The 57,671-nt window shown below is 46.5% G+C and carries 50 protein-coding genes and 1 tRNA gene (1 of these 51 running past the window's edge); 8 read left to right on the top strand and 43 right to left on the bottom strand.

Annotated features, from left to right (window positions below; translation table 11 throughout):
* The 3 genes from ftsH to B0680_RS09325 form a co-directional block, all read left to right on the top strand.
* Positions 1-1,010 carry the 3' portion of an ATP-dependent zinc metalloprotease FtsH gene (ftsH, locus tag B0680_RS09335; RefSeq protein ID WP_078254827.1) on the top strand. The gene continues 886 nt to the left of window position 1, outside the view, so 1,010 of the gene's 1,896 nt are visible here — the last part of the coding sequence; its start codon lies off the left edge, out of view; its stop codon occupies positions 1,008-1,010.
* A gap of 116 nt (positions 1,011-1,126) precedes the next feature.
* Positions 1,127-2,008: a hypothetical protein gene (locus tag B0680_RS09330; protein WP_078254826.1), complete on the top strand. Its 882-nt coding sequence runs from the start codon at positions 1,127-1,129 to the stop codon at positions 2,006-2,008.
* Between the two features lie 24 nt (positions 2,009-2,032).
* On the top strand, positions 2,033-2,917 hold the full coding sequence (locus B0680_RS09325; protein WP_078254825.1) for a hypothetical protein: 885 nt from the start codon (positions 2,033-2,035) through the stop codon (positions 2,915-2,917).
* Positions 2,918-2,962: 45 nt separating this feature from the next.
* Here the strand turns inward: B0680_RS09325 and B0680_RS09320 are convergent, their stop codons facing one another.
* The 11 genes from B0680_RS09320 to B0680_RS09270 all read right to left on the bottom strand — a co-directional run bounded on the left by B0680_RS09320 (position 2,963) and on the right by B0680_RS09270 (position 13,826).
* On the bottom strand, positions 2,963-3,757 hold the full coding sequence (locus tag B0680_RS09320) for a crotonase/enoyl-CoA hydratase family protein (RefSeq protein ID WP_078254824.1): 795 nt from the start codon (positions 3,755-3,757) through the stop codon (positions 2,963-2,965).
* 132 nt (positions 3,758-3,889) lie between these two features.
* Entirely contained in the window at positions 3,890-4,393 is a 504-nt protein-coding gene (locus tag B0680_RS09315) for a DUF2726 domain-containing protein (RefSeq protein WP_078254823.1), read from the bottom strand.
* A 64-nt stretch (positions 4,394-4,457) separates the two neighbouring features.
* Positions 4,458-5,681 (bottom strand): LysM peptidoglycan-binding domain-containing protein, encoded by a 1,224-nt coding sequence (locus B0680_RS09310; RefSeq protein ID WP_078254822.1) that lies wholly within the window; start codon positions 5,679-5,681, stop codon positions 4,458-4,460.
* A 170-nt stretch (positions 5,682-5,851) separates the two neighbouring features.
* A complete protein-coding gene (locus B0680_RS09305) occupies positions 5,852-7,180 on the bottom strand; it encodes a bifunctional folylpolyglutamate synthase/dihydrofolate synthase (protein WP_211271271.1) in 1,329 nt (442 codons plus the stop codon).
* Between the two features lie 99 nt (positions 7,181-7,279).
* Positions 7,280-8,164 (bottom strand): acetyl-CoA carboxylase, carboxyltransferase subunit beta, encoded by an 885-nt coding sequence (gene accD / locus B0680_RS09300; protein ID WP_078254821.1) that lies wholly within the window; start codon positions 8,162-8,164, stop codon positions 7,280-7,282.
* Between the two features lie 179 nt (positions 8,165-8,343).
* Positions 8,344-9,174: a tryptophan synthase subunit alpha gene (gene trpA / locus B0680_RS09295; RefSeq protein WP_078254820.1), complete on the bottom strand. Its 831-nt coding sequence runs from the start codon at positions 9,172-9,174 to the stop codon at positions 8,344-8,346.
* Positions 9,175-9,226: 52 nt separating this feature from the next.
* A complete protein-coding gene (gene trpB / locus B0680_RS09290) occupies positions 9,227-10,441 on the bottom strand; it encodes a tryptophan synthase subunit beta (RefSeq protein WP_078254819.1) in 1,215 nt (404 codons plus the stop codon).
* A 27-nt stretch (positions 10,442-10,468) separates the two neighbouring features.
* Complete coding sequence (locus B0680_RS09285; RefSeq protein WP_078254818.1) at positions 10,469-11,212, bottom strand: SDR family NAD(P)-dependent oxidoreductase; 744 nt, start codon at positions 11,210-11,212, stop codon at positions 10,469-10,471.
* Positions 11,213-11,233: 21 nt separating this feature from the next.
* Positions 11,234-12,019: a sulfite exporter TauE/SafE family protein gene (locus B0680_RS09280; RefSeq protein ID WP_078254817.1), complete on the bottom strand. Its 786-nt coding sequence runs from the start codon at positions 12,017-12,019 to the stop codon at positions 11,234-11,236.
* Between the two features lie 428 nt (positions 12,020-12,447).
* A complete protein-coding gene (locus tag B0680_RS09275; protein WP_078254816.1) occupies positions 12,448-13,083 on the bottom strand; it encodes a phosphoribosylanthranilate isomerase in 636 nt (211 codons plus the stop codon).
* Between the two features lie 74 nt (positions 13,084-13,157).
* Positions 13,158-13,826, bottom strand: a complete 669-nt coding sequence (locus B0680_RS09270) for a DUF4230 domain-containing protein (RefSeq protein WP_078254815.1) — start codon at positions 13,824-13,826, stop codon at positions 13,158-13,160.
* A 182-nt stretch (positions 13,827-14,008) separates the two neighbouring features.
* Between B0680_RS09270 and B0680_RS09265 the strand changes: the two genes are divergently transcribed.
* Together B0680_RS09265 and B0680_RS09260 are read left to right on the top strand one after the other, a co-directional pair.
* Positions 14,009-15,727, top strand: a complete 1,719-nt coding sequence (locus B0680_RS09265; protein ID WP_078254814.1) for a proline--tRNA ligase — start codon at positions 14,009-14,011, stop codon at positions 15,725-15,727.
* Positions 15,728-16,147: 420 nt separating this feature from the next.
* Positions 16,148-16,387, top strand: coding sequence for a hypothetical protein (locus tag B0680_RS09260; protein WP_143821410.1), 240 nt, complete (start codon positions 16,148-16,150; stop codon positions 16,385-16,387).
* Positions 16,388-16,469: 82 nt separating this feature from the next.
* On the opposite strand, the gene queF is transcribed toward B0680_RS09260, so the two are convergent.
* The 4 genes from queF to B0680_RS09240 all read right to left on the bottom strand — a co-directional run bounded on the left by queF (position 16,470) and on the right by B0680_RS09240 (position 19,952).
* A complete protein-coding gene (gene queF, locus B0680_RS09255; RefSeq protein WP_078254812.1) occupies positions 16,470-17,312 on the bottom strand; it encodes an NADPH-dependent 7-cyano-7-deazaguanine reductase QueF in 843 nt (280 codons plus the stop codon).
* Between the two features lie 76 nt (positions 17,313-17,388).
* Positions 17,389-18,162, bottom strand: coding sequence for an ABC transporter permease (locus B0680_RS09250; protein ID WP_078254811.1), 774 nt, complete (start codon positions 18,160-18,162; stop codon positions 17,389-17,391).
* Positions 18,163-18,183: 21 nt separating this feature from the next.
* Positions 18,184-19,143, bottom strand: coding sequence for an ABC transporter ATP-binding protein (locus B0680_RS09245; protein WP_078254810.1), 960 nt, complete (start codon positions 19,141-19,143; stop codon positions 18,184-18,186).
* A gap of 170 nt (positions 19,144-19,313) precedes the next feature.
* Complete coding sequence (locus B0680_RS09240; protein ID WP_078254809.1) at positions 19,314-19,952, bottom strand: c-type cytochrome; 639 nt, start codon at positions 19,950-19,952, stop codon at positions 19,314-19,316.
* Positions 19,953-20,220: 268 nt separating this feature from the next.
* Between B0680_RS09240 and B0680_RS09235 the strand changes: the two genes are divergently transcribed.
* A tRNA-Arg gene (locus tag B0680_RS09235) sits at positions 20,221-20,297 on the top strand.
* 74 nt (positions 20,298-20,371) lie between these two features.
* Here B0680_RS09235 and gloA read toward each other — a convergent pair.
* From gloA to miaB, 11 genes are all read right to left on the bottom strand, one after another.
* On the bottom strand, positions 20,372-20,908 hold the full coding sequence (gene gloA, locus B0680_RS09230) for a lactoylglutathione lyase (protein WP_078254808.1): 537 nt from the start codon (positions 20,906-20,908) through the stop codon (positions 20,372-20,374).
* A gap of 40 nt (positions 20,909-20,948) precedes the next feature.
* The gene (locus B0680_RS09225; protein WP_078254807.1) at positions 20,949-21,575 is read right to left on the bottom strand and encodes a carbonic anhydrase; all 627 of its coding nucleotides are present in this window, start codon (positions 21,573-21,575) and stop codon (positions 20,949-20,951) included.
* A 48-nt stretch (positions 21,576-21,623) separates the two neighbouring features.
* Positions 21,624-22,610 carry a hypothetical protein gene (locus B0680_RS09220; RefSeq protein ID WP_078254806.1) on the bottom strand — a complete coding sequence of 329 codons (987 nt, stop codon included), beginning with the start codon at positions 22,608-22,610 and terminating at the stop codon, positions 21,624-21,626.
* Between the two features lie 33 nt (positions 22,611-22,643).
* Positions 22,644-23,735, bottom strand: a complete 1,092-nt coding sequence (gene aroB, locus B0680_RS09215) for a 3-dehydroquinate synthase (protein WP_078254805.1) — start codon at positions 23,733-23,735, stop codon at positions 22,644-22,646.
* Between the two features lie 46 nt (positions 23,736-23,781).
* Positions 23,782-24,381 (bottom strand): shikimate kinase AroK, encoded by a 600-nt coding sequence (gene aroK / locus B0680_RS09210; RefSeq protein ID WP_078254804.1) that lies wholly within the window; start codon positions 24,379-24,381, stop codon positions 23,782-23,784.
* A gap of 275 nt (positions 24,382-24,656) precedes the next feature.
* Complete coding sequence (locus B0680_RS09205) at positions 24,657-26,111, bottom strand: type IV pilus secretin PilQ (RefSeq protein WP_228143790.1); 1,455 nt, start codon at positions 26,109-26,111, stop codon at positions 24,657-24,659.
* A 6-nt stretch (positions 26,112-26,117) separates the two neighbouring features.
* Positions 26,118-26,885: a pilus assembly protein PilP gene (locus tag B0680_RS09200; RefSeq protein ID WP_078254803.1), complete on the bottom strand. Its 768-nt coding sequence runs from the start codon at positions 26,883-26,885 to the stop codon at positions 26,118-26,120.
* Complete coding sequence (locus B0680_RS09195) at positions 26,875-27,519, bottom strand: type IV pilus inner membrane component PilO (RefSeq protein WP_158078321.1); 645 nt, start codon at positions 27,517-27,519, stop codon at positions 26,875-26,877. The genes B0680_RS09200 and B0680_RS09195 overlap by 11 nt, the downstream gene beginning before the upstream one ends.
* On the bottom strand, positions 27,512-29,578 hold the full coding sequence (gene pilM, locus B0680_RS09190; RefSeq protein WP_078254801.1) for a pilus assembly protein PilM: 2,067 nt from the start codon (positions 29,576-29,578) through the stop codon (positions 27,512-27,514). Before pilM ends, B0680_RS09195 begins: the two co-directional genes overlap by 8 nt.
* A 25-nt stretch (positions 29,579-29,603) precedes the next feature.
* Entirely contained in the window at positions 29,604-30,107 is a 504-nt protein-coding gene (locus B0680_RS09185) for a GNAT family N-acetyltransferase (RefSeq protein ID WP_078254800.1), read from the bottom strand.
* A 72-nt stretch (positions 30,108-30,179) separates the two neighbouring features.
* Complete coding sequence (miaB, locus tag B0680_RS09180; RefSeq protein ID WP_078254799.1) at positions 30,180-31,649, bottom strand: tRNA (N6-isopentenyl adenosine(37)-C2)-methylthiotransferase MiaB; 1,470 nt, start codon at positions 31,647-31,649, stop codon at positions 30,180-30,182.
* Between the two features lie 224 nt (positions 31,650-31,873).
* Here miaB and B0680_RS09175 point away from each other — a divergent pair, with 224 nt between their 5' ends.
* Positions 31,874-33,895, top strand: a complete 2,022-nt coding sequence (locus B0680_RS09175; RefSeq protein WP_078254798.1) for a lytic transglycosylase domain-containing protein — start codon at positions 31,874-31,876, stop codon at positions 33,893-33,895.
* A 49-nt stretch (positions 33,896-33,944) separates the two neighbouring features.
* Here B0680_RS09175 and B0680_RS09170 read toward each other — a convergent pair whose 3' ends face one another.
* From B0680_RS09170 to B0680_RS09090, 17 genes are all read right to left on the bottom strand, one after another.
* Positions 33,945-34,886, bottom strand: coding sequence for a peptidylprolyl isomerase (locus B0680_RS09170; RefSeq protein ID WP_211271270.1), 942 nt, complete (start codon positions 34,884-34,886; stop codon positions 33,945-33,947).
* A gap of 140 nt (positions 34,887-35,026) precedes the next feature.
* Complete coding sequence (locus B0680_RS09165; protein ID WP_078254796.1) at positions 35,027-35,938, bottom strand: PHP domain-containing protein; 912 nt, start codon at positions 35,936-35,938, stop codon at positions 35,027-35,029.
* A gap of 55 nt (positions 35,939-35,993) precedes the next feature.
* Positions 35,994-37,124, bottom strand: coding sequence for a cell division protein FtsZ (gene ftsZ, locus B0680_RS09160; RefSeq protein ID WP_078254832.1), 1,131 nt, complete (start codon positions 37,122-37,124; stop codon positions 35,994-35,996).
* Between the two features lie 169 nt (positions 37,125-37,293).
* Positions 37,294-38,601: a cell division protein FtsA gene (ftsA, locus tag B0680_RS09155; RefSeq protein WP_078254795.1), complete on the bottom strand. Its 1,308-nt coding sequence runs from the start codon at positions 38,599-38,601 to the stop codon at positions 37,294-37,296.
* 146 nt (positions 38,602-38,747) lie between these two features.
* On the bottom strand, positions 38,748-39,467 hold the full coding sequence (locus tag B0680_RS09150; protein WP_078254794.1) for a cell division protein FtsQ/DivIB: 720 nt from the start codon (positions 39,465-39,467) through the stop codon (positions 38,748-38,750).
* 278 nt (positions 39,468-39,745) lie between these two features.
* Positions 39,746-40,657 carry a D-alanine--D-alanine ligase gene (locus B0680_RS09145; protein ID WP_078254793.1) on the bottom strand — a complete coding sequence of 304 codons (912 nt, stop codon included), beginning with the start codon at positions 40,655-40,657 and terminating at the stop codon, positions 39,746-39,748.
* Between the two features lie 41 nt (positions 40,658-40,698).
* Positions 40,699-42,129 (bottom strand): UDP-N-acetylmuramate--L-alanine ligase, encoded by a 1,431-nt coding sequence (gene murC / locus B0680_RS09140; protein WP_078254792.1) that lies wholly within the window; start codon positions 42,127-42,129, stop codon positions 40,699-40,701.
* Positions 42,130-42,166: 37 nt separating this feature from the next.
* The gene (murG, locus tag B0680_RS09135; RefSeq protein WP_078254831.1) at positions 42,167-43,255 is read right to left on the bottom strand and encodes an undecaprenyldiphospho-muramoylpentapeptide beta-N-acetylglucosaminyltransferase; all 1,089 of its coding nucleotides are present in this window, start codon (positions 43,253-43,255) and stop codon (positions 42,167-42,169) included.
* A 141-nt stretch (positions 43,256-43,396) separates the two neighbouring features.
* Positions 43,397-44,353: a glutathione synthase gene (gene gshB / locus B0680_RS09130; protein ID WP_078254791.1), complete on the bottom strand. Its 957-nt coding sequence runs from the start codon at positions 44,351-44,353 to the stop codon at positions 43,397-43,399.
* 27 nt (positions 44,354-44,380) lie between these two features.
* Positions 44,381-45,034 (bottom strand): orotate phosphoribosyltransferase, encoded by a 654-nt coding sequence (gene pyrE / locus B0680_RS09125; RefSeq protein WP_078254790.1) that lies wholly within the window; start codon positions 45,032-45,034, stop codon positions 44,381-44,383.
* Between the two features lie 116 nt (positions 45,035-45,150).
* Positions 45,151-46,029 carry a translation elongation factor Ts gene (gene tsf, locus B0680_RS09120; RefSeq protein ID WP_078254789.1) on the bottom strand — a complete coding sequence of 293 codons (879 nt, stop codon included), beginning with the start codon at positions 46,027-46,029 and terminating at the stop codon, positions 45,151-45,153.
* A 141-nt stretch (positions 46,030-46,170) separates the two neighbouring features.
* Positions 46,171-46,917 (bottom strand): 30S ribosomal protein S2, encoded by a 747-nt coding sequence (gene rpsB, locus B0680_RS09115; protein ID WP_078254788.1) that lies wholly within the window; start codon positions 46,915-46,917, stop codon positions 46,171-46,173.
* 375 nt (positions 46,918-47,292) lie between these two features.
* On the bottom strand, positions 47,293-50,913 hold the full coding sequence (gene smc / locus B0680_RS09110; RefSeq protein ID WP_078254787.1) for a chromosome segregation protein SMC: 3,621 nt from the start codon (positions 50,911-50,913) through the stop codon (positions 47,293-47,295).
* 151 nt (positions 50,914-51,064) lie between these two features.
* Positions 51,065-52,417 carry a L,D-transpeptidase family protein gene (locus B0680_RS09105; protein WP_158078320.1) on the bottom strand — a complete coding sequence of 451 codons (1,353 nt, stop codon included), beginning with the start codon at positions 52,415-52,417 and terminating at the stop codon, positions 51,065-51,067.
* 338 nt (positions 52,418-52,755) lie between these two features.
* On the bottom strand, positions 52,756-53,946 hold the full coding sequence (ppk2, locus tag B0680_RS09100) for a polyphosphate kinase 2 (RefSeq protein WP_078254785.1): 1,191 nt from the start codon (positions 53,944-53,946) through the stop codon (positions 52,756-52,758).
* Between the two features lie 400 nt (positions 53,947-54,346).
* Complete coding sequence (locus B0680_RS09095; RefSeq protein WP_078254784.1) at positions 54,347-55,495, bottom strand: glycosyltransferase; 1,149 nt, start codon at positions 55,493-55,495, stop codon at positions 54,347-54,349.
* Between the two features lie 12 nt (positions 55,496-55,507).
* Positions 55,508-55,996: a peroxiredoxin gene (locus B0680_RS09090; protein WP_078254783.1), complete on the bottom strand. Its 489-nt coding sequence runs from the start codon at positions 55,994-55,996 to the stop codon at positions 55,508-55,510.
* 313 nt (positions 55,997-56,309) lie between these two features.
* Between B0680_RS09090 and B0680_RS09085 the strand changes: the two genes are divergently transcribed.
* On the top strand, positions 56,310-57,623 hold the full coding sequence (locus B0680_RS09085; RefSeq protein ID WP_078254782.1) for an NCS2 family permease: 1,314 nt from the start codon (positions 56,310-56,312) through the stop codon (positions 57,621-57,623).
* Positions 57,624-57,671 lie beyond the last annotated feature (48 nt).

Here is a 57,671-nt window from a genome sequence, read left to right as displayed (position 1 = left end):
ATGGCGTTATCGTCATCGCAGCGACCAACCGTGTCGATGTACTGGATAAAGCTTTGCTCCGTCCTGGTCGCTTTGACCGTCAAGTCTCTGTTGGCTTACCTGACATCAAAGGCCGTGAGCAGATTTTGAATGTTCATCTGAAAAAATTACCATCTACCATCGGTGTCGATGTCAATGCTCTAGCTCGTGGTACGCCTGGATTTAGCGGTGCACAGCTTGCCAACTTGGTGAATGAAGCTGCGCTATTTGCTGCTCGTCGCAACAAACCAAGTGTCGATATGAACGACTTTGAAGACGCCAAAGACAAGCTATACATGGGCCCTGAACGCAAATCAATGGTATTGCGTGAAGAAGAGCGCCGTGCCACCGCTTATCATGAAGCCGGTCATGCCCTAGTCGCTGAGCTACTACCAGGTACTGACCCTGTGCACAAGGTCACCATCATGCCACGCGGCTGGGCGCTGGGTGTGACTTGGCAGCTGCCTGAGCAAGATCAGGTGAGCAATTATAAAGATAAGATGCTGAACGAAATCTCAATCTTGTTCGGCGGTCGTATCGCTGAAGAGATTTTTGTGGATCGCAAATCAACCGGTGCATCCAATGACTTTGAGCGTGCCACCAAGATGGCTCGTGCGATGGTCACTCGCTATGGTATGTCGGATGCAATGGGCGTGATGGTCTATGAAGCCGAAGAACATGGTGGTTATTTTGGTGGTAGCACTCGCACCATCTCAGAAGCCACTCAGCAAAAAGTCGATGACGAGATCCGTCATATCCTAGAAGCGCAGTATGATGTGGCGTACAAGCTGATTGATGACAATCATGACAAGATGCACGCTATGGTGGATGCACTGATGAAGTGGGAAACCATCGACCGTGAGCAGTTCTTGCAAATCATGGCAGGCGAAGAGCCACGAGAGCCAAAAGAGTATCAGCATGAAGTGCCAAGTGTGACAAGCACACCAACCACCCCTGCTGATGACGAGTTGCCACCGCCGCTGCCTGCGTGATTGGTAATTCATCCGAACCGCTCAAGCCTAGCTTTGGGCGGTTTTTTATGATTATACTTGCAATTGGTTAATCATTCATGTAAATTATATTTAATCACTTACAAATGGATTGTTCAATGAAACCTGTTTTTCTCTCGGTATGCTTAGCCCTATCAAGCTTAATGCTTATCGCCACGCCTGCAACAGCCAAATCATCCACTAAGCAATTTTCAAGCAATCAAATGGCAAAAACCACCATTGATAGTCTAGAGTTTAAAGACGTCATGCGCGGGCTATATGCAGGTAAGATGACACAGGTTTATGTCGAAGATGAAGAACTGTTAAAATATCCGCATATTGGTTTAATGGAGCGGTCAGAAAATGGCGATGAGTTATTAGCATTGATGCACCCTATCATCAGCTATCAGAATCAACAAGGTGAAACACGCTATTTAATACTAATCGAAAAAGCACCAATTTCAGAAGGAAATCGCCTTTCGGGTGCATTCGCAGAGTCTGCACCTGCTGAGCTATTTATCTTTAAGTCATTAGTCAATGGACAGTTTCAATTGGTCAGCCGTAGCAAATCGGAGCTATCCTTTGGTGGGAGTTATGGTCAGCTCGGCTTGGACATGGAAGAACTAAAAGAAGACATACGCCCACTGGGTCGCAATCAGATGGGTGCTGTTTTTGAAGTTGGTGCCGCTCATGGTGGGACATCTTTCTCTTCATGGTTTGGTATTTTATTATCAGAAAATGATTACATCAAAACCGTCACCATCGCAGATGCCACTGGTATGGATCCAGGCGGTGATGGTGAGATGACAAGCCCATTATCCTATGATTACTCAAGTACTTTTGAAGTGATTGAAGATGGTTCAGAATATTACCCCATCAAAGTATATTACACCGGTGAAATGCCTGATGACAATCATCGCCAAAAAATCCGCAAAGTCAAAAATAAAGCCGTGACTTATTATTATCACAAAGCCAAGAATGAATATCGCAAATCCAAGTAATCCATCATCAGCAGGATATTATCAATGTTAAAGAAATTACTACTCGCCACTGCCATCACCCTAACAGGTCTGACAGCCATCAGCACGCCTGCAGTCGCATCCAATTTTTCTGCCAAAAAGATGGCAAAAACCACCATTGACAGTCTAGAGTTTAAAGATGTCATGCGTGGGCTATATGCAGGTAAGATGATGCAAGTTTATCTAGATGATGAGGATTTACTTAGATATCCACACATCGGACTGAATGATAATTTGTTCGTCAGGAATGATTCAACATATACCACTGCCTTGATGCATCCAGTAGTCAGCTACCAAAACCATAATGGTGAAGATCGATATTTGGTTATCATTGAAAAAGTGGATGTTCTTGAAAGTGGAACTTTGTTCGATTGCACTGGCTGTATTGCTTATGCGGATTTCTTTATTTTCAAGGATCTGCCAGATGGTAGATATCAATTAGTTAGTCAAAATAAGAAGGATGATATTTCCTCAGGAAGCCATGGCAGATTTCATCTGAGCATAGACGATATTGCGAACAACATTCAATTACTTGGCAATGGACTAACTGGTTCAATTTTTCGTGTTTCTGGTTCACATCAAGGTATTGACTTTGCAGCTTGGGATGCTATATTGCTGTCAGAAGATGACTACATTCGATACATCACAGTTGCTGACGCTGGCGGGGATAGTGAAGGATATACAGGAAAAAACAACCCACTTCATTACTCTTTCGACAGCACCCTCAAAGTCATCAACGACGCCTCAAAATATTTCCCCATTCAAGTACATTACTATGGCGAAATGCCGATTGATGAAGAATATCAAAATATCCGCCGAGTGGATAAAACCGAGACTTTTTATTATAACAAAGCCAAAAACGCGTACAGCAAAACCAAACCAAGAAAATAATACACCAAAGCCCTTTGCAACAAAGGGCTTTTTAATTGATAACTCTTACCCAAACTGCCGTTTAACAAATTGCACCGTATTATCCTTGGCTTTTTTGATGGCAAGCTTGCGGTTATAGCCGAGCATTAGGCGGATTTGCCACAGCTTTTCTTGATACAGCGTCAGATAATTCATCGGCGTACGAGCATGGATAACACGCTTGGCAGCGAGCACCGCATCAGACGAACGGCTACTGATATCAGCAATCAGCTGATTTGCCCTTGCTGACGGCTCATCATCAATCATCGTCACAAGCCCATCATCAAGCGCTGTCTTGGCATCGACAATCTCAGCAGTCATCGCAAGCTTAGCAAGCTTATCTTTAGCAATCGCACGTGCCGTATGCGTGATGCCCATATCAGCCACCAAGCCCCATTTGGCTTCTAGCACCGAGAATCTCGCATCAGGATGGGCGATGCGAATATCCGCACCCAGTGCCAATTGCAGACCACCGCCGACACAGACGCCTTGAATCACGGCAATCACAGGCATCGGCAAGCTTTGCCAAATTAGGCAAACTTGTTGAAATTTGCTTGGCGTAGGTTTAATCAGCTGATAAGATGCGTTGAGCAGATTTTTAGAATTATTTAAATCCGCCAAATCCAGTCCCGAACAAAAATCACTACCACTACCGGTAATCATCACCGCCTTGAGCGTTTTGTTCTTTTTTAAGGTTTTGGCAAGATGAATCAGCTCATCCATCATCACAAAGCTTAGGGCGTTTTTCTTCTCGGGGCGATTGAGCGTGATGGTCATCACATCTTGGCTGATGGCTGTTGTGATGGTTTGGTAAGTTGTCATTGCATATTCCTTTAATCTGTATTATCAATTGTGCTAATTTTTATTGATAATATTCATCTCATTAGCCACTTAGTATGCCAAGCCACGCCATCACAGCCAAGTCAAAAATCAGACCGCACAGTCATCATGTGCTTATCGATATGCACGCAACACATCAAGCACTTCTTGGCGAATCATCTGTGCTGATGGCATTTTTTCGGCATGAAAGCGGATAATCGGAATGCCCGCACTGGCGAGCGCCTTGTCTTTTTTGGCATCTTGTTTTTGGCGAGCCTTGCTCTCATGTGTCCAATCATCGAGCTCAATGGCAGCCAGCACCGTCTGCAAGTCGTCATCGACCAGCGCATAATCTACGCTTTGGCGACAGACACGATTGAACCAAAATTGGCGTTCGTCCGCCACATCTTCGGTCGGCTCAATCATTCGAGATAGCTGCACTTGCCCAAACAGATGAAACTCTGGCAATGCCATTTTTAATTTTTTATAAAATAACACTTCGCTATCAGTCATCAAAGGCATCGGCTCAAAGGGCCAGACGGGCATATCGTCGCCTTTGATTTTCTTGGATTTTGGGCGACATAGCCATAGGATAATCATCACGGCAAGCAGTGCCAAGCCGATTTGCCAAATACTCATAACTCACTCTCAAAAATAACAAAAAGCACGGCAAACACCGTGCTTTTGCGCAAATAGCTTGGGATTATTGGACTTGATGGATAAATGCACCGTTAGAATTGACACGGCTATCACTGTTAATCTTATTACGCAGTGCCTTTGCTCCTTCGGCGGTCTTTTCGTTACCGACGACGACACGCACGCCTTTGCTGGTATTGGTCGTGGTTACCTTATAGCCAGCAGCTTTGTACTGCTTGACCACAGCATCCACTTTGGCTTTGTCAGGGCTGATGGCGACTTGCACGGTATATCTGCCTGACATTTGTGGATTTTGGGTGTTTTTGGCAGCGGCTTGCTTATCCGTCTTTTTTTCGGTTTTTGCCTCTTGCTTAGCACTTTGTTTGGTTTCTTTTTTGGTGTCGGTTTTTTTGCTTTGTTCGGTTTGCTTGGCAGGCTGTGTTTGCTTAACCGCTTTGGCATTGGCAGGTAGGACAAGTACACGGCCTTCTTTTAACATATCTGTTGTGGACATACCATTGGCTTGAGCCAATGCTGCCGCTGAGACACCATGGCGGCTTGCAATTGCCGATAGGCTATCACCGCTTTTGACCTGATATTGTCCGCCTTTGGCTGGTTTTTTGGCTTGCTCAGCTTTGGCAGCCTCAGCTTTTTTGGCTTGTTCGGCTTTCTTGGCGGCTTCTGCCTTTTTAGCAGCTTCTGCTTTTTTGGCGGCCTCAGCCTGCTTATCCGCTTCCGCTTTTTTTGCAGCCTCAGCTTTGGCTGTATCGGCCTTAGCCTGTTCGGTCTTTTGGGTGGTGCTTGATGCAAGCAATTGAGCTTGCTCGGCTTTTTTGGCAGCCTCAGCAGCCAGCTTAGCCTCTTCAGCCTTGCGAGCAGCTTCGATGGCTTCAGGTCGAGTTTGTACCGTCGGCGCCGCAATCAGCTCGCTTTGTGATGCTGATGTGCCAGTTGTTGGTACAGTTTCAGCCGTAGTGCCATTTGCCTCAGCATTGGCTTTGTTGATGGCATTTTGACGGGCTTTTTCTTGCTCAGCAAGTAGCTGTTCGGTATGTTTTTGCAGCTGTTCGGTGTGTGCCTCACGCTCTTTTTGTTTTTGGGCAAGTAGCTTTTCTTCGGTTGCCACATCAGCAGTCAATGGCTGAACAACCGGCTTTGCCACTTGATTGGTTTTTGCAACTTGGGCAGCAGTATCCTGCTCGGCTTGATTATCATTTTTTGCCAAGGCATAAAAAACAACACTACCACCTAATACCAAAGAGATGCCTAATAACACCTGTTTTGAAATCATTACATACCCCATTAAACCAATTTACAATACCCGACCTATCGTCATTGGGCAATTGTCAAAATAACAGTTAAAAATATACCTTTTAAGCAATATTGTCAATGGCTAAATGTGACTGATTTTTATTTGTATGCCAAAATCAAACAATTGCTTACAAAAACGCATAAGTTGCATCAATACGGTCTGCCAAGCAGTGCCACCAAGCTCTCACCAATGGTATGAAACGACCCAAACGCCACAATCAAATCCACAGCCGAGCTACTGTCAATCACCCCAAAAGTCGCCGCATCCAAATTCTCATACACCACCATATCAATATCAGGCACACACGCCTGCATGATGGCAGTCAGCGTCTCGATATCCATCGCCCGCTCATGGCTGATGGCTGCCGTATGCCAGTGTGCAAATGGTAGCAGTCCATCGGCTGTCGCCTGCTCGATTTGCTTAAGTACGGCGGAGACATCCTTATCCCCAAGCATCGAGAATAAGAAATACAGCTTGGCATCAGGGTGCTTGGCTAGGTGTTGTTGCCATGCTATCGTAAGCTGTTTTAATAAAAATTTAATACCATCTTCATTATGCGCAACATCAAAAATCCACTGACGCTGATTGATGACCCGTTGGTCAAATCGCCCTGCCAATGCCACTTTGGATAAGCCATCAGCAATCTGCACCGTCGTAATCGGCAAATCACTTGCCAAAATCGCACTCACCGCATTGACCGCATTATGTAGTGATAGCTTTGGCACAGGCAGTCGTGCTGTCAGTGATGCACTGCTATAAATCCAGTCATCAGCACCAGTATCAGCACCTAGCGTATAAGTAAAATCCTTGCCAAACTGATACACTTGGGCATCGTGCGCCGCCGCAACCTTGTGCACACTATCAGGCATGACATCATCGCCCAAAATCACAGGGATACCATCACGGATGATACCGGCTTTTTCGGCACCGATTTTTTCGATATCATCACCCAGCCAATCCACATGATCGATGCCAATGTTGGTAATCACCGCCACATCAGGATCGATGATATTGACCACATCCAATCGTCCGCCTAGCCCAATCTCAAGCACCCAAACATCACAGTCTGCCTGCTTGAACAGCCAAAATGCCGCCAAAGTCGTCATCTCAAAAAACGACAATGACAAGCCCTCAGCCAGACGAGCCGACTCCACCGCTTCAAATGCCAAAATCAACGCCTCATCACTCGCCTCAATGCCATCAATCCGCACTCGCTCAGTGAATGATACCAAATGCGGTGATTGATACAATGCAGTCTTTAGCCCCGCACTTTGGCAGATGGCGGCGATGGTCGCTGTGGTTGAGCCTTTGCCATTAGTGCCTGCGACAGTAAAGATCGTTGGCTTCTTTTTTAAATCTGCCTTTAACACACCCAATCGCTTGGCAACTGGCAATACCCGCTCAAGCCCCATATCGATGGCGGATACATGGATACTGCCCATATAGGTGAGCCATTGGCTAAGATTTTTTGCGCTCATGTGAATTTTTCCAAAAATTTTGGCATATTGTAAACTTATCCTCGCCCAAACACAACAAAACACCCAAAACCATCGGTCTTGGGTGTTGTATTGCTAAGCTTATGCAGCGGCTTTGGATAATTTTGCCAAAATGCGATGCGTGGTATCAATCAGCTGATGACGATGCACCACCATATCCACCGTGCCTTTTTCGAGCAAAAATTCAGCACGCTGGAACGGCTCATCAAGCACTTCACGCACCGTCTGTTCGATCACTCGCTTACCTGCAAAGCCAATCATCGCCTTAGGCTCAGCGATATGTACATCACCAAGCATGGCAAGACTTGCTGTCACCCCGCCATAAACAGGATTGGTTAGGATCACCACATAAGGCACGCCAGCCAATCTTAGACGCTCAATCGCAGCACTGGTGCGAGCCATCTGCATGAGAGATAATAAGCCCTCTTGCATACGCGCACCACCTGATGCAGCAAAACAGACCAGTGGCTTACGCTCTGCCAAGGCTTTTTCGGCAGCTTGGACAAATCGATCACCCACCACTGAGCCCATCGAACCGCCCATAAAGCGAAAATCAAACGCACAAGCAATGACATCCAGATTCTTAAGTTTACCTGCCATCACCACTAAGCCCTCAGACTCACCTGTCTTGGTCTGCGCTTCTTTCATACGCTCAGGATACGGCTTAGAATCAACGAAATTCAGCGGATTGCCTGTGGTGAACTCTTGACCAAGCTCAGCATCCACGCTATCAAAGAACCATTCTAGACGCTTACGAGCCGTCATGGTCAGATGATGGTCGCACTCAGGGCAAACATATTGATTCAAAATCAGTGCTGTATTAGTGGTCAGAGAATGGCACTCAGGGCACTCAGTCGATGGCTCAGTCTCTACCGCTGTCAAAGTCGGTACAGTGGTTTGCTTGATACCAGGGACAGCGCGCTTTAGCCAGATGGTTGGCTCGGTGGCAGTTTCGCTTTGGCTCATGTGATTTTCCTTTTTACTATAGTGTCAAATTGGGCGCACCCAATGATTGTCATATAGTTTACACTTGTAAATCGATTTTGGCAAAGTGATTTTGCAAAAGATGGTAAATTTTTGGGTAAATTTGCAAAAATCACACAATCAACCATCTTTTGATAGCTCAGACAAGCTGAATAAATCGATTACACTTCTGCCAGTGCCGATTTTAGCTCATCCATCTTGGCAAGTAGCTGATCAATGGCGGCGGCAACTGCTTGCTCATCGGATGCATCGATATTGGCAAAGTTTTTAACAAGCTCACTGCCGACAATCACCCCATCTGCCACCGCACCCAACGCCTTGGCAGATGCGCCATCACGAATACCAAAGCCGACACACACAGGGATGTCAGTTTCGGCTTTGATTTTTTGGACTTGTTCAGAGACCGCTGCCACATCTAGACTCGCTGAGCCTGTGACGCCTTTTAGCGAGACATAATAGATAAATCCGCTACAGTCCTCAATCACTTTGGCGCGGCGAGCCGCTTCAGTGGTCGGTGACAGCAGGAAAATTTGATTCATTGGATTATCAGTGCGTGCGGTGAGTTTCTTTGGAAAATCGCCTGCTTCTTTTGGTGGCAGATCCACCATCAAAATCGCATCCACACCAGCATCAGCACATAGATCGCTAAAGGCATCATAGCCAATGATTTCAACAGGGTTTAGATAGCCCATCACAAGCACAGGTGTGGCGGTGTTGGTCTTACGAAATTCTCGCACCATCTCGATGGCATCACGGGTGCTTGTGCCTGCTGCCAAGGCGCGCTCAGCAGCGTGAGCAATCACAGGACCATCTGCCATCGGATCGCTAAATGGCAAGCCAACTTCGATGATGTCCGCCCCATGCGCCACAAGCTTGTGCATCAAATCCACCGTCACCAAGGGGTGTGGATCACCTGCCATGATATAGGGAATTAGGGCTTTTTTATTTTGGGCTTTGAGATTTTCAAAGGTTGTTTCGATACGGGTTTTCATTATTATTCCAATCTAATCTATGTTATCCAAACTATATTAATCGTAAAGCCGATCAATCCACATCAATCCCATCAACTTTCATTACCGTGTGCAGATCTTTATCACCACGACCTGACATATTGACGATGATGGACTGATCAGGACGCATCGTTGCAGCCAGCTTCATGCCGTATGCCACTGCGTGCGAGCTTTCGAGCGCTGGGATGATGCCTTCTTTGCGGGTGACTTCACGAAATGCGTGCAAGGCTTCTTCATCGGTTGCACCGACATAGTTCACACGGTTCATGTCCTTTAAAAAACTATGCTCAGGGCCAACACCTGGATAATCCAGCCCTGCTGAGATCGAGTGCGTACCTAGGATTTGCCCTTCGTCATCACACATCAGATAGGTACGATTGCCATGCAGCACACCGATGCGACCTGCTTGTAGCGGTGCGGCATGATGCGGTGTATCGATACCTAGGCCATTGGCTTCAACACCATACATCGCCACTTCAGTGTCGTTTAAGAAATCATAAAACAGACCAATGGCATTACTACCGCCACCAACGCACGCCACGAGTGCATCAGGCAGTTTGCCTGTTTTTTCTAGATGCTGGACACGAGCTTCACGACCGATGATCGCCTGAAAATCACGCACCAGTAGCGGATACGGATGCGGCCCTGCTACTGTGCCGATGATATAATAGGTACTATCGACATTGGCGACCCAATCACGCATCGCTTCATTCATCGCATCTTTGAGCGTGCGAGATCCACTGGTCACAGGCACGACAGTTGCACCCAAAAGACGCATCCGATAGACATTCATCTTTTGGCGTTCGACATCATCAGCACCCATATAGACGATACATTCAAGCCCCAATCGTGCCGCAATCGTCGCCGTCGCTACGCCATGCTGACCTGCACCAGTTTCGGCGATGATGCGTTTTTTGCCACTCATTTTGGCAAGTAGTGCTTGACCGATGGTGTTATTTACTTTGTGCGCGCCTGTGTGGTTCAAATCTTCACGCTTAAAATAAATCTGCGCCCCACCAATCTCATCCGACAGACGGCGAGCATGATACAGCGGTGTCGGACGACCCACATAATCGGTCAAATCCGCCATAAACTGCGCCCAAAATTCAGGATTGGCTTTGGCTTGATGATACAAGACTTCCAGCTCTTCTAAGGCTTTCATCAAAGTCTCAGACACAAAACGGCCACCATGCACACCAAAATGCCCATCAGCATCAGGATAGTTATTATAATTCACTACATCTGTCATTACATTTGCCTTATCATTAAAAGAAAATTAAATATCTCGAGCCACTGCCAAACCTGCATAAGCCTGTGCCGTCGGCATCATCTCAATCGAGTTGATATTGACGTGCCATGGCTGAGAGACCACCCATTGTACAGTATTGCTAATATCTTTGGCGGTCAAAAATTCCACACCTGTATAGACGGCTGCCGCTTTATCATCATCACCCTTAAAGCGGACATTACTAAACTCTGTACCGCCGCACATTCCTGGTTCGATATTGGTCACACGCACTCGAGTGCCAATCAAATCAGCGCGCAGATTATTGCTAAACTGCTTGACAAATGCCTTACTTGCACCATAAACATTGGCACCAAAATACGGATGATTACCCGCCGTTGAGCCAATATTAATCACTGTACCGGCATTATTTGCCACCATAAACGGTAGCACAATCTGCGTCACTGTCACCAGTCCCTTGATATTGACATCAATCATCGTCTGCCAATCACCCAAATCCGCTCGATGAGCAGGCTCAAGCCCCAAAGCAAGACCTGCATTATTCACCAATACATCAATGCTCGCCAAATCAATCGCTGATAAGCTTGCCTGCACCGCTTTAGTATCTGACACATCAAAGCATAGCGGCACAAATCGCTCACCAAGCTCAGCGCGCAAAGCATCTAGCTTATCCATGCGTCTGCCTGTACCATAGACGATATGCCCTGCCGCCACAAAATCACGGGCAATCTGTTCGCCAAATCCTGCCGTCGCCCCTGTTACGATGATGTTCATAAAATCCCCTATCTTGTCTGATTAAAAAATAAATTGATAAACCAAAGTCGCCATCATCAACACCACTGTGATAATCAGCACCTTTTTGATGATTGCCCCATCGGATTTAATGGCGTGCAAGCTACCCAAATGATTGCCAAGCAAGTTCGCCAAAACCATCGGTATGCCAATCATATATGCCATTTTGCCAGCCAATGCAAATGCCACAAACGCACCGATATTAGACGAAAAATTAAAAATTTTTGATGTGGCGGACGCTTGTAATAATGACAATGAATTAATTAGATAAAGTGCAATAATAAAAATACTGCCTGTACCGGGTCCAAAAAAGCCATCATAAAATCCCACAATCAAGCAAGTCACAAAAACAGCCACTGCTGACTTTTTAATTTCTTGCTTTTGGTCATTCTTAGCTATCTTACCCTTAAATAAAGTTGCAAGCAAGCCTACAGGCAATAAAGCAAAAATTATATACTCAATCACATGGCTTGGAAATACCAAAATCGCCTTTGCACCCAAAAATGCACCAATCAAAGCCGAGACGATACCAATCGGTACAATCTTCCAGATGATGGATTTGGCTTTGATAAAATTCTTAATAGCGGCAACAGTGCCAATTGTGCTGACCAATTTTTCCTGACCTAATGCCATCTGCGGTGGCAAACCTACAAGCATAAATGCAGGCACCAAAATCAATCCTGCACCACCTGCGACTGCATCAATATATCCTGCAATGAACGATGCCAAAATCAGCACCATTAAGCCAATGATAAAATAATTGGCAATCAAACTACCATCTACAAACATAATTGCTCCTTATAAAATTAAAAAAATTCATTAACTTGATAATGTGTCAAATTTTATAGTGGAATTATGTTGCCATCGATTTGTGCCATGTTGTTTTGGCAAAATACCGATGTGAATAGTGATAACATTAGCCAAATCTTGACTATCGTACTGCGTATGGATTTTTGGACAATCAGAATCCGCACAAAGCAAAACGGACTTTATGCAATCAACTGACTGGTAAAATTGAGAAATGCGAAGGGGTGTGTTAAAAGATATGCGATTATCGTGAAAGCAAGCGTCACCAAAGATACTCTCTGACCATGCAGAAAGCTTGAGTTTGATGGTGCTGATGGCAATTCATGAGCGATAACCTTATTAATAAATCTATAAAATGAAAGCTAGATAATAACGAATACACAACCAAAGTGCAAGTCATTTTTTAAAAATTATTTGATATTTTTTGCAAACTTTGCCATCTTATCCGCATCTTTAATACCCTTGGCAGATTCAATACCACCGCTGACATCAAGTGCATAGATGGGCAAATTTACCGTCATGGCGACATTATCTGGTGTCAAACCCCCTGCTAGGATAATCGGCAAAGGCGAATCAGCAGGAATCAGCGACCAGTCAAATCGCTCGCCCGTACCGCCAAATTTATCGGCATGATAGGCATCAAGCAAAATCGAGCTTGCCCCTGCCATCTGATACTTCGCAATCAGTGATGTGATACTCGCAGGCGTATGGCGTGTGGCATCGATACGCAGTGCCTTTATCCAGCGTTTATTGATAAGCATGGCTTGTCGTCTGCACTCATCGGGCGACTCATCACCATGAAACTGAATGACATCAAACGCCACCGACTTGGCAATATCCTGTAGCGCATTATCGCTGATATTCACCACGAGCGCCACCGTGCTGACAAAGGCAGGAATATGCGCCACAAGCTGTCTTGCCTGCTCAATGCTCACCGCTCTAGGGCTTGGCGGATAAAAGACCAGGCCAATGGCATCAACGCCAAGCGCCACCGCTTGCTGAATATCTTCGCTGCGGGTCAGTCCGCAGTATTTGATTTTTTTCATAAATCTTACTTAGGTTTATTTTATTAATTAATTAAGAATATCAACTCAACTTAGCACGGTTGATGGCTGATTATTCATGGTTTGGCGACAAGCTGACACGCCCCTGTGCCCTGTGTTGTGACTTCGACCACACTGCCTGTCAGCATAAATAAGCCCTTGATTTGTTCGGCGGCACTCGTCATCGCAAGATTTAGCACATCACCTTGACAGGCTTTGGCGAGCACTTCTGCTTTGGCATCAGCCTGCACTTGGGCAAATAGCTTGGGGTCGCCTGCCACCGTGCCAAATAGTCCTGTTTGCCAGTCATAGACTTCGATGTCATCCAAAAACACTTCAAACACCTGCGATGGCGGTAGCGTGATATGCACCACATCCACCGTCTCGCCTTTGTCATTCTTGGTTTGGCTAAGCTGCACCATCTCGGCGCTGATACCGCTCAAATCCACACCTGCCAGCACTCGCCCTTTGATGATGAATAGCCCTTTTTGCTTATCCTGCCACAGATTTTGCCAAGTGCCTGCCTTGTCCGCCGTCACGATGGTATCGACGCTATAAGCGACCGTCTGTAGTCGTGACAGCGTTTGGATTTCGGTGACGATGCCGTCTTTGGTAATGGTGCTGACATAGTTGTCCGATTTATTCATCAGCCAAAAGCCTGCCATTGCAAGCACTGCCACCAAGACCATCACAAACACCACAGAAAATAGTGCATTGACTACTTGTCTGTTTTGGGAAATTTTCATCAGTATTCACCCAATCAATCGTTTAAGATTAAAATACCACAAAAGCCTGACAAATTGTGTAAAAATTGCGGAAATTTAGTTGCATAAATGGCATTTTTTGCCGTAAGATAGACAGGTTATCTTTTGTAAATTTTATTATTTACCATATTTACTAATTATCATTAGATTTTATAAGGTTAGCCATGAAAGCCAGTCAATTTTTATTCGCCACATTAAAAGAAACGCCAAACGATGCCGACATCGTCTCAAGTCAGCTGATGGTGCGTGCCGGTCTGATTCGTAAGCTTGCATCAGGTCTGTATGTATGGATGCCAATGGGTCTAAGAGTGCTTAAGCGTGTGGAGCGTATCGTGCGTGAAGAGATGGACGGCATCGGTAGCCAAGAGTTGCTTATGACCGTCACACAGCCGGGTGAGCTGTGGCATGAGTCTGGCCGCTGGGAAGATTATGGCGCAGAGCTATTACGCTTTAAGGACCGTCATCAGCGTGATTTTGTGCTTGGCCCGACGCACGAAGAAGTCATCACCGACATCGCTCGTAATGAGCTTAAGAGCTACAAACAACTACCGGTTACTTTTTATCAAGTGCAGACCAAATTCCGTGATGAGATTCGCCCACGCTTTGGGGTGATGCGTGCTCGTGAATTTACCATGAAAGATGCGTATTCTTTCCACATTGACAAAGAGTCGCTTGCCCAGACTTATCAAGATATGTACGATGCCTATAGCCGTGTGTTTAGTCGTCTTGGGCTAAATTTCCGTGCGGTACAGGCAGATACAGGCTCTATCGGTGGCTTTGCATCGCATGAGTTTCATGTGCTAGCAGACAGTGGTGAAGATGATATCGCATTCTCAAGCGAATCGGACTACGCTGCCAATGTCGAGCTTGCCGAAGCCATCTGCACCGATGTCCGCCAAGCACCAAGCCAAGCACGCCAAGATGTCGATACGCCAAATATGCCAACTTGTGAAGCAGTAGCAGAGCATTTGGGCATCGCACTAACTCAGACGGTCAAGACCTTGATTGTCAAAGGTGCACATAGCGAAGACAACCCTGATGCACCAAAGCTTGTGGCACTGGTGCTGCGCGGCGATCACACATTGAACGAAATCAAAGCCGAAAAAATCGCCGCCGTTCATGCACCGCTGACAATGGCAACCGAAGACGAAATCAAAGCCGCAGGTCTGATTAAAGGCTACATCAGCGTGGATCTTACCATTCCTGTCTATGTCGATCGTGCCGCTGCCGCCTTATCTGATTTCGTCAGTGGTGCAAATGTCGAGCACAAGCACACCACCGGCATGAACTGGGAGCGTGACGCTGCCATCACCGAAGTCGTCGATATCCGCAATGTCGTCGATGGCGATCCATCACCAGATGGCAAAGGCGTGCTATCGATCAAGCGTGGTATCGAAGTGGGTCATATTTTCCAGCTGGGTGATAAATATTCAAAAGCCCTAAACTGCTCAGTACTGGGCAAAGAAGGCAAACCTGTTACCTTGATGATGGGCTGTTATGGCATTGGCGTCAGCCGTATCATCGCCGCCGCCATCGAACAAAACCATGATGACAATGGCATCATCTGGGCAGAGCCACAGGACAAAGCCGACAGCATCGCACCGTTTTATGTCGCTATCGTACCGATGAAATCAAAAGATGGCGTCGCCGAACAAAAAGCCGAAGAGCTATACCAAACGCTCAAATCTCGTGGCATCAATGTACTGCTAGATGACCGTGATGAGCGTCCAGGGGTGAAATTTGCCGACCTTGAGCTCATCGGTATCCCACATCGTATCGTCGTCTCTGAACGCAATCTTGCCGAAGGCAAATACGAATATGTCAATCGTGCCAATGGCGAAAAAGTCATGCTAGACCTTGAAGAAGTCTTGGCAAAATTCTAATCGCTAAGCTGATTTGGGTAAAAACCCCATCAACCACACCCCAAAAGCTGGACTTAACTGCCAGCTTTTGGGGTGTTTTTTGGTACAATATCTATTGGCTGTTTGATGGTGCGTGGTATATATCCTATTGGACTATGAAAATTTTTCGTTACTTTAGATTAAATTAGGGGAATGGTTATGAAGATTTATAACAGTTTGGTAGATGTTAATCTATTAAAAGAATATCCAGACTGTGACCCATGCTTAACAGATTTTAGCAACTATGCTGCCAACTATGTCAATCTAGAATCTTTAATTGCCTGCGCTGGACTGTTTGCACCCGAATTTATAGAATAAAATGACAGAATTTATCTTAGTGCCAATATTGCTTACGATAAAGAGTTTAAGCCAGATTTTAGTTTAGCTCAAAAAATAGCTGGCTTGAGTGAGTCTGATATTCAAAAATATACCAATATGTTTGAGTTGGGTAGCTTTTATTTACTGGCAAGTTCACAGGCACTTGATAACGATATTTTGTTTGATGAATTTGCTAAAATTATTCATTATTTTTGGGATAGACGGTTAAAGGAACTGTTTCCAAACAGGTCTTTTCATTTTATTTTAGAAGAAGATATGTATGGAGAGCAGGGATTATGCCTGACTTTTTATGAAGAGTTTTAATGGTGTACGGTGCGCACCATCAATTTGATTTTTGATGGTGCGTTATACACCCCACGCCTGTTTTGGTACGAAAATTTTGACTTTACTGACGCACCAATCGCCCGATATTTGGCACAGGATGATTCAGCACACGCACAGGATTGATGTCAATCCCACCACGGCGAGTGTAGTTGGCTTGTACCATCAGACTTGTCGGTGCATAGACGGTCAATAGGTCAGCAAAAATCTGCTCAACACACTGCTCATGAAAGCCATTATGCTTACGAAAGCTCAGCACATAAGCCAATACCTTAGCATACTCTACCTGCTTGGCGGTCGTGATGGATACCAACAGCGTGCCCCAGTCTGGCTGATTGGTCACAGGGCAGTTGGAGCGTAGTAAGTTGGTGTGAAATTGATAGGTCTGCATCACGCCATCATCTGCCGTGCCAAGTAGCGACGCATCCACATCATCGACCACAGCGAGTCCATCACCCCCATCAAGCACGGTATCGATACACTCACCCATCGGTGCGACCACCGCAAAATCAGTACCATCTAGCGCACCAATCTCAACTGTGACCGTCGCCCCCACGCACGCCGTCAAATCACGCTCAATGGTCTGCTTGACCGCCGCCACATCATCAAACTGGGTGAAATTCAGACTGTTTAGGTACAGCTTGAGCGACTTGGATTCGACGATATTTGGCGAGTCAGCAGGGATATGAATGCGAGCGATGGCGACTTTTGAGATGCCTTGTGGGTTTAGCCATGACAGCTCAAACGCCTGCCACACATCGACACCTGCCACCAGATGCTCTGCTGATACGCCCGACTTCGCCAAAATCTCATCTCGCCCAAGCGTACGGCTGATGGCAAATAGCATACTGTTATCATAACTTTGGGGATAGCTGGTACTCTCGCCCAGTACACCGTGAATACTCATAATTATCTCTTAATCTTTATTGACTGGTTATCAAATATAATAAATATGCTCAATTAGCCGTCTGATTTATCCATCATTACAGGCGCAGTCTTGAGCCATTGGCAAGTAAGCGATACGACACCGCATACAGCACCACACAAAAGCCCAAAATCGCCACCAACGACCACCAAACATTAACATCAGAATAGCCCAAGATGCCATAGCGAAAGGCATTAACCATATAGACAATGGGGTTTAGTAGCGATAAAGTCTGCCAAAATCCTGACAAATTTTCCAAAGAATAAAACACCCCGCCAAGATAAGTCAATGGCGTCAGTACAAAGCTTGGAATGATGGAAATATCATCAAACGAGCGAGCAAACACCGCATTAATCAGACCGCCCAAACTAAACAGCACCGATGTACCGACAATAGTCGTCAGCATCACACCCAAATGCGTGATACCAAGCTTGGTAAAGAACAACGCCACAATGGTAACAATCAGCGCAATGGCAAGCCCACGAAACACACCGCCTGCCACATAACCGAACAAAATCGTATGCTTGGACACCGGCGAGACCAGCAGCTCTTCGATACTGCCTTGAAATTTCATACTAAAAAAGCTCGACACCACATTGGAGTAGCTATTGGTAATCACCGCCATCATAATCAGACCCGGCACGATGAACTGCATATAGCTCACCCCACCCATCTCACCGACACGACTGCCAATCATCTGCCCAAAAATCACAAAATACAGCGTCATCGTGATGACAGGCGGTAATAGCGTCTGTGGCCAAATACGCAAAATACGCTTGATTTCTTTGATTAAAATGGTGGTGAATGCCACCCACTGCTTGCCAAAATTCATAAGATACTCTTGTTATTATTGTTAGTCATTGGAGAGTTTTTCGGTCAAGTTATTCTCAACCAAGCTCATAAACAGCTCTTCTAGGCGATTGGATTTATTACGCATACTGGCAATCTGCACGCCTTGGGTCGATAGCTGAGCAAAGACATCGTTTAGGCTTTCGCCTTTTTTGAGTGTCACTTCAAGGCTGTATTCATCGATTTGTTGGAATTTGACGACATTACTAAGTGTAATCTGACCATCAAACGGCTTAGCAAAATCCAAAATAAAGCTTTCGATATCAAGACTTGCCAACAGGCTTTTCATATCGGTATTGATGCGAATCTCGCCCTTATCTAGGATGGCGATGTGCTTGCACAGCTGTTCGGCTTCTTCAAGATAGTGCGTGGTCAGAATGATGGTGGTCTGCTCTTCTTGGTTGATGTATTCCATAAATTCCCACATCGAACGGCGCAGCTCAATATCCACGCCTGCGGTCGGCTCATCTAAGATAAGCAGTCTTGGCTTATGCATCAAAGCCCGAGCAATCATCAATCGGCGCTTCATCCCACCGGAGAGCATACGGGCTTTGGTGTCTTTTTTGTCCCATAATCCCAATGCTTTGAGCAATTTTTCGGCACGGGGGCGAGCATCACGGGCAGGGATACCAAAATACCCTGCTTGATTAATCAGGATATCTTGGACATTTTCAAACTGCATAAAGTTAAACTCTTGGGGGACGACGCCCAAAAATTGTTTGGCTTTGACAGGTTCTTTGAACAAATCCACCCCAAAAATCTCAACCGTGCCCGCCGTCGGACGAAATAGGGAGCTGACGATACCGATGGTCGTGGATTTGCCTGCGCCATTTGGCCCAAGTAGCGCAAAAAAACCGCCCTGTGGCACGGTCAAATCAATCCCCTTGAGTGCAGTAAAGCCGTTATTATAAGTCTTGGTCAGTCCGCTGATTTTGAGCGCAGGGACTTCGGTGGTCGTATTCATAATTTTCTCGAGCAATCAGTTGTGCTAACTAGATGATGGCTTGGGGTGATTTTTCAAGCAAAACAACCATCATTCCCAAGCTTTTGTACAAGATTTTGTCCAAGATTTTGACAAATAAAAAATCCCAAGCCACCCAAGAGAGCAGCTTAGGATTTGTGCAATACTACAGATTATTTTGATTGGCTAATCATATAGTCAACAGCATTTTTGACTTCGTCGTCAGAAATGTCTGCGCCACCACGGGCAGGCATTGCATTAAAGCCATTGATTGCGCTGTTGTACAGTGTGGCTGTACCTTTGCCGATACGTGGTGCCCAAGCGCCTTTATCGCCAACTTTTGGTGCACCAATCAGACCAGCATCATGACAGGTTGAGCAGATAGCTTTGTACAGTACGTCGCCATCACGTGCTTGACCTTCGACTGCAGGTGGCAATGAGACGATTTTGATATCGCATTTATCTTCTTCGTCAGAGAAACACACTTTGCCAACAGGCTCGATGCGAGCAATCAGCTTAGGATATGCCGCCACCAATTTTGCCACTTGTGGTGAGTCCTTTGGTGCTTCTTCAGCAGGCTTGGCAGGTGCAGGCGCTGCATCTGCAGGCTGAGCGTCTGTCGCTGCTGCATCAGCAGGGGCAGCAGCATCGGTTGCTGGTGCTTGTGCGTCTGTCGCAGGTGCTGCTTCAGTAGTTGCTGCCGCCGTTGCTTCGGCAGGCTTTGCAGCATTGTCTTGTGCTTGGGTTGCCATTGTTGAAACCGCCAACAATGTAGCAACAGATAACATAACCGCTTTTTTCATTGTCATCATCTCGTTTTATAGCCTTGAGCCATCGCTCTGGGTGTGTCAAACAGTGCATCAACATCGTGATTGTTGCCCTGTTCTAACGATACAAAATTTTCCCTACTATTATAAGGGAAAAAGCAGGTAAAATGCCATGTTTTTTATCAAATCTGTTAAAATTTAGCAAGATTTGTCAAAAATTGGCAGTATTTTGCGATTTTTATGATTAATTTTGGGCAAATGATGGCAATTTTTATAAAAACTTGCTAGAATTTGCCACCGATTCATCACATTTGCACCTATAGCTCAGTTGGATAGAGTGTCAGCCTCCGAAGCTGAAGGTCGTGGGTTCGATTCCCGCTAGGTGCGCCATTTTTTATTGACACCCAATTTTATCAGATTGGGTGTTTTTTGTAGTTGATAAACGCCATCACGCAGACGGGTAATTATCGATTGTTATTAATCTCAATGATTTCTACCCAATAGCCATCAGGGTCTTTGATAAAGGCGATGTCTTTCATACTGCCTTCTTCGGGGCGTTTCTTGAATTCGACACCATTGGCATCAAACCACGCCACTGCATCGGCAAGGTTTGGCACGCTAAAGCAAATATGCCCAAAGCCTCGTGGGTCGCTATTGCCATCATGATAGCTAAAGCTGTCATCATCTTCAGTGCCATAATTGTGCGTCAGCTCAAGAATACTGCGTTGGCGTGAGACGAAGTCTTTGAGCTCATCGCCTGCTGGCAAGCTGTTACGCTCATCCTCAGTCAGCTTGGCAAGAAAATACAAATCAAACTTCGCATCAGGGAAGGTGCGATGCTTAAGCAAAGTCATGCCAAGCACGCCAGTATAGAACTCAAGCGATTTGACAGGGTCTTTGACTCGTAGCATGGTATGGTTATAAATAAAGCCTTCGGACGCCACAGGGATGTCTTTGACACCATTGGCGGTTAGGGCGTTGGCAGGTTGTTTAATCGTCATATTATCCTCTTTTGTTATGTGTACAAACTTATGTTATGTGTTATGCGTTCAAAAATTTCACTCGGCCTGTCGCCACATCATATTCAGCACCGACGATGAGCAAATCCCCTGCATCCACCATATCCTCTAGGATGCGTGAGCCGTGACGCAGTTGCCCGACTGACATCCGCACATTGGCACGGATTGAGCGGTCAATGAGCTCATCCATATCGACATCATCGCCCGATGCAGTGGCAATCTCATGCAGATTAAGCACGCTTGGGCGGATACGATCGACGATGGATTGTAAGTTTGGCGAATAATACTGTTCAGGATTTACCAAAGCTTCGATACAGGCTGTCACCGCACCGCAATGTGAATGACCAAGCACCACCACAAGGCGTGTGCCAAATTTCTCAGCGGCAAATTCCACCGAACCAATTTGGCTTGGGGCGACGACATTGCCCGCCACACGAATGACAAACAAATCCCCCAAACCCTGATCAAAAATCAGCTCAACAGGCACTCGAGCATCCGAACAGCCTAGAATAATGGCGTTGGGCTTTTGTTCCTTGACCAAAGTTGGTGGCGGAATGCGAATATTCTCAGTACTGGCAAGATTTGCCACATAGCGTTCATTACCTGCTTTGAGCATTTCCAAAACGCTTTGTGCATCTGGCGTTGTCATGATTATCCTTTGATTATCAGTATTCGCTTATTTGTTTAATTTACTTAATTATTGTGCTGTCGCTGCTTCATCACCACCTGCACCTTGCGCTGCTGGCTTAGGCTCAGCTTTTGGCTCAGGCTTGGCTGCTGGCGCAACTGTTGGTGGTTTTGGCGCTTCTTGTGCAGGTGCAGGTGCAGGCTCAGGTTGTTGCGGTGCTGGATTTTCTGTCAGCGGTGTATAGCTACGCTCTTCATTCACTGCTGACTGCTGTTGATTCAGCTGTGCTCTAGCTGTCTCCATGCGGGCACGGCGACGCTCTTCTTCTAGGCGTGCCTGCTCTCTTGCCTGTGCACTCTCTACACTGCGTTGTACCAAATCTTGGTCAGCGCGGGTAGCTGCTTTGACCGGAATTTCACTCTTGGTCGCTTGCAAATTGATGCGTCGTGGCTGATTGCTTGACATATCAGCAATGCTATCAGCACGCATATAATTATCAATTTTGGTTAAATAATCTTTTGCCAATACTGCTGTTGGCGTCACACTCTCTGGCAGTCCCAAATTGGCTGTCGTGATGGCAGCTTTGGCTTCGTCAGCCGTGGCAAATTGCCCATAAGTCAGCACATAGCGTGGTTTTTTATTGGCATCTAGATAGCGAAAATACGCATACTGCTTGCGATCACTGCGACCATCCAAATAATCAACAATCACTTCATTTTCAAGCACATCCATCACTTCAACAGTGTACTTGTTGGCGATATTTTCAAAATAGGTCTTATCCTTAAATTCCGCAGGATAAGTACGCATATCACGCACTAAGGTTGCAAAATCGATTGGCTTAACTTCTTTTGCCAAATCCACAAAGTTCTCAATACGAGTTGGCAATGCCACCGCTTGAGTTTCTTCTTCTTTTGGCTTGTCTTTTTTGATGATGGCAGGTGCGCTCGACGTTAGCCAAACCAACAGCCAAGCCACCGCTGTCACGCCTGCACCAATCAGCCAAAACTTGGATTGACGGCGAAAATATTTTGAGCTCATCGCTTGATTTTGCGACATAATCTTAACCTTGAGTGTATTACTATTAAATTATCAATGATTGGCTGACAGCACTTCTTCGAGCACTGCCAAATCAAAATCAGCCGTCACAAAGGCATCGCCGATGGCACGCAGTAGCACTAGGCGAATCTTGCCTTGTTGGACTTTTTTGTCATGACCCATCAAATCCAGCGCCTGATCCACAGCAATCACAGGCGGTACGGTCGGCAGATGGAATGCCTTTAGCACTCGCTCAATGCGTGATACATCATCGGCACCAATCAAGCCAAGCTTGGCTGACATCAATGCCGCCTGCATCATGCCTGCTGCTACCGCCTCGCCATGCAGCCATGCGCCATAGCCTTGATGCGCCTCGATGACATGACCAAAGGTATGACCAAAATTCAGCAGTGCACGCTTGCCCGACTCTCGCTCATCAGCGGCGACCACTTGCGCCTTAAAATCACAACAGCGATAAACCATCTCGCCTAGGATTTTGCCATCTTTGGCATTGATGGCATCAGCATGAGTCTCAAGCCAAGTCAAAAAGTCAGCATCCATAATTAAGGCATACTTAATCACTTCTGCCATACCTGCGGCAAATTCTCGATCTGGCAGGCTCTTAAAAGTCGCCATATCAGCCAGCACGCATTGTGGCTGCCAAAACGCACCAATCATATTTTTGCCACGTGGATGGTTGATACCTGTCTTGCCACCGACGCTAGAATCCACCTGCGCAAGCAAGGTCGTCGGCACTTGGATAAAGTTCACCCCACGCATAAAGCTTGCCGCCGCAAAGCCTGTCATATCTCCAATCACGCCACCACCTAAAGCGATCAGCGTACAGTCACGGGCAAAATGATATTCAAGCAGTTTATCATAAATCGCATTGATACTGTCTTGATTCTTATAAGCTTCGCCATCAGGCAGCACACAGTCCACCACCGTAAAGCCTGCCGTCTCTAGCGACTGATGCAATGGTGCTAAATACAGTGGCGCAACCACATCATTACTGACAATCAGCACCTGTTTACCCTTGATAAATGGGACAATCTGACTTGCCAAATCAGGTGCGTCTTCGCTTGCACAAATAAAAATCGGATAATCATGGCTTTGGGTTTTGACTGTCAATGTAGCTGATGACATAAATTTTTTCCTTGATACGACACGCTTGTTGGCAATATGGCACAATTTATGATTGGCGGATTTTGCCATTATAATTTTTTAATATTTCTAAAATATCGCTAATCATCTGCTTGGGATAAGCTCGCCCTGTCGGCACGATGATATCCGCCACTTCACGATACAGCGGATTGCGTTTTTGGTACAATTCTTCAAGTACAGCACGGGGATTGTCTGATTGTAACAGGGGGCGATTTTTGTCTTTTTTGGTGCGAGATAGCTGGGTATCGACACTGGCATCCAAATAAATCACAAAGCCTTTTTTGAGCAATTCACGATTTTCGGCACGACCGACCGCACCGCCACCCGTTGCCATCACGATGTTTGGCATCGCCGTCAAATCCATCAAGGCACGGGTCTCACGATCTCGAAAGCCTGCCTCGCCCTCTTTTTCAAAAATCCACGGGATATCAGCACCAGTTTGATCGACGATATACCAATCGCAATCAATAAACTCACGTCCCAAATGCTTAGCAAGCAACTTACCAATCGTCGTCTTGCCTGCACCCATTGGACCTACCAAAAAAATCGCTGGCAGTTGTCGTGATAAAGCGGTGTTGGTTTTTTCGACAACCACTTCCTCAATGACTGCCGAATCCTCTTGTTGCATTGAATAATTCCAAACTGATAGCTTTTGATAATATACGCATCAAAATTTAAAATAACCGTGCACAAATCCCATTTTGGGGCGATTACACACACCAACTTGCTTGTGGTTATTTTATGGTTATTTTAAAATCCGATCATCATAAAATACCTTATGATACAAGTTTTGGCGTTTTGATGCTACTGTTTTTGCGTTTTTGTTTTGTTGACAAGCGTAATTTATCCGCAATTTGCTCATCATTGATGACCATCGCACCCATCGACATCGGCATTTTGGGATTATTTGACCAATCTTGGCGTAATAAAAATCAGCAGTTCGGACTTCTCATCGCCTTTGTCATCATAGCGAAACAGCCGACCAAGCAGCGGCACATCGCCAAGCACGGGGACTTTATTGGTTTGCTTGGCATTATTTTGTCGATAAATACCGCCAAGCACCACCGTCTGACCATCTTCGACAATGACATTGGTCTCGATGGCGTCTTCTTGGATGGAGATATTGCCAAGCGTGGTGATTGGGTTGCCGTTTTTGACGCTCAATTTCATGGCGATTTTGCCATCAGGGGTGATGTTTGGCGTGGTTTCTAGTAACAACACCGCTTCTTTGAACGTGGTAGCTGTTGCGCCTGAATCGGTGGTTTCTTGATACGGGATTTGTACGCCTGATGAGATGCGTGCGATTTGGTTATCTGCGGTGAGCACCTTTGGCGTTGAGATAATCTCGCCTTGATTCTCAGCTTGCATGGCGGATAATTCTAAGTCCAAAATCCCTTCGGGCAAGTTCAAGAGTCCAAAAGCAATCCGCCCCATCGCATCTGCCACACCCAGATTCACGCTTTGATAATTGGTGTTGTACTCGCCTGCATTCATGCCTTGATTGCGCATCTGCCACAGCGAATTTTGAGAGCCTGACACCTGCACATTACCCACCGATGCTTGTGCGCCGAGTCGTACACCAAGCTGTCTGCCAAAGCTTTCGTTTACCGACACGATACGTGCTTCAATCATCACTTGCTCCACAGGAATATCAATGGCGCGAATGAGATTTTTGATATTTGCTACACTTTGGGCGGTATCTTGAATGATGAGCGTGTTGGTACGCTTATCCACTGACACCGTGCCTTTGTCCGATAATAAGCTGGCACGCTCTGTGGTGATGACGGTTTCGTCTGTTTCTTGATAACGTGTCATTGGCGTTACCCGATTAATACCATCACGACGACTGCTTTGATTGATATTGCCCCGTTGGGTTTTTTCGCCCAAAATCAATGCCATCATCTCATCAGCAGATGCATAATGCAGACGGATATATTCACTGATGATTGGCTGATTGGTTTGGATGGATTTTGAGCTGACAATCCAGACATTGCCATTTTTGAGCACGGATAAATTACGCATCTGCATCACCACATCAAACGCCTGATCCCAAGGCACATTGGTCATGCGAATGGTGATATTGCCCGTGACGCTATCATCGGTGATGATATTAATCCCTGTAAAACCCGCAAGCACATCAAGCACCGCTCGCACAGGCATATCAGCGAACTCAAGGCTGATAGGCTTGCCTGTATAAAGCGGTGTATCGGCTGTCTGCTTCGCCACAGCATTCGTCGTTTCTGCGGTAGTCTGTGTTGGCACCTCTTGGGCGGCGGCTGATTGTGCCATCCAAGCTGACAGTGACAGCATCAGCGTCATGTATCGGTGTTTTGATTGAAAATAGGTTTGCTTATTCATATACAACTACTTATGACCAAATCTCATCATCGCATCACGGCGATAATATCGCCCATCTGCCGCCATCAGCGCTTCATGGATGATGATTGCCATCGGCGTGATGGATACCACTTGTCCATGATGTCGCCCTAGATACTGCCCTTGTGCTACTTGATGTACTCGCCCATCGGGGCTTTTGATGATGGCTATCATACGCTCGCCATCACTTAGATTGCCTTGATACGTCAGCTGTGATAACTCAAACATTTCAAGCGGCTGACGGGGACGAGCATTATCAATCGCCACCACATCCCCCAATGGCTGCTCGGATGCTTGCATGGGTGGCGGACTGTGCTTGACAGGGCTAGGCGGGCTAGATATGTGCTTATCTGCTGACTGCGTCCTGCTTAGCGTTTGGTTGTCTTGGGATGTGGCAGGTTTGTCGGCTTGCTTATTGTCTGTTTGCTTGTCCGCTTGATTATTTGCTTGATTACTTGCCTGCTTATCCGCTTGGGCTTGTTGCTGTGCCATCGCCGAAATCGCACTATCTGCGATATGATGAGCATAGGCACGCACAGGATTATCAAATGGATTATTACCTGCTTGATAACTGATGGCACTCTCATCGACATCACGCTGTGTCACCACAGGCAATGTCGGCTGATGAGTTGCTTGGGTTAATTTTGCCGTTACCTCTTCTTCGATACTATCGCCACATCCAACAAGCCAAATCATTGGTAGCACAATTACTATCTGCCACCCAATCTGCCACTTCGTCCGCCGATTATTTACCATCTGCCACTCCTTGCGTATCAGAGTTGGCGGCGGTGCTCTCGGGCTTTTTGGCTTGATAAGCAATCATCATCGCACTCATTCGCAGTCTATCCGATGACTCATAACGCAAATCAAAATCACGCAAACCAAGCACATATCCGCTATTTGCCACATCGGTGAGCCATTGTCCAAGCTGATGATAACTGCCTGTCGCCACAACCTGTATCGCCCTTTCATCAAAGTGCGTCTGCTCGCTCACCGCCTGCACGGTTGCACTATCAATATTAACGCCTTGCATCTGCGCCTTTGTGTTGAGCAGTCCGACGATTTGGGTCATCGGCGCTGATTTGGGCAAGGCATCAAGCTTGGCTTGGCGTTTGGCCTGCTCATCCATCATCGCCAAGCGACTTGCTTCAAATGCCTGCGCCTGCTGATACGTCTGCTGATACTGTGTAATCAAGGTCGTCTCTTGGCTTTGGGCAGCGTTTAGCCGTTGATAGCTTGGTGCAATGAGTAGCCCCCATGCAAACACAAGCACAGCCAGCACCACCAATGCCATCACCACCATCTGCACCTGTCGTGGCGCTGTGCCAATGTTGTGGCGATTGACTTGGTTGAGCGACTGCCACAATGCCAATAGTTCTGATTTACTCACCATTCACCCCCTGAGCTTGATTTTGGGTTTGGGTTTGCTCTTTGACATCTTGGGGTTGCCAATCATTGGTTTGGCTTGTTTGTACTGATGGCGCTGATGCTTGGTTCAAATCAGATGCTGCTGTTGATTGCTCGGTCGTCATATCAAGTAAAGCAGTATCCACATCCAACAATCGGGCGGTGATGGTATAACTCATTGCACCACGTACCTTATCACGGTTCTGAGCGTCCACACTTTGTAATGACACCACAAGCACATCTGTATATAGCCCTGATGTCTCAAGCGATGCACTCAAGCCTGACACCTGATTGGCCGATAATGCCATGCCTGTCAGCGTGACGGTGTCGCCTTGTTGTTGAACACCATCCAAATACACGCCCGATGGCAATAACTGCGCCAACTGTTGCCAACGATAAATGACCTTACGCCACGCCTGCGCCCCATCGAGTGCCTGTAATTGCTCTTTGGATTTGGCAAGCTGTTGTTCTAGATGCTGTTTTTCACGGATTTTGGCTTGATTATCATCGATACGCTGGATGATGGCTTGATTGATGGCTTCTTGGCGATGCGTTTGGTACATCAAATACCCAGCCACCACCGCAATCAACGAAATAAGCACGGCTATGAACCACACAAATCGCCGATAAAACTGCTGAGTCATCCGCTCACGTCGCCACTCTCGCCACGGTAGCAAATTGACATCCGTGCCCGATTGGATCAATGATAACGCCATCGCAGGCAATAATCGTGCATCATCAGATGACTGCGCACCAAGTTTTTGTATCTCGGCAGCTGCAAAGGCGACTTGGATGTCATGATGTACATCTAATGCTGCCGCCAACTGCGTATCTAGCCCCGCCCATGTATCTGCTGACAGCCCACAAATCAACACACGACGTGGCAAAGCACCCTGATGTGCCTGATATGCCTGCAATACAGATGCCAAACGCCCCACCAATGGCTGATAGTCTTGATGCATGACTTTGGCATGATGGCAAGGCACAGCTTGGCTGACTACTTCATCATCAAAGACAAGCTGATAATCATCTTGGGCTTGGATGGATTGATGGTGTGTGTCTGCTTGTGCTTCGTGATGCGTATTTAAAATTTGATTGCTTTGATACGCTTGGCTGTCTTGACCGTCTTTGTCATGATACTTGACTTGGTCATGCGTTTGGTTATCTTGATTGGCTTGATAAGCTTGCTTGGTTTGATTAATTTGGCTATCTTGATAAGGTTGATTATCTTGATATTGCATCAAAAATTGATAAAAATCCAACCCTTGCTCTGATGGTATGTCAGTGCCCATGTTGAATGTTGATGATAAATCTGATGGCGCGCTTGATGATGCGTCATGCGCAGGCTCGGTGCTGATTGCTAATTCTGATACACCAAATAAATAAGTCTGCCTGTGGCTAAACTGCCCGTGTTGATAAACAAACAACTGCGTCTGCTGATGTGCAATATCCAAAATCGCCACATCATCCGTCTGTGCATCCGCCACAAACTGCTGTATAGCTTGACGCATCGCATCTGCATAGACGGAAACACCCTTGACGTCTAGACCTGCGGTTGCTAGTATCTCAAGGCAGGTATCCACCGCTTGCTTGTGCGCAACCACGAGCCGCACTGTGGTTGTCGTGGGCGACTGTGCCAATACCACAAAATCAAAGCACACGCCATCCAAGCTTTGGGCGATATATCGCTCTGCATCCATCAGGATAGATGCTTCGATTTCATCATCATTCAGACAGCCGGCAAGCTCAATGACAGTGCTCATGGCGACGTCATCATGCACACATCCGACCGCCTGATGCACAGGCATGGACAGCTGACTGATGGCATGAATGAGCGCTTGGCTAAGCTTGGCTTGGTCGAGCACCTTGCCATGCGCCATCGCATCGACACAAGGTACAAATACCGCATCGAGCAAATGCGCCTGCCCTGCGTACTCACTCACCACAGCCACGCCGACACCCAGCTCAGTCAGGCACACACCTGCCACAGGCTCACTCTCAGACCAAGCCGACTTTAGATGCCATTTTGGAAAATTTACCACGAAATACCGCTCATCCTTGTTGGTGCTAGGTCAAATGCCGTCCCATAATCACCGTATCCGCCAAAAAACCATCCATATCACACACCTTAGGCAATACGCCCCATTGCACAAAATCAAACTGCGCAAACAGTGATAAGCTTGGTAAATTATGCTGAAAAATCAGCGCCACGACATTATCAATACCATGCTTAGGTGCGACCGATAGCATAAATGCCAGCAGTGATTTGCCCATACCACGATGATGATATGGCTTGGTGATATACAGGCTAATCTCAGCGGTGATGTGATAAGCAGGTAAGCTGTACAAATCGCTAAAGCTTGCCCAAGCGACGATTTGCCCATCATCGACGACGACATAGATAGGGCGAGTGGCGTCATTATGCGCTTCAAACCACGCCATCCGCCCATCGACTGTGTGCGGTGTCAGGCTAGCATGAGCGATTTTGTCATCGACCGTTTCATTAAAAATCTCAACCAGTCGTGGCAAATCAGCCCGTCTTGCCAATCGGATTTGTTGCGCTATCGCCATCACATTCCCTTGATTATCAAATAATTAGCACAAATAATTGCCACAAATAATTACCAAACTTAGCTACCAAACTTAGCCGATGACTTCGACCAGCTCACCTTCGACTAGGTGCATACTTTTGGCGGCAGTGATTTTGACCATGACAAATTTACCCAGCAATGACTCATCACCGGCAAAGACCACCGAGCGAGTATTATCCGCCGAACCATGCAGATAGCCTTCGTAGCGACTGGCAGGCTCTTCGACAAGCACACGCACCACTTGACCGACCATCGCACGAGTCTTGGCAAAGGTGGATTCTTTGATGACTTCTTGAAACTGTGCTAAGCGAGCTTTTTTGGTCTCAAAGCTGACATCATCAGGCAGCTCAGATGCCGGCGTGCCCGGGCGTTTTGAATAAATAAAGCTGTACGAATGGTCAAAATCCAAGTCCTTGGCAAGCTGTAGCGTCTCATTAAAATCGCTATCAGTCTCACCGGGAAAGCCGATGATAAAATCACTCGATAAGTGCAAATCAGGACGAATCGCTTTGAGCTTATTAATCTGATTGATATACACATCCACCGTGTGATTGCGTTTCATCGCAGCTAGGATGTTGTTTGAGCCACTTTGGACAGGTAGATGCAGGTGCGAGACAAGCTTATCAATGCTCTTGTACGCATCGATGATGTCATCGGTGAACTCTAGCGGGTGGCTTGTGGTGTAGCGGATACGCTCGATGCCATCGATATGCGCGACATAGTGCAATAGCTCGCTAAAGCGACAAATCGTGCCGTCGTCTTTTTCGCCACGATAGCCATTGACATTTTGACCAAGCAGATTAATCTCACGCACGCCCTGCTCTGCCAAAGCATCAATCTCAGCCAAGACATCATCAAGCGGACGGGACAGCTCTTCGCCACGGGTATAAGGCACGACGCAGAATGAGCAGTATTTTGAACAGCCTTCCATGATAGAGACGAACGCCTTGTAGCCTTCGACCTTTGGCTCAGGCAAAAAGTCAAATTTTTCGATACTTGGAAACGACACATCAACCACGCCGATGCGGTTTTTTGGCAGTTCGTCGTGCTGTTTGGTGGATTGTTCGTACAGCTCAGGCAAGCGGTGCAAGGTCTGCGGACCAAAGACCATATCGACATAGGGTGCGCGTTTTTGGATATTATCCCCTTCTTGGGATGCCACACAGCCACCGACACCGATGACGAGATTTGGATTTTTTTCTTTGAGTTTACGCCATCTGCCAAGCTCACTAAAGACCTTCTCTTGCGCCTTTTCACGGATGGAGCAGGTGTTCATGAGTAGCACATCAGCTTCATTGATGTCATGGGTGACGACCATGCCATGCGATTGACCCAGCACATCGCCCATTTTTTCAGAATCATATTCATTCATCTGACAGCCTTGCGTGACGATATAGACTTTTTTGGTCTTTTTGTCGCTGATGTCGGCGACATTTTGCACAGGCAAATCGTGACTGTTGTTATGAATTGTGTTAGTGGCGGTGCTTTGGTGGGCTTTTGGGTCAAACGTGGCGACTTTCATGACGGGGTTTTCCAAAATGACGAAATAAACGGGTTATTTTAGCATAATTGGTCAAGGTTGTGGTAGGATAATGCCAAAAATCCCTATCGGATTTGCCTGTTGTCCTGCTTGTACCCTGTTTGGGCTTTATAATTGGACTGTTAATTACAACTTTTATACATCCAAGCAACCTTGATTTGATACCCTAGACAAACCTTTATCCATCATTTGACATTAGATGAGTTATGAAAACTTTTAAGATTACCAAACTTCACTGTGCGACCCTGCTATGTGCCATCGGCGCTATCACCCAAGTGGCGTGCGCCAAAGGCAATGCCAATGATGGCAGTATTTATCAGTTCATTGATGCCGACCGCCAAAAATCCAATATGAGCGCCTTATACAATTACGAACAAAGTATGCAAGGCACGCTGTTTGGCGTCTATCCGACCTATTGGCGACTCAATGCCAATCTATCAAGCCAAAGCCCAAGCACGGTCAATGACTTTGTACGCCAATACCCAAGCAATGTCATGAGTGAAAAACTCGCCGCCGACTATGCCGAGACCAAAGCCCGTCAAGGCGACTACGCATCGGTGCGTGCTGTGGCAAATAGCATCGAAAATCCCGATACATCCGAAGCGTGCGCTATCGCTCTAGGATTCAACCAAAGCGATGACAGTATGCGTGCCCTATACCAAAAACCCAATGTCTGGCTCAACACCCAAATCAATCAATCCTTATGCGATAAGCTTGCCACCGAGATGAGCAGTAACCCACGCATCACCAATACTGACAAGCACGAACAGCTGGTGCGTATGCTACGCATTGATAAGCGTCAATTATCTAGCCGTCAATCACCACTGGATAAAACAGGCGATATCATGACGCTCATTAATCAGTTGAACTTACCAATCAGTTATCAAATTATTAATGAAATTCGCAGTAATCCCAATGCGTTTTTGACCAGATTTCAACAAGAACCTTATAGCGATGCTAATCAATATCTGTACATCTACGCCATCAGTCAGCTGGCACATCGCTCGCATTGGGAAGCCTTGACACAGCTCAACTACGACATCAGCCAAGACAACAACCGCAGTCAGCGACTGATTTCTGAAATGGCTCGTCGCTATGCGTGGCGTAGCATTGCCGTCAAGCGGATGAATGTCAATACCGACGAAGGCTTTAGCATGGATTCGGTGACTTATTTCAAAAATAGCTTAGGCGAGCCGTTTAACTACGAAGAAGCCGAAGACTACGCACAAGCCGCCATTCACTTTAGCCAATGGCAAGATGTCATCAACGCCATCGGTGCAATGACCGCAGTACAGCAGCAAGAGCGTGTGTGGCAGTATTGGCTGGCTCGTGCTTATGAACAAACGGGCAAATCCGCCGATGCCAAGCGACTGTATGGCAATCTGTCATCAGGTATCGACTACTATGGACTACTTGCCAAAGACCGACTGGGTCAGCGTCTGACACCCTCAGATATCGGCGGTAATGTTTTGCCAACTGTCACCACCCAAGATGCCGAGCGTGTGATGAATAATGACTATTTTGCCCGTGCTTATCTACTCATGCAAAATAACGCAAGCCTTGAGCATATCAACCGTGAATGGAACTGGGCAGTGCGTAAGGCTCGTGAAGCAGGCGATACCGCACTGATTCTGGCAGCAGCGACGAAGGCGCACAATCTGGGCTACTACCATCGCAGTATCCAAGCCATCGAGACGACGGATAACCTAAGAAATGCCGCCCTATCGCACCCAATGCCGTATTATGACAATACCATCCGCCACAGTCGCAATGTCGGCATTGACCCTGCGTGGGCATATGGCATTATGCGTCAAGAAAGTCGCTTTCAGCCATCGGCGCAGTCAGGTGCAGGCGCTGGCGGTCTGATGCAAATCATCCCGGGCACTGCCAACCAAATCGCTCGTGGCATGGGTGAGAGCGCAGGCAGTATGAGCGACCCTGATACCAATATCCGCTATGGCACATGGTTCTTAAGCGACCTTGCCAATAAAGCAGGCGGTCAAATCGCCGTCGCCACCGCAGGCTACAACGCAGGACCGGGCGCTGCTCGCAAATGGATTCCTAAGCATGGCAGTATCAGCGCCGACCAATATGTCGAAGCCATTCCCTACGCCGAGACACGTGCCTATGTCAAGCACGTGATGGAAAATGCCACCATTTATAGCGTGCTACTGGGTCAATCGACACCGATTAGTCAGCGTATGGGTACGGTCAATCCGTCGTTCTAATCATAAAAAACGCCAAATATCAATGATTTGGCGTTTTGTTTTTAGCTTATCACTCTTTGACAAGCTGAATCGTCTGACGGGTATCACAGATCCCCATCCCGCCTGATAGTGGTACAGCAAACCATTCACCCTGCATATGGCGACGGGCATCGATGACATCAACAAAGGTCTGACTGTCGGTCTTGAGCGCATCAAACTGCATCTGCTCAGACACTGTTAGGTTTGTGCCGACACGGATGGATTTGATACCCATTGGCGCGGGCTGATCATCGGTATAAAATCCCATCGAGCCCTTGCCACGAGTGAGCGTGCTCAGATGCTCAATGCCATGCACCACACGCCCAACCACAGTGATTTGACGGTCAATATGTCGTGCAGGCTGACCAATCATCACATACAGCTCAGTAGCATTTGAGCTATCAGGCGCATTATCACGAGCTGCACCCACCATGCCATAGCAATGCACCAAAAACGCTTGATTATCCTTCACCGCCACAGGATAGCCATCCACAAAGCCGATTTGATCCGAATAAGGCTCTTTGTCCCCAAGTGCCGTCAAGCGAATGCTGTCTTTGGGTATGCTAAATTCTGCTGGTAATTTTTGGGCATCTTTTGGCAATGGCTTGGCAAGGATATCGGTCTCATAATCAAGCGCACCAAATTGCGCCACATAATTATCCTGCACACGATACACGGTCAAATCATCCCAATACTGCTGATTGGCAAGTAGGCGAATTTGCTTGGCGTGCTCTGGCGCAAAAGTATCATTCAGCTCCATCACCACCTTAGCATCATTGGCAAGCGTGATATAAATCAGATTACGCTGGTCAAGTCGATACCAATCCGACTTTGGCGATGCTGCCAAAATCTCACTCACACTGCGGTAAGTAGGTGTAATCGTCGTGGTCACACCATCCGCCATAGCAGGGGCAGCTAGACTGATGGCAAGTGTCGTAAGTAGCGCTGTGCAGAGTGAGCGAAGTGTTGGCATAATCATCCTTGCAAAACTAATAAAAAAAGCGTTACAACATCGTAACGCCTTGCATTGTAGCATAAAATAATCAGATTAAAAATATGTTTAATTCAAATAATCTGATTGCCGCTATATTTAAATATATTCAAACTTGCCAATCACTCTACCATCACAGACGGTTTAAATTTCGTCCACACGCCCACTTGCCCTGCTTTTGGCTTGGTGGTCACGCCAAGCTTACGCCATGGCATATTACTCCCATGAAAATCACTGCCCAATGACACAAGTAGCCCATGCTTAGCAATCGCACGACTGACCATATCCACCGTGCTAATCGGTTCATTGTTCGGCAATTCACAAGCATCGCCGCCACACTCGGCAAAGTCACTAATCAGCTTTTGGGTGCGTGTCGATGACAGCTTATAACGGGTCGGATGCGCAAGCACCGCAAGCCCACCGCAGTCATGAATCAGACGCACGGCATCCGCCATACTGATGGTGTCAATGGCTACATAGGCAGGCTTATTATCCGCCAGATATTTATCAAATGCCGCCTGTACATTATGCACATAGCCCATCTCATAGAGCACCTGACCGATGTGCGCACGCCCCACCGCTCTGGCATTGCCACCTGCTTTGATAAGCACCGCTTGCCACAGATGCTCACTCAAGGCTTGCGCATCCACCGTATCATCGCACAAAATCTCCCCAAGCTTTTGTACCATCAGATAGCCCCGCTGATGACGGCTATCTTGCAAAGCTTGTAGTGCGGTGTGCATTTTGGTCACATCATCAAAATCAAGCGCCACCACATGGATGATTTTATCAATCTCACGATGCTTGCCATAGCCACCTGTCACCGTATGCTGACAGCTGATTTCGACACCGTTAATCAGTCGTATGCCAAGCTCATCGGCGGTGTGCCGTGCTTCATCAATCCCCATCACCGTATCATGGTCGGTCAAAGCAAAGACATCAATACCCATCTGCCCAGCCTTAGTCAAAAGCTCGGTCGGCGTATTCGTCCCATCAGAACAGGTGCTGTGTGCGTGCAGGTCTATTTTTGGCATAAGTCATCAAAAAACAAAGCCCTACCGCATAGTAGAGCCTTGTTGTGTTATACGATTAGCTGTTTTTTTGTTGTTGCTGTTGTTGCAAGTAGCTACCAACGCTGATTGGCTTTGGTGCACCTGGGCGTGCTTCAGCAACTGGCTGAGCCTGTTGTGCGATAGCGCTGGTGTGGCTTGCCAACTGCTGAGCTTGTTGTGCTTGTACTGCTGGCTGTGCCGCTGCTGGGCGAGTGTTGACAGTCAGACCTGTAGCAACCACAGTCACATGGATTTCGTCGCCCATGTTGTCATCTTCTACCAAGCCATAGAATACGTTGGCATCATCCGCCATCAACTCTTGACCTTTGGCAACGATGGTCATCACTTCATCCATGCCAACGCCTGAGCCGATGATATTGATAATCAAGCCTTGAGCATTGCGTAGATTTAGGTCATCAAGTAGTGGCGAGCGGATGGCTTTTTCCATCGCTTCAGCAGCGCGCTCATTACCGCTAGCACGACCAATACCCATCATCGCATGACCTTTGGCAGTCATGGCAGTGCGTACATCCATAAAGTCAATGTTAATCACACCAGGGTTTACGATAGTTTCGGTCAAGCCGTTTACCGCATATAGCAATACATCGTCTGCTTTTTTGAAGGCATCAACCATAGTTAGGTTGCGGAAAGCTTGGGTTAGCTTATCGTTTGGAATGGTGATGATAGAGTCCACGTGCTGTGTCAATGCTTCGATACCACTTTGAGCAGCAGCAGTGCGACGCTTACCTTCAAAAGTAAATGGCGTGGTCACAACAGCAACAGTCAAGATGCCCATTTCTTTGGCGATACGAGCAACCACAGGCGCTGCACCCGTACCAGTACCACCACCCATACCAGCGGTGATGAATGCCATGTCGTAACCTTCTAGCATCGCACGGATTTCATCTTCGTTGCTCTCAGCAGCATTGCGACCCACTTCAGGATTCGCACCTGCACCTAGACCACGAGTCGCTTCAGCACCGATTTGGATTTTGTTCGGTGCTGATAGTTTGTTTAGTGCTTGTAGGTCAGTGTTTGCACAGACAAAGGTGATGCCTTTGACGTTTTGGCGAACCATGTGCTCAACAGCGTTACCGCCGCCACCGCCAACACCGAACACGATGATACGTGCTTGACCATTGGTTTCAGGTTGGAACTCGTCTGCCATTCCGAATTTCATATGCTACTCCAAGAATTTAGTAATAAAAAGCAGGGTACTCTTTGCACAGATTTTCATCCATCAATCAAGCTGTACAAAAAAGCAAATACAGTGCAAAATCACACCAAGTCATTAAATTGACTAATTATCGCATTTGATGAACAATTTAGCAAATCAATTAAGCAACTTTCTTGAACAAAGCAATAACAATTTGCCATTTTTGCATAAATTTCGTCCAAATATCCGCCAATGGATTGCTATATTCTTCGGCAATATGGGCGATTTGCTGGTCACGGGCAAATTGCTCACTACCGCTAAACAAAAATAAGCCAATCGCTGAATGCAGTGTATTGTCTTCCAAATGCTTCTTGAGTGATTTGATGGTGTCGTCACTCAGATGCTTTGGGTCAAAATGAATGTTGGTTGGCTTGGCGATACGACGCACAGGGATACCAAAGTTTGTGCGGATAAACCCTGTCAAGCCATCCATCTGACACGCACCCCCTGCCAAGACCACGCCTGCATCTAGCGCATGGAATAGATTAGCCTTAGTCAAGCGGTCAAATACTTCGCTAAAAATCCCATAATATCGGGCTTCGATGACCTGATTGAGTTCACGGCGAAGCATGGTTTTTTCGTGCTTCGTGCCTTTTTTATAAATCACGTGCGAGCCTAGACTATAACGCTCGGCATTGAGCGTGCCTTCTTGGCGTTTAAAGCTTTCGGTATCATCCAGCGCAATGCCACACTCTTTGGCAATGTCCAAATCCACCGTGCGTCCGCCCACAGCGATACAGTCGCTATAAATCAGCACGCCTTCGTGATATACACAAATCTTAGTCATACTAAGACCGATATCGATATAGCACACGCCTTGCTGTTTTTCGTTGTTGGTCAAGGCATAATGAGCACCAGCAACCCCATCAAAAACTGTGGTACGGTCTGTGATTTCATCATCTTGAATCAAATCAAGTATTTGCTGATGCGTACTCGCCGGCAAGCTCATGACGTGATTATAGACATGAATCTGCTTGGATCGCAAGCCAATCGCATCTTGCACCTGCTCATCGGTATCAAGCATGACCATCTGCTGACAGCACTGCAATAAGGTGCGATCTTGTCTAGCCAAGTCATCTTCGATCAACTGCTGAGCCAAATGCACATCCTGAGCTTCAATCAGCCCCGACTCGTGCATCACATCCACCGTACGCATATCATTGTCTGATGTCATAAGCGGTGTTGAGAATGAAATCAAGGGATTGTAAATTCTCACGCCTGCCATGTCTGTCGCTTCTTGTAGCGATTTATGCACGGCTGATAATAGGTGCTCACGATTTACAATTTGACCCTGCATAAAGGCGTCAGTATGCGTAAGGCCGACTGCGATAATCTTGGGACGCGCGCCTTCTTGGGTGTTTTCAAATTGACCAATCACGGTGCATACCGCTGATGAGCTGATATGCATGACCGCTTGTAGATTTGCCATCGTTATTCAAATTCTCAATTATCAAATAAAATACACTTATCCACAAGGATAAGAAAATCCAACAACCATCTTGTTCAACAAAACAAGCTTAAGCGAATGATGATGACCGCCCATCATTCATTATTTGGCTTTGCTAATCATCAGCATTAGCGATGCTTATAAGCGATTGCAAAACCGTTTTTATATCTTAAATCCACAGAAGCGATTTTGGCAACTTCTGATTTGAGCTGACCACTAAGCTGTACAGATAAACTGTATAATTTTTGCTCAGTATCTTCATGATCCACCACCACTCGCAGTCCATTGTCAAAGACAATCACCCAAGTTTGGCGTGGGGTCAAAATCATATCCACAGCGTGCAAATTCAGTGGCGCAAACCACGTATTGATACGACGCATTTGACGCATGACATTGACGGCTTCTTTGGGGCGGCTGTACAGATTGGCAAGCGACTTATCCATCACTGCCTTTGGGTCGGCGGGCGTATAAACCACACCGCTAGCATCCAGCATCTGCTCACTACCAAAGTTCGCCACTGGAATTCTTGGCTTGACCGATACCATCACGCCCTTGTCCCAATCTCGATACACATTGGCACTACCCACCCAAGACAACTCACTGACCACTCGATGGATTGCGGATAAATCCGCCCCAAAAAACTGCACCTTGCCCAATGGCTCAACCGCCTTTTCAAGCGATGCCACTTCAGCATCGGTCAGATTGCTCGGCTCAATCTGTATCGCACGATATTCAGCTGTATTGGAAAAATACAACAACACCGCCACAATGACAGCCAAAAACAACACGCCAAATACATTGATTTGCCATGGTTGAAACTGTGGGCGTTTGCGTGCAATATCGGTCATGAAATCTTAAGCTAAAATTACCAAAATATCACTGGATTTGGTATCATTAAAACAACTTTTCGCCCCAAATCGCAAGACTTAGGGAAAATTAGCATATGTTAACGCATTTTTATAATAAGTAAAAGATATAAATTGGAAAAACATCCCCAAAAACCCCATATTTTACACAAGGTTACACTTTACTGGATGTCAAGCGATAAAAAAACCCAACAATCGCTATAATTGATGGGTTTTTTGATAGTTTTTATAATTTTTGATTAATATTTCAAATCATAAAATTATAGCGTCTGTGCCAAGATTTGTACGCACAATGACGCAAAATCCATGCCACGAGCTTTTGCCGCCATCGGCACAAGGCTATGGTCTGTCATGCCCGGTACGGTATTAATCTCTAGGATATACAGCTTGCCATCATCTCCTTTTAGGAAGTCTACACGAGACCAGCCCTTGCCATCGATGGCAGCGAACGCACGCTTGGCAAGTTCTTGCATCTCACGCTCTTGCTCGTCGGTCAAATCCGATGGGCACTGATAAGTCGTGTCATTGCGCAGGTATTTGGCTTCATAGTCATAGAACTTGCCAGTCGGGATGATGCGAATGCTTGGCAAGGCTTCATCACCCAAGATAGAGCAAGCGTATTCACCGCCTGTAATGGCAGGCTCAGCCAAGATTGCGCCGTGATACTGCTTGAGTGTCGGATAGACTTTGGCAAGCTCGCCTGCACTCTCGACCATCACCACGCCCACGCTTGAGCCTTCGGCGGCTGGCTTGACAAATAGTGGCAAGCCAAACTCTTGTTCAACCGCTGCAAAATCGCTGTTATCATCGAGCACCACATAAGGGACATTTGGCAAATTAAACCCCTGCCAAATCAGACGGCAGCGAAACTTATCCATCGCAATCGCAGATGCTAGCACGCCGCAACCTGTATAAGGGATGCCAAAGCCATCAAGCACCCCTTGTAAGCTACCATCTTCGCCAAAAGTACCGTGTAGCACATTGAACACACGGTCAAATTCACGCAGTTTTGAGATGTCGGTTTCTTGTGGGTCAAAGTGATGCGCATCCACGCCCTTTGATAGCAAGGCATCAAGCACCGCCTTACCACTGTTCAATGACACTTCACGCTCACTACTAAAGCCACCGCAGACGACGGCAACTTTGCCAAATTGGGTTACATCAATACTCATAATTCTCTCACAATATTAAAATTTATTAAAATAATTCATCATTATAGATATAGATTATTATCACGCAATTCTAGGCAAATTTGCCCCACATTGCCTGCCCCTTGGGTGATGAGCAAGTCATTGGATTTGAGCACTCGTTTCATGGTGCTTGCCAAGTCATTTTTATCGACCAAAGTCGGCTCAACTTGTCCACGATGGCGGATACTGCGAGCCAAAGCCTTCGTGTCCGCACCGACAATCGGCGCTTCACCTGCTGAATACACATCCAATAACAACAGCTCATCGACAGCTGATAGCACATCGACAAAGTCATCAAAGCAATCACGGGTACGGCTATAGCGATGTGGCTGGAACATCATCACTAGGCGGCGGTCAGGATAGCTTTGGCGAGCAGCTTTGATAGTCGCTGCCACTTCGGTTGGGTGATGACCATAGTCATCAATCAATAGCACATCGCCATCATCAATGGCTACTTGAGCTTGTTTTTCAAAACGGCGACCCACGCCGGCAAATTTCTCAAGCGCACGAATGATAGCATCATCATCCACGCCTTCATCAGTGGCAAGCGTGATGGCAGCAAGTGCATTATAGACATTGTGCTCGCCCGGGACATTGAGTGTCAAAGACAGTGGCTCACGGTCTTTACGCAGGACAGTAAAGTGCGTCTTAGCACCATCAACCACCAAATCCACCGCGCGCACATCATTGTGCTCTTTTAGACCAAAGGTCAGCACAGGACGCGCAATGGCATCAATCATGCCAAATAGCACTTCGTCATCGCCACACACGGCCGCCAAGCCATAAAATGGCATATTTTGTAGAAACTGAATGTAGGCTTGCTTAAGCTTTTCAAAGCTACCTTCATAAGTATCCATGTGGTCTTCGTCGATATTGGTGACGATGGCCGCCATCGGACGAAGTGACAAGAATGATGCATCTGATTCGTCGGCTTCGGCAACGAGATAGCGAGATTGTCCAAGTGCAGCATTTTTGCCTGAAGCGTTGAGCTTACCACCGATAACATAAGTCGGGTCAAGCCCCGCTTCGGTCAGCATCATCGTCAGCATACTGGTGGTCGTGGTCTTGCCATGCGCCCCTGCCACAGCGATACTGTGACGATAACGCATCAGCTCGCCAAGCATATCAGCACGGCGTACCACAGGTAAGCGAGCGGCAAGCGCCGCTTGAATCTCAGGGTTGGTCTTATCAATCGCTGATGACACCACGACCACATCGGCATTGTCGATATTGCTGGCATTATGACCGATATAGACAATCACCCCTAGACTGACCAAACGCTCAGTGACTGCACTGGCTTTGATATCAGAGCCAGTCACCTTATAGCCTTGGTTGGCAAGCACTTCGGCGATACCGCACATCCCTGCCCCACCGATACCGACGAAGTGGATGGTTTCGATGCGACGCATTTCTGGGATTTCAATCAAGCGTTTTGGCAGGGATTTTTTGGACATGGTAATTCCTTTGGTGTATAAATTTTAAATAAATAAATCAGCGAATGCTATTTTCAATGATATCAGCGACGGTTTGCGCCACATCTGCTTTGGCTTGGCTACGAGCGATGATTGCCATCTCTTGACAGCGACGACGGTCAAGCTTATCTAGCGTCTCAGCAAGTGCTTGTCCTGATAAGCTAGACTGCGGCATCAAAATCGCCGCCCCTGCATCCACGAGCACTTTGGCATTAGCGGTTTGGTGGTCGTCCACAGCGTGCGGTAGTGGCACAAAAATCGCCGCCACGCCTGCCGTCTGAATCTCGGTCACTGTCAGCGCCCCTGCTCGGCAGACAATCACATCTGCCCATGCATACGCCGCTGCCATATCATCAATAAATGGCTTAAGCTCCACGATATGCTTAGTGGTATCGATATCCGCCTGCGAATAGGCAACGAGCATCTGCTCATGATTATCCTTGCCACATTGATGGCGCAGACTGATTGGGCGATTAACCTTATCAAGCATCTCAACCACTGCTTGGTTGATTGCCATCGCACCCAATGAACCGCCCACCACCAGCACCTTGAGCGCTGAGTCATCATTGGTATCATAGCGCACTTCAGGGCGAGCGATTTGAATGATGGCATCACGCACAGGGTTGCCCACCGTGATGACTTTGGCATCGCTAGCAAACGCCCCATCAAAGGCTTGTAGCACCTTATCGGCATAGCGAGCTAGGTTCTTGTTACTCATGCCGACGATGGCGTTTTGTTCATGGATGATGAGCGGTTTTTTGCTCAATTTGGCAGCCAATCCGCCCGGTGCAGTGACATAACCACCAAAGCCCACCACCACATCGATGGCATGGTCGCTGATGATTTGGCGAGCCTGCATCACCGCCTTGAACAGCATAAAGGGCAATTTCACCATACGAGCCAAACCCTTGCCACGAAGGCCCTGCATCTCGATATGATGCATCTGATAGCCGTGCTTAGCGACCAAATCATTCTCCATCCCTGTCGGCGTGCCAAGCCAATGAATGGTCGCACCACGAGCCGCCAATTCATCCGCCACTGCCAACGCAGGAAACACATGGCCGCCCGTGCCTGCCGCCATCATAAGCACATTGATTTTTTTTGTCATAAAATTATCCATCAAGCCATCTTAAAAACCATCTATTTTCAATGACTTTTGTGGCAAATTCAAGCAAATTTTCTTTAGTTTTTTGTCAATGAACTTGCCGTGATTGAGTAAATGTTGCTGTTTACTAAAGCCATGTCAAAGCTATGCCACAGCCAAGCGATTTTCGATAAATTCAATAAAATCAACGGCAATCTGCGTACCACATTGATCATCAATCTCACGCACGCAAGTTGGGCTTGTGACATTAATCTCGGTAATCAAGCCACCAATGACATCCAGACCGACAAAATACAGCCCCTTTTCAAGCAAAGTCGGTGCAATCGCCATCGCAAGCGCTCGTTCACGCTCACTCAGCGGCATCGCTACACCACGCCCACCAGCAGCCAGATTGCCCCGTGTCTCGCCCGTGCTTGGAATACGAGCCAAGCAATAATCCACAGGCTTGCCACCGACAATCAGCACTCGCTTATCGCCTTCGGTGATAGCAGGAATGTATTTTTGTGCCATAATTGGCAATGTACCAAGCTCGGTCAGCATCTCAAGCGTCGCACCGATATTGGGACTATCCGCCGTCAAACGAAAAATCCCCATACCGCCCATGCCGTCAAGCGGCTTGACAATCACATCGCCATGCTCTTGGATAAACGCTCGGATGTGTGATTGCTTATTGGTGACGATCGTCGGTGACATCAGATCGCTAAACTGCGTGGCAAATAACTTCTCGTTGCAGTCCTTGACCGACTGCGGATCATTGACCACCCACACGCCTGCACGCTTGGCATAGTCAAGCAGGTGCAAAGCGTACAAAAATTTCATGTCAAAAGGTGGGTCTTTACGCATCAAAATCACATCGAATGCGGTAGCAGGCACGGTTGCCATCTCGCCAAGCTCATAAAAATGCTCAGGATTGCGATACACCGCCAAAGGCTTGGCATCGATTTGCAATTCACCACGATCAAGCCATAAATCATCGATTTTACAATAGCTTAGCCCATGCCCACGCTCAGATATCGCCCACGCCATCGCAAGGCTTGTGTCTTTTTTATAATTAATCGTCGCAATCTCATCCATGACGATCAAAAAATTCAGTTTTTTCATAATCATATCTTTTTGGTTAATTAATCATTATTCATCAATGCCATACTGGGCGCGATAGGCTTGCATCGCAGATAATTGCTCAGCCGTACCGTGATTGGCAACATAATCAGTGATGTCATCCATCGTCACCAATGCCAATACGGGCACGCCAAGACTCTCGCCAAGCTCTTGGATAGCAGATTTATCGCCCTGACCTTTTTCTTTGCGGTCAAGTGCAACAATGATACCTGCGACACTTGCCCCTGCTTTATCCAAAATCTCAACCACTTCACGCATCGCCGTGCCTGCGGTCATCACATCATCAATGACCCAGACTTTTTTGCCTGATAAGTCAGCACCCACGAGCATACCGCCTTCGCCATGATCTTTGGCTTCTTTGCGGTTGTAGCCCCAGTTGGCATTGATGCCGTGTTGTGCCCACAAAGCTTGAGCGGTCGCCGCTACAAATGGAATGCCCTTGTACGCCGCCCCAAAAATCACCAAATCATCGGTATTTGCCTGCTTTGCCAGTGCATCAGCATAGCCTGTGGCAAGTACGCTGAGTAGCTCGCCTGTCGATAGCAGACCTGCATTAAAAAAATACGGGCTGACACGGCCTGATTTTAGGGTAAATTCACCAAATCTAAGTACATTGTTTTTTAGAGCAACTTCAATAAATGCTTGTGGGTTGAATGCTTGCATGATATTTCCTAACTGATGGCATAAATTATGGCTATTTTACTCTGATTACACAAGTTTTACAAATACCAAAAAAGCCCAGTTCAATGAACTGAGCTTTATGATTTGCAAAAAGCAAATTATGCTTGTGCAGCAGCTTGAGCAGCAGCAACTTCAGCAGCGAAGTCTTCTTGCTTCTTCTCGATGCCTTCGCCAACTTCAAGACGCTTGAAGCTAACAACAGTTGCACCTTCAGCTTTTAGGACATCGCCAACTTTCTTTTCATTGTCCATAACATATGGTTGATTAACCAAAGTTACTTCGTTTAGGTATTTTTGGATACCGCCAGTGATCATCTTCTCAACCACTGCTTCTGGCTTGCCAGATTCTTTAGCTTTGGCTTCGATGATGTCTTTTTCGCGAGCTAGGATGTCAGCTGGTACATCAGCTTCGTTGACTGCTAGTGGGTTGAATGCAGCCACTTGCATTGCGACAGCTTTACCAACTTCTTCGTTGCCACCTTCGAAAGATACAACAACGCCGATGCGCAGACCGTGACGGTATGCAGCAAGGTTAGCACCTTCGATGACTTCTGCACGGCGAACTTGGATGTTTTCACCGATTTTTTGAACCAAAGCGATACGAGCTTCTTCAACAGATGCGCCGTCGCCATATGGTAGTGCTGAAATTGCTTCAACATCAGTGGTGTTGTTCGCTAGTGCCAATTCAGCAACTTTGTTTGCAAATACGGTGAAGTTTTCGTCTTTTGCAACGAAGTCAGTTTGGCAGTTTACTTCTAGAAGTAGTGCTTTGCCTTCGCCTTGAGCGATAACGATAGCACCGTCAGCAGCGATGTTGCCAGCTTTTTTGGCAGCTTTGGCTTGACCTGATTTGCGTAGGTTGTCAATCGCAAGTTCGATGTCACCATTTGCTTCTTCTAGTGCTTTTTTGCACTCCATCATGCCAAGACCGGTACGGTCACGCAATTCTTTTACAAGCTTTGCAGAAACTTGAGTCATTTGGATTACCTTTGAATTATCAATGAGTTTGAATGATGGCTTGTTTGACCAAGCCATCATAGCACAGTTTTATGACCAAATTGTGTCAAGCAATACTGTATCAATGATTGTATCAATATTGCTTAGTGCCAAAACTTGGGCTTATTCAGCAGCTTCTACTGCTTCTGCTTGTGCGCCGCCTTGAGTTTTTGCATACTCTTTACCAGCGATGATAGCATCAGCCATAGCAGTTACATATAGATTAACGGCACGGATTGCGTCGTCGTTCGCCGCGATGACATAGTCAACATTGTCTGGGTTTGAGTTGGTATCAACGATACCGATAACAGGGATACCAAGGTTTTTGGCTTCTTTGATTGCAATCGCTTCGTGGTCAACGTCAACGACAAATAGCGCATCTGGCAGACCGCCCATGTCTTTGATACCACCTAGAGCACGCTCTAGTTTTTCCATTTGGCGAGTACGCTCAAGTGCTTCACGCTTGGTTAGCTTAGCAAAAGTACCGTCTTCAGCTTGCTTTTCAAGTTCTTTTAGACGAGTGATTGACTGGCGAAGCGTTTTCCAGTTAGTTAGCATACCGCCCAACCAACGATGGTCAACATATGGCATACCAGCGCGTTGTGCTTGCTCACGGATGACCGCAGATGCTGCACGCTTAGTACCAACGAACAAAATCTTGTTGCGAGCTGCTGCTTGCTTGTTCACGAAAGTTAGTGCTTCGTTGAACTGCTTAACAGTGTGCTCAAGGTTGATGATGTGAATGCGGTTACGAGCACCAAAGATGTATTGGCTCATTTTTGGGTTCCAAAAACGAGTTTGGTGACCGAAGTGAGCACCTGCTTCTAGCAAGTCACGCATTGAGATTTGAGTTGGGTTCTTGTCTGACATAAGAGTTCCTAAAGTTTGGGTTACGCCTCCACGAAATCAAAAATACCGAATCTATCAGCACGCATCTAGCGGTTTGGCTAAATTATTCAAGCTCATAGACACCCCGATATTCAACACACCGCAAGCAGATGCTTGGGTAAATTTCGTGTGTGTAGTGTAAAGTTAAATTAAAAAAATACGCCCATTTATAAAAATGGACGCATTATTATAGCAAAAATTGCACGAAAAGCCAAGCTAATTTATCTCTAAATTAGCGGTTATAATGATTGAATTTCAATGTCTAAATATATGCCACAAAAGTGGTGTTAATATCACTTTTGTGGCACAAGCTCAATCACCATAAAATCCGAGCCATCTTTAATCGACATCCAACACTTAAACCGTCGGCTCCAAATATTGCTCCGCCTCTTCTAGATTGACCGTCACAAGGCTTGAAATCCCTGCTGTCGGCATGGTGATGCCTTTGAGCTCATCGGCAATTTGCATGGCAAGCTTATTATGACTAATAAAGATAAACTGCACATCATCCGCCAGTTCATGAATCAGTCCCGTAAAGCGTCCGACATTGGCATCATCAAGCGGCGCATCCACTTCATCAAGCACACAAAACGGCGCTGGATGCTGTTTAAAAATCGCAAAGATTAGACTTAATGCCGTCAAGGTCTTCTCACCGCCAGATAATACCGCTAGGCGTGAGTTTTTCTTGCCTTTTGGCTGTGCCATCAGCACAAGCCCTGCCCGCCATTTATCCGCCTTGGATAGACTCTCATCTTCCATTAGGCTTAAGCTTGCTTGACCACCGCCAAACACCTTAGAAAATAAGGCATTAAGCTCTTTATTCACCGCATTCAATGCCGTCAAAAACAGCGATTTGGTCTTCTCATCAATCGCTTTGATGGCATCTTCAAGCTTTTTCATACTGTCGGTGATGTCTTGGATTTGCTCATCCATCGGTGATACACGCGCCTCAATCTCGGCAAGCTCGGCGGCGGCGGCTAGGTTTACCGCGCCAAGCTTGGCGATTTGCGCTTTGATGTCTTCTCGTTTTTGGCTATGGTCAATAAACTGCTGGTTGGGATTGGCTCGAAACTCTGCCAAAGTCGCCGGCAGATTAAAGCCTTCATCAAAGCGTAGCAATTCATCGCCCAAATCCTGCATACGGCTCTCGCCCACCGCTGCATCGGCACTGATTTGTGCAGACTGTGCTTGTGCGGTGGCAAATTTGCCATGCGCTTCGGTCAGCTCATCTTGCAGCTTGGTTTGCGCAATTTGTAGTGCTTTGGCAGCGGCTTCGTATTCATCGCTTGAGATTTTGAGCTCATGGCTCATCATCTTGGCAGCCTTGAACGCTTCTTCAAGCTTTGGTAATTTTTCTTGTAAGGTTTCTTGGTGTTTTTTGGTGACTTCAATGTCTGCCGTCGTCTGCGTGGCGCTGTTTTTTGCCATATCAAGCAGGCGTTCGGCATGGGTTTTGCTTTGGCTTAATGTGCCAAATTTCAGCTGCATGGCTTGATAGGCATCGTTTTTGGTCTTGACCAATTGGTTGGCTTCATCGATGCGTGTCGTCAGCACCGTCATCGCTTGATTCGCCATCTCAAATCGTGGGGCGAACTCGGTTAATTGCGCCTGATACTCGCTCATCTGCGCATCAAGTTCGCTCATCTCTTTTTGGTGCTCTGCTCGCTCATCATCCAGTGCTTGGCGGTTTTTGGCGTGGTTGTCACGGCGGATTTTGTCCGCTTCAAGCTTGGCGGTCAGTGTGGTCAGGGCTTTTTCGGCGCTGTGTAGCTGTGCGGTGGTGGCGGTTTTTTGGGCGATGACTTCTTCAAGCTCAATTTTGGTCTGCTCAAGCAGATTTTGCTGGGTTTTGAGCTGTTTTTGGTCAGCGCCCAGTGCATCTTCTAGTGTATTAAGCTCATCTTCGAGCACGGCAAGTCGCTCGATATGTGCTTGTTTTTGCGCAAGAAATTGACTGCCCGTTTCCCCAAAACGGCTGATATGCACCATACCAAAACTGCCAATCAACCAGCCTGTCTTGGTCAAAATCATCACGCCAATCAATTGGCTTGTATCCATCTCATCAAGCGCATCATCGCCTGTATATAAAAAGGTACGCCCAAAAATCTCCAAAGTCGGCGTGCTAAATAGCTGATCTAGGCGAATCAATCGCCCGCTGATTGCTTTGGGTAATTTGGCAATCGCATCGCTTGCCATGATGGCGCTGGTGGTGATGGCGGTATCGCTTTTTTTACCTGATTTTAATAATAAATTCACACCATCTTTGGCGGGTGCGCTTTGCGTTTGAGCCATCGGCAGCTGCGCGCTGAGCTTAGCACCAAGCCAAAAGCCCAAAAATTGATCCAGCACGCTGGCATATTCATGCCCTGCACTGCTTGGCATCAGGCTACTTTCAAGACTTGGCAAGTCTTGCAAATCATTATTATCACCTGCTGCCGCACTATTTTGATTGGTGGTCGGTGTATGCACAAGCTTATGTAAAATATCATATTCACCCATCAGCACCGCATGGCGTTTTTCTTGGGCTTGAGTGCTGGCTTGTAGCGCCTTGACAGCATCGCTAAGGGTATCATGGCGAGATTTGAGCTCATCATGATCAGATAGATTATCAAGTTTAAGTTTAAGATTAGCGATTTGTTCTTGATAGGCTTTTTGTTCGGTTTGTTCTTGCTTAATATCAACAAAGCTTGCTTGTTCGGCATCGAGCGCATCACTGCGTTTTTGCCATTTGATTTGAGCATCTTTTAGGCGAGCGATTTGTGATTCGGCAAGTTTTTTGCGATTGTCCAAATTATTCTTGTCTTGGGTGATGGCAGATAGCTCATCACGCTGTTTTTGCCAAGCTTCTTGGGCGTCACTTAGCACCTGTTTGGCATCATTCACCGCCTGCTCAAGCGCCATCGTATCAGGGGTGATATTGGCAAGCTGACTATCAATCTCGGCAAGCTCGGCGGTGGCGTGCTCGATATTGGCAAGCGCTTCTTGGTGCTGAGCCATCAGGCGAGTGATTTTTTCATCGCTTTGGGCAAGCTCGCTATTGACGGTATAAAAATTGTGCTGAGCACTCTGCTCTGCCATCTGCGCATTGTGGTATTTATCCCGCGCTTCGTCTTTGAGCCATTGACCTTCGGCGACACGAGCAGACAGCGCATCGAGCTCACGGCGTACCCGAGTGACTTCCATCTCAAGCTTGGCAAGCTCATCACTAGATTTGCCCTGTTCGCCTTTTTTGAGCTCGTGATATTGCCACGCTTCGAACAGTCGGCGCACCAAATCATCACGGTGCAATGCCTGCAATTCATCGCTCAAGGCTTGATACTGCTTGGCGGATTCGGCTTGGCGGATGAGTGTTTTTTGTTGTTTTTTGAGCTCGCCTTGTAGGTCGGATAAGCGCTCAAGGTTATCTCGGGTCTCGGCAAGTTTCTTCTCGGTATCGGCTCGGCGTACCTGATAGCGTGAGACGCCTGCGCCTTCTTCGATGAACTCACGCAGCTGCATGGGGCTAGACTCAACGATACGCCCAATCATCCCCTGCTCAATCACCGCATAACTGCGCGCGCCAAGCCCCGTACCCAAAAACACATCCACCACATCACGGCGACGCACTCGCTGACCATTGATAAAATAATCTGACTTGCCATCTTTGGTGACTTGTCGGCGTAGGCTCAGCTCTTGGTAAAGGTTCAATTCATGGCGGATGCCGTGCGTCTCATCTTGGGTGTGCTCAAACACAAGCTCAACACTGGCAAGACTTTTGGCGGCTCGCCCTTCGACACCGGCAAAGATGACATCGCTCATCGCCCCACCACGCAGCTGCTTGGCGGATGTCTCGCCCAATACCCAGCGGATGGCATCGATGACATTGGATTTGCCACAGCCATTTGGCCCGACGATGGCAGTGATGTCGTGCTTGAAGGTGAATGTGGTTGGGTTGGCAAAAGATTTGAAGCCGGCAAGTTTTAGGGATTTGAGTCGCATTCGTCTGTCGTCGATGTGAAATAAAATGGCTATTTTAACAAATTTTGGGGTGGTTGTGGGGTTTGCATGAATTTTTGGTTTGGACAAATAAATAAATCGCACGACAAATCAGTCATGCGATTTATTTATCAAACGCTACCCAATCATTATCTTATAAAATTTCGACTTCAGCACCTTCTTGGATAACACCGTATAAACCAAGCGCATCCCAGTTGGTTAATCGGACACAACCAGCAGAACTTTGCTTGCTAATCATTTCTGGTTGCGGTGAACCATGAATGCCATAAGTTGGCTTACTGATACCTAGCCAAACTCGACCCACTGGATTATTAGGACCAGGTGGCAAAGTTGCGTTTTTATTTTTTGGCGTTTTATTATAATAAGGGTCAATCACGCGACTTGTCACTGTGTACTTGCCAGCAGGGGTTGGTTTTGGCGCACCCACAGTTGTTGGATAGCTTGCCACCAGCTCGCCTGTCGCATCATACGCATACAAAATATTTGCTTTGCGATCCACTTTCACACGTGTAACAGGTTTCATATTTGGTTGCGAGGGATTATATACGGTAATCACAGAACCCTCTTTGAGCGGAATATCTTTATTTAACTCACTCAATAAAGCCTCGCTCATATGAAATTTTTCAGCAATCGCTTCTTTAACTGTACGATATTGCTGTCCACGTGGGTGACGCGGCAATGAAACATCTTCTTTGGTTAGCTTATAACTCACCATCGCAGGCTGATTGCTTAAGTTTGCATCTTTGGTAAGTGCCGCCCAAGTTTCTGCATTCATGGTTTCGGTGACTTGCAAGCCATGCTTTTCTTGAAACACGTTCATTGCTTTGATAGTATTCTTACTAAATTTACCATCGACCGCCCCAACGCCATGATGATTCCAATTCAACAATGCTTGAATTTTTACAATTTCATCGCGACTCAACTGTGCGGTCTGGACAGCTTTTGCTGTAGCTTCTTTTGAATTAGTTGATTGTTGTTCACCTGTCTTGGTAGCAATTTGATTGAGCTGTTTTGAATCAACCGAATTAGCATTGGCGGCCGAGGCTTGCCCATCCACTGAGGCGACAGCACTCTTATCAGTATCAGTTTCCATCTGTTGCTGAGCTGTCAATTCGGCAGGATCGCGCCATACAGCCTGATTAATAGCAATTGCATCTGCACTCAGGCTATCGGTACTAAAAGCGATTTCAGGCAATGCCTCGGCTAATCGTTTCTCAATCTCGCTATCGCCACGAAACTGCTGGCTAGTATTTGGCGCCTGCACCACTGCAGGCTCTTTAGGCGGTGCATCGTCTTGAACCGGCAACTCAGCTTGTGATGCAACACTATCCGAAGATTTAGCATTTGGCTCACTCTTGGCTGTCGAATGTTGATTTGATAAAAATGATTGCAATTTTTGAGCAGAAGCTTCATCACAGGCTGATAAAGTAATCACACTCGCACCAATTAATGCCGCATAAAGCGCATGATATTTTTTACAAAACATCATCTTCCCCTTGAATAAATTAAATCTCACAATTATACCAATATTTTAGTATTTATTTTGTAAATTTTTCGTAACAAGTGCCAAAAAAACTCAATTGCAGCACTGACCAATATTTTTACATCTAATCAATATTGAAAACCTGCTATTAATATTCAGCCATGCATTAGATTTTCTTTTAAGCTTTATTGAGCAGACAGTTCCATACAAAAGAGCACATAACAAAAACACCCCAAAAGCTACATAACTTTTGGGGCGCAGTTCACTTTTTTCATTTTTTTGCATCAATCAAGGATGCTTTACCAACCACTTCTCAATGAGAAAGATGGTCTAGACCGTTATTACTTCTTGGTGGTCTTTTTGGCAGCAGGCTTTTTTGCTGCAGGTTTGGTAGCTTGTTCAGTTTGGCGAGCGACTTTGGCCGATGCAACCGCCAAGCTTGTGTGCTCATCCATCTCATACAACGCACCAGCACGGCCAACGATTAGCGGGTCAATATTGCCAATTTGTGATGAATCTTTGTTTTCGTAGTTCATCTTGTTGAGTACATAGCGCATGGCGTTTAGGCGAGCACGTTTTTTGCAGTCAGATTTGATGACAATCCAAGGTGCTTCAGCGGTGTCTGTATTAAAGAACATCGCTTCTTTGGCAAGGGTATAATCATCCCACTTGTTCAATGATGCTTTATCAACTGGTGATAGTTTCCATTGTTTCAATGGGTCATTCTCACGGCTTGCAAAGCGAGCACGCTGTTCTTCACGGCTGACCGAGAACCAGAATTTCACCAAATGAATGCCTGATTCAACCAAATGTTTTTCAAATTCAGGTACTTGGCGCATAAAGGTGCGGTATTCATCATCGGTACAAAAGCCCATAACACGCTCAACCACAGCACGGTTGTACCATGAGCGGTCAAATAGCACGATTTCGCCAGAAGTTGGTAGGTGCTGAATGTAGCGTTGGAAATACCATTGACCACGCTCTTGGTCGGTTGGTTTTTCTAGAGCGACAACACGTGCACCACGTGGGTTTAGGTGCTCCATAAAGCGTTTGATTGTACCACCTTTACCAGCAGCATCACGACCTTCAAAGATGATGACCAGTTTTTGACCAGTGGCTTTGATGTGATGTTGTAGTTTTAGCAATTCAATCTGTAGTTTGAATTTTTGCGCTTCATAATTTTTGCGGCTTAGGCGATTTTTGTACGGATAACCGCCTTCACGCCAGTTGTCTGACAGCTGAGTATCTTTTGATTTATCAGTGCGTACTTGGCTGACGATGCGAGCCGCTGGCAGATATTCGTTTAATGCTTGGCTAAATTCAGCCAACTCTTCAGGGGTGGCGTGCTCTAGCAAATCTTCAAGTTGGCTTACAGTTTTTGGCATGGTTTTTGGCTCGGCGACCTTTTTGGCAGGTGGCTTTGGTGCTGTTACTGCGGTGGTCGCAGATTTGGCTTGAGCTGTTGTTTTTTTGGCAGTGGCGGTGCTAGCTGGTTTGCTAACAGGGGTTTTTGGCTTGGTGTCAGTTGACATAAGAACTCCTATAATAAAAGTGAAAAACAACAAAAACCATGAGCGTTCGCCATGCATTGCTAGGGTTATTTTTATATTAATAACAATGCAATCGCTAATAAACTCTGTTTAGTATAGTACCATGATAATGCGCATGAATCAACTTAAAAACCATGCATAAACAGGACTATGCTTATGCATAAATTCATCGGCTTTTGCTACGATGATTATTTAAATTATAACTATATGTTAATAAATAATTACTTATCAATTAGACGATGCTTGGGTTTTGATTTGGATAAAAGAGCGAAACTCAGTGTAAGTTAACAATGAGTTGGTACAAGCTTAAGATTTTGCGCTTACAGACTAAGTCTTGATGCCCAGATTTTGATACTTAAGCTTGATACTTAAGCTTTGATAATTAAGGCTTAAGGCTTTGATACACCGAAAGAGTCTGCTCAACCATCTCTTCAATCACATATTCATGCGTCATCGCAGGGCGGATGCGATTGGCTAGGTGAAATTTGATGGATTTGCACAATGACAAGGCGGTTTGTTCTTTGACCAGTCCTTGGGGGTATAGGTCGGTAAGAATATCGGCAAACGCCCCCTTTGCCCAGCCGACAACTGGCGTGCCTAGATGAATGGCTTGCAGTGCAGTCATGCCGATACTCTCAGGGCGATTGGCAAGGGCAAGCACGACATTGGCAGATGACAGCCAGTCTTTTTTGTCAGGGGGATTTTTGCCGACATAGCTGACTTTATCGCTAAGATTGAGTGCGTGCAGCCGTTGTACAAACTCTTCATAAAACACGCACTGATGCATACGAGTGCTTGGGTCGTCATCCATGATGATGGCATGAATGTTGGGGAATTTTTCTTGTAGGTTTCCTAATATATCTACAAGCCATTCTTGCCCATATTCTTGACCGATAACTGTGGGGAAAACCAGCCATTTTTTGTGCTCAAGCTCTGGATACTGAGCAAAGGTCTGATGTAGCCAATGCACTGATGCATGATGACGATAAGGATATTTACGCACATCAACGCCACGCGGCACACAGACAATATCAAATTCTGCTTGACACTCTATGTCGTCATCATTGGCAATATTACCCAGTTTTGTTTTGAAATATTTATCAATACTCTTTGATGCACTAATCAATATATCTGCATCAAATAGTGCTTTTGAGTAGCTGTTCAATGGATAAAAGCCATAAAGGCTTGAAACGATTTTTGGGCGCATCGTTGCAGGATAAGGTCTGAGTGCCCAGTGTAGCACCCATGCAGGGGTGCGTGAATGCACATGGATGATGTCAGGCTGATGTTCATTGATGAGCTGTCTTAGGGTGAATACATGGCGTAATGCCCACCAGCTCTTTTTTGGCATTGGCATCTGATGATAGATTGCGCCATCTCGTACCAATCGTGTCACCAGCTCGCTGTCTTCATCTGCACCACCAATGATAATCGACTCATGACCCGCCTTGATGAGTGCGTGCGAAATCGGATAAATCCCCCGTTCGGATTCATCGTGCTTAAGTGATGATGACAGCTGTAATACTTTCATGACAATTTTGTGTTAATTTTTCAAAAATTCTAATAAATTTGCCACGTGTTCTTTGGCTTTGACATTACGAAAACTGCCAATCATCACGCCATCTTTATCATACACAAAAGTCGAACGCACCACGCCCAGATGTGTCTTACCATACATCATTTTTTCTTTGATGACATCAAAATGTTGACACAGGCGCTCATCGGTATCGCTGATAAGCTCAATTGCCAATGACTGCTTATTGATGAAGTTTTGGTGTGATTTGACGCCATCTCGTGAGACGCCGATGACATGATAGCCAAGCTTGGTAATCTCATCAAAATTCACCGTAAAATCAGTGGCTTGCACGGTACAGCCTGCGGTGCTATCCTTTGGATAAAAATACAGCACCAAGCCTTGATTATTATCTTTAATCAGCGTTGATAGATTCACGCTTTGTACTTCACCTGCGGCAGTGACTAGCTCAAAGTCATCGGTGGGCAGAGCGATTTGCTCTTGAGTATTTTTTAGCATGATAAATCCTGTCAATTCTTTATGGGTAAAATTGCTACTATTTTACCAAAATTTTGATATAAATCCCATTAAAAGCCGTATCTGTCAGTAAATATTTGGCGATTGATACAGTTTTTTGTAAATTTGTTATCTTTTATTTGCTGTTTTGACCTGTTTTGCGGTAAAATTATCTATTTTTATCATAGGATGTGTTAAGCGATTATCACATCTATTTTTTTATAAAACCTAAAGTCAATATTGATAAATATTGGTAAAATGCACCGCCAATGACATGGCTTTTGTGATGTATTGGTGATTATTGCGTGGATTGATTATGTCTTTATCTTCATTATTTCAACTGTCTGAGCGTGGCTCAAGCGTCCGCCAAGAAGTGATCGCGGGTCTGACGACTTTTTTGGCGATGGTGTATTCGGTGATTGTTGTGCCAAATATGCTGTCGCAAGCAGGATTTCCGGCTGAGTCGGTGTTTATCGCTACTTGTTTGGTCGCAGGGCTTGGCTCGATTTTGATTGGTCTGTGGGCGAATGTGCCGATGGCGATTGGTTGTGCGATTTCTTTGACGGCGTTCACGGCGTTTAGCCTAGTGCTGGGTCAAGGCGTGAGCATCCCTGTGGCGCTTGGGGCGATTTTCTTGATGGGTGTGGTGTTTACCTTGATTTCGGTCACGGGTATCCGCGCGTGGATTCTTAAGAATTTGCCATCGTCCATCGCGCATGGGGCGGGTATCGGTATCGGTCTGTTCCTATTGCTCATCGCTACCAATGGCGTGGGCTTGGTCGTTGCCAATGATGCCGGTCTGCCTGTCAAGATGGGTGAATTTACATCATTGCCTGTGCTGATGTCGCTTGTGGGTTTGGCGGCGATTATCGGTCTTGAAAAGCTGCAAATCAAAGGCAGTATCCTGTGGGTGATTATCGCCATCACGGTGATTGGTCTGATTTTTGATCCAAATGTCAAATTTGACGGCAATGTGCTAAAAGTGCCAAGCTTTGGCGCTGAGTCGTTATTTATGCAGATGGATGTGATGGGTGCATTGAATGCAGCGATTTTGCCTGTGGTATTTGCGCTTGTGATGACGGCGATTTTTGATGCGACGGGTACGATTCGTGCGGTGGCAGGTCAAGCCAATCTACTGGATAAAGACGGTCAAATCATCAACGGTGGTAAGGCACTGACTTCTGACTCAATGAGCAGTATGCTGTCGGGCGTGTTCGGTACAGCGCCTGCGGCTGTGTATATCGAGTCGGCGGCAGGTACGGCAGTGGGCGGTAAGACAGGCTTGACGGCGATTGTCGTGGGTGTGTTGTTTTTGCTGATGCTGTTTTTCCAACCGCTGGCGTTTTTAGTGCCGGGTTATGCGACTGCGCCTGCGCTGATGTATGTGGGTCTATTGATGCTCAGCAATGTCTCAAAGCTTGATTTTGATGACTTTGTCGGTGCGATGAGTGGCCTTGTGTGCGCGGTGTTTATCGTCTTGACGGCCAATATCGTGACAGGTATCATGCTTGGCTTTGGTGCATTGGTGCTGGGTCGTGTGATTAGCGGTGAGTTTAATAAGCTTAACATCGGTACGGTGCTGATCGCCATTGTGCTTGTGGCATTTTATGCGCTTGGGTATGCGATTTAATCAATCCCAATTGACAAAACCCTGCTTGATTGAACCGCACCCCAAAAG

Origin of the sequence: Moraxella pluranimalium (genome assembly GCF_002014825.1) — a bacterium.
In the GTDB taxonomy this organism is placed as follows: domain Bacteria; phylum Pseudomonadota; class Gammaproteobacteria; order Pseudomonadales; family Moraxellaceae; genus Moraxella; species Moraxella pluranimalium.
The sequence above is the reverse complement of the archived record's forward strand: the minus strand, read 5'-3'. Positions and strand labels throughout refer to the sequence as shown.

Coding starts and splice junctions, on each gene's coding strand:
- B0680_RS09150 (WP_078254794.1), bottom strand. CDS start 39,467: ATGACCGATATTGCACGCAAACGCCCACAGTTTCAACCATGGCAAATC.
- ftsA (WP_078254795.1), bottom strand. CDS start 38,601: ATGGCAAATCTACAAGCGGTCATGCATATCAGCTCATCAGCGGTATGC.
- B0680_RS09200 (WP_078254803.1), bottom strand. CDS start 26,885: ATGGTAAATAATCGGCGGACGAAGTGGCAGATTGGGTGGCAGATAGTA.
- B0680_RS09185 (WP_078254800.1), bottom strand. CDS start 30,107: ATGGCGATAGCGCAACAAATCCGATTGGCAAGACGGGCTGATTTGCCA.
- pyrE (WP_078254790.1), bottom strand. CDS start 45,034: ATGCAAGCATTCAACCCACAAGCATTTATTGAAGTTGCTCTAAAAAAC.
- B0680_RS09085 (WP_078254782.1), top strand. CDS start 56,310: ATGTCTTTATCTTCATTATTTCAACTGTCTGAGCGTGGCTCAAGCGTC.
- B0680_RS09325 (WP_078254825.1), top strand. CDS start 2,033: ATGTTAAAGAAATTACTACTCGCCACTGCCATCACCCTAACAGGTCTG.
- B0680_RS09220 (WP_078254806.1), bottom strand. CDS start 22,610: ATGTCGCAAAATCAAGCGATGAGCTCAAAATATTTTCGCCGTCAATCC.
- aroK (WP_078254804.1), bottom strand. CDS start 24,381: ATGCAACAAGAGGATTCGGCAGTCATTGAGGAAGTGGTTGTCGAAAAA.
- B0680_RS09250 (WP_078254811.1), bottom strand. CDS start 18,162: ATGAATTTTGGCAAGCAGTGGGTGGCATTCACCACCATTTTAATCAAA.
- B0680_RS09270 (WP_078254815.1), bottom strand. CDS start 13,826: ATGAAAATTTCCCAAAACAGACAAGTAGTCAATGCACTATTTTCTGTG.
- queF (WP_078254812.1), bottom strand. CDS start 17,312: ATGAGTATTCACGGTGTACTGGGCGAGAGTACCAGCTATCCCCAAAGT.
- miaB (WP_078254799.1), bottom strand. CDS start 31,649: ATGAAAGTCGCCACGTTTGACCCAAAAGCCCACCAAAGCACCGCCACT.
- B0680_RS09310 (WP_078254822.1), bottom strand. CDS start 5,681: ATGATTTCAAAACAGGTGTTATTAGGCATCTCTTTGGTATTAGGTGGT.
- ppk2 (WP_078254785.1), bottom strand. CDS start 53,946: ATGTCAACTGACACCAAGCCAAAAACCCCTGTTAGCAAACCAGCTAGC.
- B0680_RS09175 (WP_078254798.1), top strand. CDS start 31,874: ATGAAAACTTTTAAGATTACCAAACTTCACTGTGCGACCCTGCTATGT.
- B0680_RS09165 (WP_078254796.1), bottom strand. CDS start 35,938: ATGCCAAAAATAGACCTGCACGCACACAGCACCTGTTCTGATGGGACG.
- smc (WP_078254787.1), bottom strand. CDS start 50,913: ATGCGACTCAAATCCCTAAAACTTGCCGGCTTCAAATCTTTTGCCAAC.
- gloA (WP_078254808.1), bottom strand. CDS start 20,908: ATGACGATTAAACAACCTGCCAACGCCCTAACCGCCAATGGTGTCAAA.
- gshB (WP_078254791.1), bottom strand. CDS start 44,353: ATGAAAAAACTGAATTTTTTGATCGTCATGGATGAGATTGCGACGATT.
- tsf (WP_078254789.1), bottom strand. CDS start 46,029: ATGACTCAAGTTTCTGCAAAGCTTGTAAAAGAATTGCGTGACCGTACC.
- B0680_RS09305 (WP_211271271.1), bottom strand. CDS start 7,180: ATGAGCGCAAAAAATCTTAGCCAATGGCTCACCTATATGGGCAGTATC.
- B0680_RS09265 (WP_078254814.1), top strand. CDS start 14,009: ATGAAAGCCAGTCAATTTTTATTCGCCACATTAAAAGAAACGCCAAAC.
- B0680_RS09280 (WP_078254817.1), bottom strand. CDS start 12,019: ATGTTTGTAGATGGTAGTTTGATTGCCAATTATTTTATCATTGGCTTA.
- accD (WP_078254821.1), bottom strand. CDS start 8,164: ATGAGCCAAAGCGAAACTGCCACCGAGCCAACCATCTGGCTAAAGCGC.
- rpsB (WP_078254788.1), bottom strand. CDS start 46,917: ATGTCAGACAAGAACCCAACTCAAATCTCAATGCGTGACTTGCTAGAA.
- aroB (WP_078254805.1), bottom strand. CDS start 23,735: ATGTCATCAGCTACATTGACAGTCAAAACCCAAAGCCATGATTATCCG.
- B0680_RS09285 (WP_078254818.1), bottom strand. CDS start 11,212: ATGAACATCATCGTAACAGGGGCGACGGCAGGATTTGGCGAACAGATT.
- B0680_RS09095 (WP_078254784.1), bottom strand. CDS start 55,495: ATGAAAGTATTACAGCTGTCATCATCACTTAAGCACGATGAATCCGAA.
- trpB (WP_078254819.1), bottom strand. CDS start 10,441: ATGACAGATGTAGTGAATTATAATAACTATCCTGATGCTGATGGGCAT.
- B0680_RS09145 (WP_078254793.1), bottom strand. CDS start 40,657: ATGAGTATTGATGTAACCCAATTTGGCAAAGTTGCCGTCGTCTGCGGT.
- B0680_RS09170 (WP_211271270.1), bottom strand. CDS start 34,886: ATGCCAACACTTCGCTCACTCTGCACAGCGCTACTTACGACACTTGCC.
- B0680_RS09240 (WP_078254809.1), bottom strand. CDS start 19,952: ATGATGACAATGAAAAAAGCGGTTATGTTATCTGTTGCTACATTGTTG.
- B0680_RS09225 (WP_078254807.1), bottom strand. CDS start 21,575: ATGACAACGCCAGATGCACAAAGCGTTTTGGAAATGCTCAAAGCAGGT.
- B0680_RS09330 (WP_078254826.1), top strand. CDS start 1,127: ATGAAACCTGTTTTTCTCTCGGTATGCTTAGCCCTATCAAGCTTAATG.
- B0680_RS09315 (WP_078254823.1), bottom strand. CDS start 4,393: ATGAGTATTTGGCAAATCGGCTTGGCACTGCTTGCCGTGATGATTATC.
- B0680_RS09320 (WP_078254824.1), bottom strand. CDS start 3,757: ATGACAACTTACCAAACCATCACAACAGCCATCAGCCAAGATGTGATG.
- trpA (WP_078254820.1), bottom strand. CDS start 9,174: ATGAAAACCCGTATCGAAACAACCTTTGAAAATCTCAAAGCCCAAAAT.
- B0680_RS09275 (WP_078254816.1), bottom strand. CDS start 13,083: ATGAAAAAAATCAAATACTGCGGACTGACCCGCAGCGAAGATATTCAG.
- murG (WP_078254831.1), bottom strand. CDS start 43,255: ATGACAAAAAAAATCAATGTGCTTATGATGGCGGCAGGCACGGGCGGC.
- B0680_RS09245 (WP_078254810.1), bottom strand. CDS start 19,143: ATGAATACGACCACCGAAGTCCCTGCGCTCAAAATCAGCGGACTGACC.
- ftsZ (WP_078254832.1), bottom strand. CDS start 37,124: ATGGCAGACGAGTTCCAACCTGAAACCAATGGTCAAGCACGTATCATC.
- murC (WP_078254792.1), bottom strand. CDS start 42,129: ATGTCCAAAAAATCCCTGCCAAAACGCTTGATTGAAATCCCAGAAATG.
- B0680_RS09105 (WP_158078320.1), bottom strand. CDS start 52,417: ATGTTTTGTAAAAAATATCATGCGCTTTATGCGGCATTAATTGGTGCG.
- B0680_RS09205 (WP_228143790.1), bottom strand. CDS start 26,111: ATGAATAAGCAAACCTATTTTCAATCAAAACACCGATACATGACGCTG.
- B0680_RS09090 (WP_078254783.1), bottom strand. CDS start 55,996: ATGCTAAAAAATACTCAAGAGCAAATCGCTCTGCCCACCGATGACTTT.